The sequence below is a fragment of the Phocaeicola sp. HCN-6420 genome (assembly GCF_037890145.1).
Taxonomy (GTDB): Bacteria; Bacteroidota; Bacteroidia; order Bacteroidales; family Bacteroidaceae; genus Phocaeicola.
In genome coordinates this window covers 1-57,671 of sequence record NZ_JBBKBJ010000006.1, presented here as the reverse complement: position 1 = coordinate 57,671, position 57,671 = coordinate 1, and the positions used below count along the sequence as shown (strand labels likewise).

At 42.6% G+C, this 57,671-nt stretch carries 45 protein-coding genes (1 of these 45 running past the window's edge); 17 read left to right on the top strand and 28 right to left on the bottom strand.

Going from position 1 to position 57,671, the window contains the following annotated elements; all coding sequences use genetic code 11:
- The 4 genes from WKT12_RS05430 to WKT12_RS05415 all read left to right on the top strand — a co-directional run.
- Positions 1-45 carry the 3' end of a glycoside hydrolase family 88/105 protein gene (locus WKT12_RS05430; protein WP_340319044.1) on the top strand. It extends 1,146 nt beyond the left edge of the window, so 45 of the gene's 1,191 nt are visible here — the last part of the coding sequence; its start codon lies beyond the left edge, outside the window; the stop codon is at positions 43-45.
- Between the two features lie 228 nt (positions 46-273).
- Entirely contained in the window at positions 274-1,875 is a 1,602-nt protein-coding gene (locus WKT12_RS05425) for a DUF5060 domain-containing protein (protein WP_340319043.1), read from the top strand.
- Positions 1,876-2,145: 270 nt separating this feature from the next.
- Entirely contained in the window at positions 2,146-5,433 is a 3,288-nt protein-coding gene (locus tag WKT12_RS05420) for a SusC/RagA family TonB-linked outer membrane protein (protein ID WP_340319115.1), read from the top strand.
- A 21-nt stretch (positions 5,434-5,454) separates the two neighbouring features.
- Positions 5,455-7,497: a RagB/SusD family nutrient uptake outer membrane protein gene (locus tag WKT12_RS05415; protein ID WP_340319042.1), complete on the top strand. Its 2,043-nt coding sequence runs from the start codon at positions 5,455-5,457 to the stop codon at positions 7,495-7,497.
- A 208-nt stretch (positions 7,498-7,705) separates the two neighbouring features.
- On the opposite strand, the gene WKT12_RS05410 is transcribed toward WKT12_RS05415, so the two are convergent.
- Positions 7,706-8,080 (bottom strand): MarR family winged helix-turn-helix transcriptional regulator, encoded by a 375-nt coding sequence (locus tag WKT12_RS05410; RefSeq protein WP_340319041.1) that lies wholly within the window; start codon positions 8,078-8,080, stop codon positions 7,706-7,708.
- A 4-nt stretch (positions 8,081-8,084) separates the two neighbouring features.
- Positions 8,085-10,523 (bottom strand): FAD-dependent oxidoreductase, encoded by a 2,439-nt coding sequence (locus tag WKT12_RS05405; RefSeq protein WP_340319040.1) that lies wholly within the window; start codon positions 10,521-10,523, stop codon positions 8,085-8,087.
- A gap of 242 nt (positions 10,524-10,765) precedes the next feature.
- Here WKT12_RS05405 and WKT12_RS05400 point away from each other — a divergent pair, with 242 nt between their 5' ends.
- The gene (locus WKT12_RS05400; protein WP_021970323.1) at positions 10,766-11,950 is read left to right on the top strand and encodes a C1 family peptidase; all 1,185 of its coding nucleotides are present in this window, start codon (positions 10,766-10,768) and stop codon (positions 11,948-11,950) included.
- A gap of 104 nt (positions 11,951-12,054) precedes the next feature.
- Here WKT12_RS05400 and WKT12_RS05395 read toward each other — a convergent pair whose 3' ends face one another.
- From WKT12_RS05395 to WKT12_RS05365, 7 genes are all read right to left on the bottom strand, one after another.
- Positions 12,055-13,659, bottom strand: coding sequence for an MFS transporter (locus tag WKT12_RS05395; RefSeq protein WP_021970322.1), 1,605 nt, complete (start codon positions 13,657-13,659; stop codon positions 12,055-12,057).
- Entirely contained in the window at positions 13,656-14,723 is a 1,068-nt protein-coding gene (locus tag WKT12_RS05390) for an HlyD family secretion protein (protein ID WP_021970321.1), read from the bottom strand. Before WKT12_RS05390 ends, WKT12_RS05395 begins: the two co-directional genes overlap by 4 nt.
- Positions 14,724-14,749: 26 nt before the next feature.
- Entirely contained in the window at positions 14,750-16,066 is a 1,317-nt protein-coding gene (locus WKT12_RS05385) for a TolC family protein (protein WP_340319039.1), read from the bottom strand.
- Positions 16,047-16,487: a MarR family winged helix-turn-helix transcriptional regulator gene (locus WKT12_RS05380; protein WP_340319038.1), complete on the bottom strand. Its 441-nt coding sequence runs from the start codon at positions 16,485-16,487 to the stop codon at positions 16,047-16,049. Before WKT12_RS05380 ends, WKT12_RS05385 begins: the two co-directional genes overlap by 20 nt.
- Positions 16,488-16,574: 87 nt before the next feature.
- Entirely contained in the window at positions 16,575-17,186 is a 612-nt protein-coding gene (locus WKT12_RS05375; protein ID WP_340319037.1) for an epoxyqueuosine reductase QueH, read from the bottom strand.
- Between the two features lie 183 nt (positions 17,187-17,369).
- A complete protein-coding gene (locus tag WKT12_RS05370) occupies positions 17,370-18,944 on the bottom strand; it encodes an Rne/Rng family ribonuclease (RefSeq protein WP_021970317.1) in 1,575 nt (524 codons plus the stop codon).
- Between the two features lie 277 nt (positions 18,945-19,221).
- Positions 19,222-19,497, bottom strand: a complete 276-nt coding sequence (locus WKT12_RS05365; protein ID WP_022231270.1) for an HU family DNA-binding protein — start codon at positions 19,495-19,497, stop codon at positions 19,222-19,224.
- A 177-nt stretch (positions 19,498-19,674) separates the two neighbouring features.
- On the opposite strand from WKT12_RS05365, the gene mutY reads away from it, so the two are divergent.
- The 4 genes from mutY to WKT12_RS05345 all read left to right on the top strand — a co-directional run bounded on the left by mutY (position 19,675) and on the right by WKT12_RS05345 (position 23,295).
- Positions 19,675-20,733 (top strand): A/G-specific adenine glycosylase, encoded by a 1,059-nt coding sequence (gene mutY / locus WKT12_RS05360; protein WP_340319036.1) that lies wholly within the window; start codon positions 19,675-19,677, stop codon positions 20,731-20,733.
- Between the two features lie 13 nt (positions 20,734-20,746).
- Positions 20,747-21,187: a single-stranded DNA-binding protein gene (locus WKT12_RS05355; RefSeq protein WP_340319035.1), complete on the top strand. Its 441-nt coding sequence runs from the start codon at positions 20,747-20,749 to the stop codon at positions 21,185-21,187.
- Positions 21,188-21,314: 127 nt separating this feature from the next.
- Positions 21,315-22,667, top strand: coding sequence for a gliding motility-associated protein GldE (gldE, locus tag WKT12_RS05350; RefSeq protein ID WP_021971960.1), 1,353 nt, complete (start codon positions 21,315-21,317; stop codon positions 22,665-22,667).
- 4 nt (positions 22,668-22,671) lie between these two features.
- Complete coding sequence (locus WKT12_RS05345) at positions 22,672-23,295, top strand: 4'-phosphopantetheinyl transferase superfamily protein (protein WP_340319034.1); 624 nt, start codon at positions 22,672-22,674, stop codon at positions 23,293-23,295.
- A 110-nt stretch (positions 23,296-23,405) separates the two neighbouring features.
- Here the strand turns inward: WKT12_RS05345 and WKT12_RS05340 are convergent, their stop codons facing one another.
- From WKT12_RS05340 to trpB, 10 genes are all read right to left on the bottom strand, one after another.
- Positions 23,406-25,193: a sensor histidine kinase gene (locus WKT12_RS05340; RefSeq protein WP_021971962.1), complete on the bottom strand. Its 1,788-nt coding sequence runs from the start codon at positions 25,191-25,193 to the stop codon at positions 23,406-23,408.
- Between the two features lie 14 nt (positions 25,194-25,207).
- A complete protein-coding gene (locus WKT12_RS05335) occupies positions 25,208-25,894 on the bottom strand; it encodes a response regulator transcription factor (protein ID WP_021971963.1) in 687 nt (228 codons plus the stop codon).
- Positions 25,895-25,972: 78 nt separating this feature from the next.
- A complete protein-coding gene (locus WKT12_RS05330; RefSeq protein ID WP_021971964.1) occupies positions 25,973-27,022 on the bottom strand; it encodes an asparaginase in 1,050 nt (349 codons plus the stop codon).
- 168 nt (positions 27,023-27,190) lie between these two features.
- Positions 27,191-27,967, bottom strand: a complete 777-nt coding sequence (gene trpA, locus WKT12_RS05325; RefSeq protein WP_021971965.1) for a tryptophan synthase subunit alpha — start codon at positions 27,965-27,967, stop codon at positions 27,191-27,193.
- Positions 27,968-27,979: 12 nt separating this feature from the next.
- Entirely contained in the window at positions 27,980-28,600 is a 621-nt protein-coding gene (locus WKT12_RS05320; protein WP_340319033.1) for a phosphoribosylanthranilate isomerase, read from the bottom strand.
- On the bottom strand, positions 28,597-29,391 hold the full coding sequence (gene trpC / locus WKT12_RS05315; RefSeq protein ID WP_340319032.1) for an indole-3-glycerol phosphate synthase TrpC: 795 nt from the start codon (positions 29,389-29,391) through the stop codon (positions 28,597-28,599). The genes WKT12_RS05320 and trpC overlap by 4 nt, the downstream gene beginning before the upstream one ends.
- A gap of 53 nt (positions 29,392-29,444) precedes the next feature.
- The gene (gene trpD, locus WKT12_RS05310) at positions 29,445-30,440 is read right to left on the bottom strand and encodes an anthranilate phosphoribosyltransferase (protein ID WP_021971968.1); all 996 of its coding nucleotides are present in this window, start codon (positions 30,438-30,440) and stop codon (positions 29,445-29,447) included.
- 13 nt (positions 30,441-30,453) lie between these two features.
- Positions 30,454-31,017, bottom strand: a complete 564-nt coding sequence (locus WKT12_RS05305; RefSeq protein WP_021971969.1) for an anthranilate synthase component II — start codon at positions 31,015-31,017, stop codon at positions 30,454-30,456.
- Between the two features lie 15 nt (positions 31,018-31,032).
- A complete protein-coding gene (locus WKT12_RS05300; RefSeq protein WP_340319031.1) occupies positions 31,033-32,433 on the bottom strand; it encodes an anthranilate synthase component I family protein in 1,401 nt (466 codons plus the stop codon).
- Positions 32,434-32,458: 25 nt separating this feature from the next.
- The gene (gene trpB, locus WKT12_RS05295; protein ID WP_340319030.1) at positions 32,459-33,649 is read right to left on the bottom strand and encodes a tryptophan synthase subunit beta; all 1,191 of its coding nucleotides are present in this window, start codon (positions 33,647-33,649) and stop codon (positions 32,459-32,461) included.
- A 493-nt stretch (positions 33,650-34,142) separates the two neighbouring features.
- Here trpB and WKT12_RS05290 point away from each other — a divergent pair, with 493 nt between their 5' ends.
- The gene (locus WKT12_RS05290) at positions 34,143-34,700 is read left to right on the top strand and encodes an HdeD family acid-resistance protein (RefSeq protein ID WP_340319029.1); all 558 of its coding nucleotides are present in this window, start codon (positions 34,143-34,145) and stop codon (positions 34,698-34,700) included.
- Between the two features lie 15 nt (positions 34,701-34,715).
- Here WKT12_RS05290 and WKT12_RS05285 read toward each other — a convergent pair whose 3' ends face one another.
- Positions 34,716-35,567, bottom strand: a complete 852-nt coding sequence (locus tag WKT12_RS05285) for a helix-turn-helix domain-containing protein (RefSeq protein ID WP_340319028.1) — start codon at positions 35,565-35,567, stop codon at positions 34,716-34,718.
- 205 nt (positions 35,568-35,772) lie between these two features.
- Between WKT12_RS05285 and xylE the strand changes: the two genes are divergently transcribed.
- On the top strand, positions 35,773-37,149 hold the full coding sequence (gene xylE / locus WKT12_RS05280; protein WP_418586962.1) for a D-xylose transporter XylE: 1,377 nt from the start codon (positions 35,773-35,775) through the stop codon (positions 37,147-37,149).
- A gap of 503 nt (positions 37,150-37,652) precedes the next feature.
- Here xylE and WKT12_RS05275 read toward each other — a convergent pair.
- The 6 genes from WKT12_RS05275 to WKT12_RS05250 form a co-directional block, all read right to left on the bottom strand.
- Complete coding sequence (locus tag WKT12_RS05275) at positions 37,653-39,788, bottom strand: peptidylprolyl isomerase (protein ID WP_021971975.1); 2,136 nt, start codon at positions 39,786-39,788, stop codon at positions 37,653-37,655.
- A 117-nt stretch (positions 39,789-39,905) separates the two neighbouring features.
- Positions 39,906-41,162, bottom strand: a complete 1,257-nt coding sequence (locus tag WKT12_RS05270) for a hemolysin family protein (RefSeq protein ID WP_340319026.1) — start codon at positions 41,160-41,162, stop codon at positions 39,906-39,908.
- 21 nt (positions 41,163-41,183) lie between these two features.
- Positions 41,184-41,792, bottom strand: coding sequence for an LPS export ABC transporter periplasmic protein LptC (gene lptC / locus WKT12_RS05265; RefSeq protein WP_340319025.1), 609 nt, complete (start codon positions 41,790-41,792; stop codon positions 41,184-41,186).
- 9 nt (positions 41,793-41,801) lie between these two features.
- Positions 41,802-43,163: a tetratricopeptide repeat protein gene (locus WKT12_RS05260; protein WP_340319024.1), complete on the bottom strand. Its 1,362-nt coding sequence runs from the start codon at positions 43,161-43,163 to the stop codon at positions 41,802-41,804.
- Between the two features lie 23 nt (positions 43,164-43,186).
- Entirely contained in the window at positions 43,187-44,446 is a 1,260-nt protein-coding gene (locus WKT12_RS05255; RefSeq protein WP_340319023.1) for a hypothetical protein, read from the bottom strand.
- Positions 44,436-45,161 carry a type III pantothenate kinase gene (locus tag WKT12_RS05250; RefSeq protein ID WP_340319022.1) on the bottom strand — a complete coding sequence of 242 codons (726 nt, stop codon included), beginning with the start codon at positions 45,159-45,161 and terminating at the stop codon, positions 44,436-44,438. Before WKT12_RS05250 ends, WKT12_RS05255 begins: the two co-directional genes overlap by 11 nt.
- 157 nt (positions 45,162-45,318) lie before the next feature.
- Here WKT12_RS05250 and lnb point away from each other — a divergent pair, with 157 nt between their 5' ends.
- The 6 genes from lnb to WKT12_RS05220 all read left to right on the top strand — a co-directional run bounded on the left by lnb (position 45,319) and on the right by WKT12_RS05220 (position 54,475).
- The gene (gene lnb, locus WKT12_RS05245; RefSeq protein ID WP_340319021.1) at positions 45,319-46,494 is read left to right on the top strand and encodes a lipoprotein N-acyltransferase Lnb; all 1,176 of its coding nucleotides are present in this window, start codon (positions 45,319-45,321) and stop codon (positions 46,492-46,494) included.
- Positions 46,494-48,077 carry an alkaline phosphatase family protein gene (locus WKT12_RS05240; RefSeq protein WP_340319020.1) on the top strand — a complete coding sequence of 528 codons (1,584 nt, stop codon included), beginning with the start codon at positions 46,494-46,496 and terminating at the stop codon, positions 48,075-48,077. Before lnb ends, WKT12_RS05240 begins: the two co-directional genes overlap by 1 nt.
- Positions 48,078-48,181: 104 nt before the next feature.
- Positions 48,182-51,478: a preprotein translocase subunit SecA gene (secA, locus tag WKT12_RS05235; protein ID WP_340319019.1), complete on the top strand. Its 3,297-nt coding sequence runs from the start codon at positions 48,182-48,184 to the stop codon at positions 51,476-51,478.
- Positions 51,479-51,931: 453 nt separating this feature from the next.
- A complete protein-coding gene (locus WKT12_RS05230) occupies positions 51,932-52,921 on the top strand; it encodes a DUF6340 family protein (RefSeq protein ID WP_340319018.1) in 990 nt (329 codons plus the stop codon).
- A 62-nt stretch (positions 52,922-52,983) separates the two neighbouring features.
- Positions 52,984-53,433 carry a hypothetical protein gene (locus WKT12_RS05225; RefSeq protein ID WP_340319114.1) on the top strand — a complete coding sequence of 150 codons (450 nt, stop codon included), beginning with the start codon at positions 52,984-52,986 and terminating at the stop codon, positions 53,431-53,433.
- Positions 53,434-53,476: 43 nt separating this feature from the next.
- The gene (locus WKT12_RS05220; RefSeq protein WP_021971987.1) at positions 53,477-54,475 is read left to right on the top strand and encodes an MBL fold metallo-hydrolase; all 999 of its coding nucleotides are present in this window, start codon (positions 53,477-53,479) and stop codon (positions 54,473-54,475) included.
- Positions 54,476-54,489: 14 nt separating this feature from the next.
- Here WKT12_RS05220 and WKT12_RS05215 read toward each other — a convergent pair whose 3' ends face one another.
- Positions 54,490-54,744 (bottom strand): DUF4884 domain-containing protein, encoded by a 255-nt coding sequence (locus tag WKT12_RS05215; RefSeq protein WP_340319113.1) that lies wholly within the window; start codon positions 54,742-54,744, stop codon positions 54,490-54,492.
- A gap of 241 nt (positions 54,745-54,985) precedes the next feature.
- On the bottom strand, positions 54,986-57,628 hold the full coding sequence (locus tag WKT12_RS05210) for a valine--tRNA ligase (RefSeq protein ID WP_021971989.1): 2,643 nt from the start codon (positions 57,626-57,628) through the stop codon (positions 54,986-54,988).
- Positions 57,629-57,671: the final 43 nt, after the last annotated feature.

The following is a 57,671-nucleotide window of genomic DNA, read 5'->3' as shown; positions in this document are numbered from 1 at the left end:
GCTACCGGGCCTTTCATCATGGGATGTATCGAATTGAATAAATAGGATGCTATGTAGGGGATGTAATGACGTCTTTTTATTTTGTTTTCTTTGGCTCGTTTTTGTCTGCTAAATATATATTTCTCGTTAAAAAACTTTGATTCTGACATAACTTGTGTTATTGGATAGTCTTATTGAAATTTCAACTCTATGTAATGTTTGTCATGGATTATGGTAAAAGAAAGCAATGAATTATAATCTTTCCTGATTTGAAATACCTTATCTTTTGAAAATATGAAACGGTTTTATTTCTTTTTATTATTTATTTGTTTGAATAATTTCTTTTTATTTGCCCAATGTGAAATAGAACGTTGGGAGCGTTACGAACTTTCTATTCCGGCGAAAGTAAAAGGAAATCCTTTCGACGTAAAAGTTTCTGCTACTTTCATACATGCAGATAAAGAAGTAACTGTAGCCGGATTTTATGATGGAAATGATACTTTTAAAGTACGTTTCATGCCCGATCGGCAAGGTGTTTGGAAATATGTTACACATAGTGAAGTAGCTTTATTGGATAATTGCAAGGGAACATTCGAATGTGTGGAACCTTCGAATACCAATCATGGGCCGGTACAAGTAGAAGGATGCAACTTCAGATATGCAGATGGAAAATATTATTATCCAGTGGGGACTACTTCTTATGATTGGATGCATGTAGCAGAAAATATACAGAAACAGACGATTCGTTCAATCTCTGATGCAGGATTCAATAAAATAAGAATGTTGTTTTTTGTCCAGAATTTCGAAGACAATTATCCAGAACCGGAACTTTTCCCTTTCGAAATAAAGAAGGTAAGCCGGGATGAAAGTGGAAAATTGATTTATGAGTGGGATTACAATCGTTTTAATCCTGAGTATTTTCGTCATGTTGAAAACTGCATAGATAGCTTGAAAAATATAGGGGTAGAAGCCGATTTGATTCTTTTCCATCCTTATGATGATGGGAGATGGAATTTTGATAAATTGCCTTTGCCGGTATGTGAACGTTATTTGAAGTATCTGACTGCTCGTTTATCCTCTTTTCGTAATGTGTGGTGGTCGCTCGCTAACGAGTATGATTTCTTAAAATTTTATTCAGCAAAAGATTGGGATTTCTTTACTAAAGAGGTTGTAGAAAATGATCCTTACGAACACCTTTGTTCAATACACAGCTATACAGCCCAATATTATGCTTATTGGAAGCCCGAATATACTCATGCCAGTATTCAGGATCAAGCTCCTCTTCAGCTTGGTGCTGCTGGGGTTGTGAGAAATATCTATAAAAAGCCCATTATTTTCGATGAGGTATGCTACGAGGGCAATATGAATAACCGATGGGGAAATTTAAGTGGGCAAGAGTATATCTATCGCTTATGGATGGGGATTACGGCCGGCACTTATGTTACTCATGGTGAATGTTATATGAGTTCTGATACCGATTATTCGAAAAACTTTCTGGCTGTCGGGGGACGTTTTCAAGGAGAAGCTTGGAAGCGCATAGCTTTTGTACGCAGCATATTGGACAGTCTTCCTCAACCGTTAAGGCATTGCGATCCCAGCTGGGATTTGCGTACTGCTTCTGCCGGTGAGAATTATTATCTGATTTATTTGGGAAAAGAGATTATGAATGAATGGCTCTTTGAGCTTCCTGAAAGGAACATCGGTTATTCTTCATTGAAGGAAGGTACTCGTTTCAAGGTGGAAATAATAGATACATGGAACATGACGATAACAGAATGTCCTCAAGTATTCGAAACAACCACAGCTTTTAATAAGCGGGTATTCGATAAAGGGCATGGAAAAGTAATATTGCCTTCTGCCCCTTATTTGTTGCTGAGAATTACTGCCGTAAAATAACTTGAGGATACATTTCTTGACTGTAATGTGTTACACTGATGGTTATATTGTTTACGAGTATGCTGGAAGAAAGGTAAGTCTGGTGATTATGAATACATTTTTTTAATGTTCGTTTTATGATTATGATATGTAATTTTTATTTTTAAAAATCTAAGTATGAAAGACATTCAAAAAAAGAACTCTTTAAATGAAAGGAGTAAAAGCAAGAAAAGAATTACTTTTCATGCTATGGGAATGCTGGCGATGTCATGTTGTATGGTGGCACCGGTAATGGCAGAAGGTACTATGTCTGAGACACAGACTTTTCTGCTTGCAGAGCAGTCTCATAAGATAACGGGTATTGTTCTTGACGAAACGGGTGAACCGTTGATTGGAGTTTCTGTATTGATTGAAGGTACTTCTTCGGGTACAATTACTGATTTCGATGGCAAATTTGTTCTGGATGTTCAACCGACTTCTACGCTTGTTATCTCATATGTTGGTTATCAGACTCAGAAAATAAAAGTCGGTAATCAGAAGTCATTGACTGTGAAGATGAAAGGTGACAATGAGCTTTTGGATGAGGTTGTCGTTATTGGTTATCAGACTATAAAACGTAAAGACTTGACTGGTTCCGTAGCTTCAGTAAAAGGTGAAGCGATTGCTGCTATGCCTGTTTCCAATGTCGCTCAGGCCATGCAGGGTAAACTGCCCGGTGTGAATATTACTTCTCAGGATGGTCGTCCGGATGCTGAAGTATCCATTCGAGTTCGTGGAGGTGGTTCTATCTCTCAAAGTAATGATCCTTTGATTTTGGTTGATGGTATTGCTGTTGGTTCGTTGAATGATATTCCTTCCGATCAAGTAGAAAGTATTGATGTTTTAAAGGATGCTTCTTCTACAGCCATTTATGGTGCGCGTGGTGCAAATGGTGTTATCCTGGTAACTACAAAAGGTGCGAAAGAGGGTAAAGTTTCACTCGCTTATAATGGTTATGTGAAATTTAATACGCCTACTAAATATCTGGACGCATTGTCGCCATATGATTATTTGAGTTTTGTATGGGCAAATGCTGCTGCCAGTGGGGATGCTTACCGTGAACCTTTTGAGAAACTCTTTGGACTTGGTGCAAACAAGGGTAATAATGTAAATGGCATTGAGGCTTATCGGAATATGAAAGCTGATGATATCCAGAGAGATGTATATAATAGTTCGGTTTCTCATAATCACGATTTGACAATTACCGGAGGTACTGATAAAACGAAAGTTTTGTTTGCCTTGAATTATATGGATGAGCAAGGTATGAAAATCAATTCGTATGCCAAACGTACCAGCGCATCTTTAAAGGTAAACCAAAAGCTGGCCGATAACTTTGTTATAAGTTTGGATACACGTTTTTCGGATATCCGTAATATGGGTGATGAAGGAACTACCAATGGTTCTGGTTCTTTGCTTTCTTCTGCTTATCGTTTCCGCCCGATATCGACCCAGCATATTTTAGGTAGTTTGGATGCTTTACGCGAGGGCAATGTCGAACAATTCGGACGTGCTTCTTTGTGGGATGCATATAGTCCTGTAAGTAAGATTTCGGACTATGAGCCTCTTGAGATAAATCAGAACTTGCGTTCTACACTGTCTTTGGATTGGGAACTTATTAAAAATTTGAAATATCATACTGATTTGACATATAGTAATTCGTGGGATCAGGATAAGATTTGGGCAGGAGCTGTATACAATGAATATCTGGATGATTCTACAGGCGAAAAACTATATGCTGGAAGTGTTGATTATAAAAAGAGTGATGGCTGGAACCTCAGATGGACTAATACTATCAGTTATGACTTTACTTTACCTAAAGAGCATCGTCTGAACTTGTTGGTCGGTCATGAAGTTACTGATTCCGGTGGATCGGAACTGAGAGTTAAGGCAAGTCATTTCCCTTCAAACTTTACAAAGGATAATGCTTTTGCCATGATTAACCAGTATGATAAAGACCATGGAACATCTTCTTTTTCTTCGAGTATAGATACAGCAAGCCGTATTCTGTCATTCTTTGGACGTTTGAATTATAGTTTGCTTGACCGTTACTTGCTGACTGTTACTTTCCGTGCCGATGGTTCTTCTAAGTTCTCTCCGGAGCATCGTTGGGGATATTTCCCGGCAGCAGCGTTAGGCTGGAGATTGTCTGAGGAAGCATTTATGAAGGATATTGACTGGCTGGACAACTTGAAACTCCGCCTTTCTTATGGTACGGTCGGTAATGATGGCATCAGTTCGGACTTGTGGTCACAGATGTGGACTTCCGAAACCGACCTCAGATGGCAATATGCTATAGGCAATAATTATTGGTCTTCTTATGATTATGCTACTTCCGAAATGGCAAATGAGGATTTGAAGTGGGAAACGACAATCACTCGTAATATCGGATTGGATTTCGGATTCTTTAAAAACCGTCTGTGGGGATCTGTTGATTTGTATTGGAATACAACCAAGGATTTGCTGATGCTGACTTCCATTCCGGGTATTACAGGATTTACTTCTACTTATGCCAATATCGGACAGACCAGCAATAAAGGAGTTGAAATTTCTTTGAGTGGCGTATTGTTCAAGAATAAAGACTGGAACATTACTGCGGGAATGAATATTAACTTCAATAAAGGAAATGTGGATGAGCTGGCTGAGAATGTGTCAGGACTTTATGGAACGTCATGGGCAAGCAGCAGTACCTTCCCAAGTAATGACTATATTTTGAAAGAAGGTTCGCCGGTCGGTATTGTAAGAGGTTTTATTTGTGACGGGTTCTATACTACTGATGACTTTAATTATGTAGATGGAAAATATGTATTGAAAGAAGGTATTCCTGACTTGGGATCATTCATCAATCCGGTACATGTAGAAGGACGTCCTGAAGGACAGAATGCTTATCCGGGATTGCCTAAGTTCCGCAATATGGATGAGGATAATACTATAATCGATGAAAGAGATGTGACCGAGATTGGTGACATGAATCCTGTACATACAGGTGGTTTCAATATTAACGCTACTTATAAGAATTTCGATTTAGGTGCATATTTTAACTGGAGTTACGGAAATGAAGTCTACAATGTAAACAAACTGGCTTCTATGTATTGTGCAAAAGAATCAGGCGTTTATCAGAATAAGTTGGCTTTTATGAAGGATGCGTATAAAGTTTATGATATTGTTGACGGAGAACTTGTGCATCTTACTACTCCCGAACAGTTGAATGCTGCTAACGTAAACGCTAAATATCCGTTGCCATATTGTGAAAATGGTGTAACTTCTACGTTGGGTATAGAAGATGGTTCTTATTTGCGTTTGAATACCCTGACACTGGGTTACTCTCTGCCGGATAAAGCGCTGAAAAAAATAGGATTGGACAAACTGCGTATTTATGGTTCTGTATATAACTTGTTTACTATTACAGGATATTCCGGTCTCGATCCGGAAGTAAGTGCTAATACTTCTCAAAATAATGCTAAATATCCGACTACAGGTCTGGACTGGGGATCTTATCCGCGTGCCCGTTCCTTTGTCGTAGGTCTTAATCTTGCTTTCTAATGAATTATAAAAAATGAAATTATGAAAAAAATAATAACTTATATGTCGGCATTGGCTTTGAGTATGTCATTTATCCAATGCAGTGATTTTTTGGAAACTCCTTCTCCGGGAAAGACAAACGACGAGTTTGTTACTTCTACGGAAGATGAAACTTTCAAGACCTTGTCTTGGTGCTATGCTAACTATCGTCAGAATTGTGCGATGGGTGTTTATTTGTGGAACGACCCGGTTGGCTCGGATGTTGAGATGTATCCGGAACAAGGTTCTGCGAATAATTTGAATGCAAGACTGTTGCCGGAACAGTTGTCCATTACTTCTGCAAATTCCGGCTTCAACGGGTTGTATACAATTATAGCTCGTACGGCGAAGATTGCAGAACTGATAAAGGCAAAGCCGGCGTTTCAGGAAGATCTTGCGGCAGGACGTGTTTCTACATGGACACATCTGTATGGTGAGGCATTGGCACTGCGTGCTTTCTGTTATTTCAATTTGGTAAAGCATTATGGTGATGTTCCTTATGGATACGAAAATAATTATGTACTGGATTATACGCTGACTTCACGCTACGATATTCTCGACAATGTGATTGCTTCGCTGAATGAAGTTGCTCCGTTAATGTATAAGTTGGGCGAAAATGGGATTACTGCCGAACGTTTGTCTAAAACATTTGCTTATGCCTTAGCTGGAGAAGCTGCTTTGTATGCTGCCGGTTATCAGACTATTCGTACGGATGTTCCCGGACTGTATGGTGATTTACAGTTCGAACAAATAGGAGTAGAAGAGTATAAATGTGTATACGCGCGTCGTAGCGACTATCTCAATTATTATCGTATTGCCGAAACTGCATTTCAGAATGTCTTTGATAACATAGGTTCTGCTCATCTGGTAACCGTGGATGAAAGAGGATATGCAAACAATCCTTTCCAGCGTCATTTCCAGTATCAGCACGATTTGGAAATCAGTCCTGAATCATTGTTCGAAATTGGTAACATTCAGGGGGGACAGAGTGGACAGACTACTACAAGTGAATATGGTTATGGATTTGGACGTCCTTCGAATGGTGGTGGTAGTAATGCCGCTCCTTGTAAATGTTTTGCTGCTATTCGTATTCTTCCCACCTTCTACTATGGAGAATACGAGGAGGGAGATATGCGTAGAGATGCAAGTGTTGCGGTAACAGGAAGTCAGGGGGATGGAAATGAAGCTATGTTGTCATTCGTCCCGGGTAATAAGTTGAATGGAGGTATTGCTACGAATAAGTGGGATGAAAACAGAATGAATCCTCCTTATACAGCTTCTCAGCGAGTTTCTGGTATGAACTGGCCGGTAATGCGTCTGGCCGATGTGATTCTGATGCAGGCAGAAACTAAAGCTGAGCTGAATAAGGATGGTGAAGCTGTGAACTTGGTCAACCAGATTCGTGAGCGTGCTTTTGGAAACACAGAACATAATATTAGTGCAAGTGGTGAGAAGCTGAAAGAAGCGATTATGCAGGAACGTAAATTGGAATTTGCCGGTGAAGGTATTCGCCGCTGGGATATGCTGCGTTCTGGCAAGTTCCTGGAAAAAGCACTGGCGGTACGTCAGGAAATGCTTCAGATGGTCAATGACATTGAAGCTCAGGGATACCATCGTTTTGCAAACGGAAATGAAATTCCAGCTTATATTTATGTGAAGAAAGTTGAGTTGGAAAATCCGCTGACTTATGATCCTGATGAAAGTAATCCTGCCTTGTACCCGGGATGGAGAGGACAATATGATTATAGTACTACTCCTGTAGCTAATAAAGTAACGGGAACTGCGCATAATCTGGCAATCAAAGGATTGTTTAAATATATTGATCCGAATGGTTCCGAGGCTGCAGCGTTGATAGCAGAAGGTTATGAAAAAGTAAATTGGGGTGTAGATTTGGTTAAATATAAAGAGCATTATACCGATACCAATCTGTTGCCGGGTGTAAAAGCCGGTAATGTAGCTCCCAGACTTTACTGGCCTATGCCGTTCGAAACATTGACTATGTCTAAAGGTAAGATTACCAATGGATATGGGCTTGCTCAGGAGTAATAGGAATCTGATATAAGTTTAAGATTTACATCGGGAGGTCTTTCTAAAGATCTCTCGATGTTTTTTTATTTTTTGTACAAAAAACAAAAACTTTTGTACAAATTTTCTTGAAAACAAGCCAAGAGTCTTCTGCAAGAAACAGCAGAAATCTCTTGGCTTGTTTTGTTGCAGTCCGACGTTCGTCAATACGCAGGTTAGTCGGGTGCACTTACAGATTTTCACTGTAGCTGTCGAACAGCGGTTGTAGCAGTTCGGGCACGTTTATTCCCTGTTTCTTTATTTCTTCCAGACAGCCCTTACCTTTGCCGGTCAGTGTGAAATACATCTGGCGCTTATCTTGTTTTCCCAGAAATCTGGCAACCATTTCCTTCTTTTCTATCAGACTGATGGTCTTCGATGCGTGCGAAGGAGTCATGCCTGTACGTTCTACGATGGTTCCCGCCGCAACAGTTTCCCCGCCGATGCTGCACAGTACCATTGCTTCGTTCAGCGAAATTCCGTATGTTGTTACCAGTTGGTTTTCCAGTTCGGAGAGAGCTTTAAGCAGCTCTCTCATGACACATATACATTTTATTTTTTCCATGCAGTTAAATAAACAAGTTTACATTAGCCTGTTCTGCGCGTTCCATGTAAGTAGCCACACCTCCTATGGTTACATTATCCAGCAACTCTTCTTTGCTTACGCCCATGACGTCCATTGACATCTGGCAGGCTATAAATTCTACACCATTGTCGATTGCCTGTTGACGGAGTGATTCCAGTGAATCAATGCCCTTGCGTTGCATGATATAGCGCATCATACGCGTTCCGATACCGCCCATATTCATCTTCGACAATTTCAGCTTCAGTGAACTGGAAGGAAGCATCATGCCGAACATTTTTCCGAAGATGTCTTTTTTCACTTGTGGCTTGTGTACCTTCTTGATGGCATTCAATCCCCAGAATGTAAAGAATATCGTCACTTTCTTTCCTGTGGCAGCAGCTCCGTTAGCCAGCACAAAGGTAGCTAATGTTTTGTCAAGATCATCGCTGAACAGAATGAAAGTTTTCCCTGCTTCTGTATTGATTTCTCTGACAGCCTTTTCGCAGGAAGATGCTTTTTCAATCACTACCCGATACGTACCGCTTGCCGCCGATTTCTCCAGAAAACGATTGCCGGTACTTTTGCACCATGCTTCAGCATCGCGCGGAAAACCTGCATCGGTTGCCCGTATTTCAAGACGTTCACCCGGGTTCAGCGTTTCCATGGTCTTCTTTAGTTTCATGATGGGACCGGGACATTGGATGCCGCAAGCATCTACTTTTATGACTTTTTCCGTGGTCGGCCGGCAGCAGGAGGTAGTGGACTGGCAGGAAGACGACGGTTGTTCCGGCAAGCAGACAGGGGTAGTGGCAGCCTTGTAGGTCTTGATGCCTCCAATCAGGTTGCGCACATCCTGATAGCCGTTGTCTTTCAGTATGCACGATGCCAGATATCCTCTCAGTCCTACACCGCAGTAAACAATGACAGGCTTGTCGGACGGAATTTCGTTCATGCGCTCGCGTAACTCGTCAAGTGGTACGTTGATGGCGCCTGGAATCTTGCCTAAGCTGTATTCGTCGGCGGTACGCACATCTACCAGCGTCACTTTCTTCAGGTCGGCTTGCTGGAGTTCGCGCCAGTAGATCGGGTTCATTTTTCCACTCAGAATGTTGCCTGCTACATACCCTGACAGGGCTACAGGGTCTTTTGCCGACGAGAAGGGGGGAGCGTAGGCATGTTCCAGCTCCGTCAGGTCGTATACTGTTCCGTTCCGTTTGATGGTCAGTGCATATTCATCAATGCGTTTGTCCACTCCGTCGTAGCCTACAATCTGTGCTCCGTACAACTTCCCGTCGGTAGGAGAGAAGGTAATTTTTATATCCAGCATCGATGCGCCCGGATAATAGCCGGCGTGCGAGTTGGAATGGATAGTAGCCGACAGATAAGGTATATCCATTTGTTTCAGTCGCTTGGCAGGAAGTCCGGTTGAGGCTACGGTCAAATCGAATACTTTGGCGATGGCTGTACCGATAGAACCTTCGTATTTGATTTTGTTGCCGAATACCATGTTGTCTGCCACGATACGAGCCTGGCGGTTGGCCGGTCCGGCGAGGAAGTTCAGCCACGGCTTGTGAGTGATGGGGTGCGGAAATTCTATCGCGTCGCCTACGGCATAGACCGATTCGTCAGATGTCTGCAAATATTCGTTTACATAGATTCCTCGCATTTCGCCGAGCTTCAGTCCGGCTTCGGTTGCCAGACGGGTTTCAGCCCGTACACCGATAGAGAGCAATACCATTTCGGCATTCACCTGAATACCCGACTTGAAGTTGACTGTTATTCCTTCGGCAGTTTTCTCGAACGATTCGACAGCCTGTTCCAGATACAGCCGGACACCTTTCTGTTGCAGGTGTTCGTGTACCAGAGCCGCCATCGAATAGTCGATAGGTCCCATTACCTGATTGGCCATTTCTACAACCGAAACTTCGATGCCGCTGTGATGAAGATTTTCCGCCATCTCCAGACCGATGAAACCGCCGCCTACGATGACAGCGCGTTTCACTGCTTTCTGCTGCATGTAACTCTTGATGCGGTCGGTATCGTTTACATTTCTCAGGGTGAAGATGCCTTCGGTATCAATGCCCGGCAGAGGCGGACGCACAGGAGAGGCTCCCGGCGAGAGCAGCAGTTTGTCGTACGATTCGGTGTAGGTCTTTCCGGAAGAACGAACGGTTACTTCCTTCTTCTTCACGTCGATGGCCGTTACTTCCGAACGGGTACGTATATCGATGTTGAAACGTTTTCCGAATGATTCGGGAGTCTGTACGAAGAGTCGTTCACGGTCTTCGATGACTCCACCTATATAATAGGGTAAGCCACAATTGGCATACGAGATGTATTCACCTTTTTCGAATAAAATGATTTCGGCTTTCTCTGTGTTGCGGCGGATGCGTGCGGCTGCGGTCGCTCCTCCGGCTACTCCTCCAATGATGATGTACTTCATGTGTGTATTCTTTTATGCTGTTATTATTTTCTTTTGGAAACTTTTTGCAAAGAAAATAATTAATTCTTTTTGAATAAAATTTCCGATGGAAAATATTTTTCTGCTTAATAGTAATTAACACTCTGGGGGGATTGGAAGCTGAAAAAGGGAAGAGAAAGGCAGAATAAGTATTGCATTTATCGTAGCAGACATATTTTTTGATTATTTTTGAGGCTGTAAACTTATTAAATAAAAACAGATAGATGAAACCAATACATTACACACTGGCAGCTTTGTTGCTGGCTTCGGCCTCGCTGTGGGCACAAAACGATGAAGGATATAAGTTTGAAACGGTCGTAAACCAGAAAGTCACTCCCGTAAAGGATCAGGCATCCAGTGGTACGTGCTGGTGCTTTGCTACGACTTCTTTTGTGGAAGCTGAACTGTTGCGTCAGGGAAAGGGAGAATACGATCTTTCGGAAATGTTTATCGTACGCCAGAAGTACATGAATCAACTGAAGGATAATTTCTTGCGTCAGGGAAAGGGGAATATCGGACAAGGCAGTATTACTACCAGTTGGATTACCGCTTTCAATCAGGTAGGTATCGTGCCGGAAGAGGTTTATACGGGCATCAACTACGATTCGAAGTTTCATAATCATACGGAACTGGTGGACTATATGACGGCTATTGCTAAGCAGGCTATTGACATGAAGAAGTGTTCTCCTCAGTACGAGCAACTGATGAACAGTTTGTTCGATATTTATATGGGTAAATTGCCAGAGAAGTTTACTTATAAAGGAAAGGAGTATACTCCGAAGAGCTTTGCCGAAAGTCTGGGTATCTGTACGGACGACTATGTCATGCTGACAAGTTTTACTCACAAGCCGTATTACAAGCCGTTTGAGATTGAGATTCCCGATAACTGGGAGCACGACCGCATGTATAACTTGCCGCTGGATGAGCTGATAGAGGCTACCGACTATGCACTGACCAATGGTTATACGGTGTGCTGGGACGGTGATGTGAGCGAACGGGGCTTTTCTTTCTCGAATGGAGTTGCCATTAATCCGGAAGTGGATGATGTAGACGAATATAAGGACAGCGACCGTGCACGCTGGGGACAGATGACGAAACGTGACCGTCTGGCTGAGGTTTTCCAGTTCAAGCATCCTTATCCTGAAGTGAATGTGACACCGGAAGTCCGTCAGCAGGGGTATGAATCGTTTGCAACGACCGATGACCACTTGATGCATCTTACCGGTATTGCTAAAGACCAGAATGGTACGAAGTATTATATTACAAAAAACTCTTGGGCAGCCGACAGCAATAAGTTCGGTGGTTATCTGAACATGTCGGAAAGTTATGTGCGTGCCAAGACCATTTATGTGATGATGCACAAGGATGGACTTCCTAAGGAATTGAAGAAAAAACTGGGAATTAAATAAGTTATAAGAAATAAGGCTGCCTTACGGGGTAGCCTTATTTCTTTTATTTTTTAGGACTTTCTACCGATAACGTATTGATGCAGCGGTCATCATGTTGGCGATTGTTATACCATATCATCGCCAGTCTTGGCAAAGGTTACTCTAATTGTTTTATGGAATGGTATAAAGCGTGAGATGATAGCGATAACCAATGTAATAATAAACAGCCAGCCCAAGATTTCCTTTAATGCCAACAGCAGACTTTGTTGTTGCAGGGTAGTGTAGAGTGATGTCGTGGCAAGTTGGGTTGCTTCTGCATATCCGTGTCCCTGTACCAGACCGTTTGCGACCGATTGCGAGAATCTGGAAGCAGCAAGGGGATCGGCCATCGTGATGGTTTCGGACAGAGAATGCATGTATTTTTGTTCCAGCCGGTATAAGGTGTTGCTATAAAAAGAAGTCGCGATGATAGGAGCCAGCACCGAACGGAAGATGATGAGAAAAAAAGCATTCGAGAGCAGAAACTTCGGGTTCAGGTCTTCTACGGCGAACAGGGCAAAGGCGATAATCAAGGAAAGCATGCCGAGACCACGCAGGAAGATGGGAAAGTAAAGCATTTCGTAGGTGCTTTCGGGCGATATGCCGAAATACAGGATTCCGAAGAATGCAGCAAAGCATGCCATGCCTCCGGCTATGAAGAAACGGAAACGCCAGCGTTGCCACCTGAACCACCAGAAGCAGATGAAAGCGCCTAACAGATAACCTGGTAAAAGCCAGATATAAAGCACGTAGGAGTGCGTAGTATCAACCTTCAGGATAGAAGTCATATAGTTTGTCAGCAGGGTAGTTGAGGTACTGAAAAACATGATGAGCATCATGTAGAAATAGCCGATAATGGCCTTAGGCTGGTATAAGGGAGCCAGATTGACGTACGGGTTCTGAGAGTGATATTGCATCCATACAAAGAAAGCAATCAGAATGGGAGCTATAATGATATAGGCACATATCTTGTAAGACGACATCCAGTCGAGTACTTTTCCGTAATTAATGACATACATCAACATCAGCAGGCCGATGGCAATGACGAACATTTCGCGCAGGTGGAGCTCTTCTACAGGTATTTTCTTCAGTGGGCGGTCGTGGCGGTAACAGATAATAATGACCAGAATGGCGAGCATTAGCAGAAGCATCATGAAGTAGTACATGTACTTCCAGTCGTAATGGTAGGCAAGTTCTGCGGTAAGCACCATCGAAAGTTGTCCTCCTCCATATACCAGCGGATAGAAGTAAGAATAAAACTCGCTGCGGACATTTTTAGGGCTGAATATTTTTTGTGCATGACGGATGAACCAAAGCATAAGAAAGCCCTTCAGAAAACCGATGGCAAAGCTGGCGACAATCAGGATGTCGGCGCTTTGCGAGCGGGCGCATATCCAACTGAGTATAATTTGTAAGGAGAGGTCTGACAGTAATAAGGACTTTGGAGAGAAGGCTGCCAGAACTTTGGGTACGATAGGGTAGGCTATGGCCATTCCCGCCGAAGCCGCATAATATCCCATAGTGATATCTTCGGTATTGGTTCCTAAGGTATTCGAAACCTCCAGCATGCTGCCGGTATATGAACCGTTAAGCATGGTTACCGGAAGAATAATGATAAAGACACTAACCAGTGCCAGCCAGTTGGGAACCCATTTCCGCACGGGAACTCCCAGTTCTCTCATGTTAATCATTTGCGTAGGGCTTCTGTTTCTACCATCATTCCGGCACGCAGGTGTTGTGCGTCTTCTTCACTGATGTCGGTAATATCGATACGGACTGGTATGCGCTGCTGTACTTTTACAAAATTACCTGCCGAATTGTCGGTCGGTACAAGAGAGTATTTTGAACCGGTTGCTTCGGAAATGGCGGTAACTTTTCCATTGAATACTTTTCCGGGCAATGCGTCTACCTTGATGCGTACCGGCTGTCCGATATAAATATTTACTATTTGCGTTTCCTTATAGTTGGCAGTAATCCATTTATCCTTGCTGCGGACCAGGTATGAAATTGTCTGGCCGGCCTGTACGAATTGTCCGGGCTCCAGTGTACGACGTCCCATGTATCCGTCGTAAGGTGCTGTTACTATGGTGTACGATAAGTTCAGGCGTGCCAGATCCAGATCGGCCTCTTTTCGCAGAATGGCAGCTTCGGCACTGGTATTTTTCTTGCTTGCCTCTGTGTATTGTGATAAGGCAACACGCTTTTGTTCGAGTAATGCCTGATAGCGTGCCTGGGCTGCGTCGTAGGCTGCTTTGGCCTGTTCGTATTGCTGTTCGGGTACGGATTCTTCTTTCAGCAGGCGTTCAAAGCGATGATAATCCTGTTCCAGTTGCCAAAGCTTGGCTTTAGCCTCGGCAATGTTTGCTTCCTGTACGGCGATGTTGGTGTGTGAGGTCTCAATACCCGAATGAAGTGCATCCTTTGAGCCCTTTGCATCGAGTAAGGCAGCTTCGGCTTCTTTGACTCTTATCTTATATTCACGGTTGTCGAGAACCAGTAATGTATCTCCTTGCCGTACGAACTGGTGTTCTGTAAACCGGACTTCTCTGATATATCCTGTAGCACGGATATTCAGGGGTATTACATATTGGTCGACAAATGCGTCGTTTGTAACTTCATAGTTGAAGTAACGCCAAAAGTAATTGGCTGTCCACCATAGTCCTGAGCCTGCCAAGGTGATGCAAATCATGTTCAGTATGATGTTGCGAACTTTCAGTTTCTTGAGTTTCTGCTGTTTCAGTTTTAATTCAGACATAGCAAGTGTTGGTTAAGTTGGTTGTATTAAAGGCGTCCGCAGGCGCGTTCCAGTTGATAATAAGTATAGATAACTCGGGTACGTGCCGAAGTTAGTTGGAGTTCTGCGTTCAGACGGACGGAATTAGCATCCAGCAAATCGGTCAGAATGGCCAACTGGCTCAGGTAGCGGTTTTGCATAATCCGGTAATTTTCTTGAGCCTGCTTGACTGAAAGTTTCAATGCTTCTACTTGCTGTAAAGCTTCACGATGACGGAGATAGGCTGTGCGTACGTTCACTCTTATTTGTTGTATCTTTTGTTCTTCTGTATTCTGACTGAGTGCTACAGCCAGTTTGCTTTCCTTTATTTTATGGTTGTTTTTGTAAAGTGCCGATAACGGATAAGATACAGACAATCCGATATTCCAGTTATTGTTGTACATATCGACCATCGTTCTGGAGATAGGCCGTGCCAGGGTATTCGATGCGTAGAGTGATACGTTCGGCAAATTGGCGGCCTTTGCCAGACGAACATCGTTGCGAGCTACTTGTGTCTGTTCCCGAAGTAACCGGATGGCAGGATCGTTCATGCAGGCTTGGGAAACATAATCGTTGTATTGTTCAAGGGCTACAGCTCGGTAAAGCAGGGTAGTATCGGGCAATAGCAGACGGTTTTCGTCGATGCCTAACAGAATATCCAGTTGTTGAGATACCAGTGCAATGCTGTTCTCTGTTTCTGTCAGTGAAAGTCGGTCGTTGGTGAGTTGCATTTCACTGCGCAACACATCGTTATTTGTTATCAAGCCTTCCTTTTTCATCTGGCGGATATCCTTCAGGCATCGTTCTGATTCTTCGATGTTTCGGGTCAGGACATCATGCTGGCGGTACAAACTGAATAAGCTCATGTACTGCTCCAGCAGATTGAGTTTTACATCCGCACGGTCGGTTGCAGTCTGTAGCGATGCCACGCTTTTTTGTAAGTCCGCCTTACGGATGGAATAATGTATTTTACCTCCTTGATATAAGGGCTGTGTAAAGTCGATGGCATAGTTTTGAGACCAGTCGGGAGTATCGGGGTAGGTGGGTGATGACAAGCCGTGCTGAAAGACAACAGGCTGTCCCACGACTCCGCCCTTCAGGCCGATTTGTAAATCGGGAAGCCGTGAAGTACGGGCTGTCTGGCTTTGTTCGTGTGCAACGGATTCTTTCAGCATGTCCGCCTGAATCTTCAGACTGTTTTCTGTACCTCGTTGAAAGAGCTCGTCTACTGTAAGGAATAACGAATCGGTTGGTGAAGACAGACAAGGATAGCTGCTGCTCAACAATAGGAATGCGAGTAAGGGCTTATACATTTTCAAGTACATTATATACAGAATTAAGTTCGCACATCATGACTCTTATGCCTTCCAGACCAATAATCTGTTCGGCATGTACATATACCTGATCGAGTACGGGACGAATTTGATTTCGGAATTCTTCTCCTTCGTTTGTGAGAAAGACCAGCTTGCTCCGGCGGTCGTTTGGATCTTCTTCTCGTCGGACATAACCTTTCTTCTCCAGATTGTTCATCAGGTTGGTCAGACATGCTTTATCCTTGGCAGTGCGTTCTGCCAGTACTTGCTGGGTGATGCCTTGTTCGTGCCACAGGCTGCTCAGTACTTGCAGCATTTCGAAGGTGATTCCCGCATTGTTTCTTTTTAATGTACGTTGCATTGCTCTGCGAAATGCCATGCGGGTACGGAATACTTGCAGCATCAACTCTCTAAACTCTCCTCCTTCTCTCATAAGTGTTTGATCATTTTTTTATGAGCTGCAAAGGTAGGTATTTTTATTGAATTAGTCAAATATTTGACTAATTGGGCATGGCGGCTTTTATTTCTCTTCAGAGTCTGATGGGATTATCTCATCCTTGCGCATACTGAATTCGCAGCCACAATAGCGCTGGTTGTAGAAATTATATTCTTTAATGATGGCGATACGTCGTTCGCTCAGTCCACCTTTTCGCCAGTTCTGCTCCCACCAGATTACGTCGGGGTAAGGTTCTACGGCATAATGTCCAGCCTGATTTATCTGTTCCAGACTTTTCCATCGTGAAGAAGCAAGTGTGGTTGTAATGACGGTGAAGCCGTTTTCGTGTGCGTAACGTGCTGTGTCACGCAGGCGCATCTTAAAACATTGCAGGCAGCGTCCTCCTCGTTCCGGCTCATTCTCAAGCCCTTTTACCGTACATCTCCATTCTTCGTGGTCGTAATCAGCGTCTATGATATCAAGTCCCAGCGAACGGGCATAACGAGAACATTCGTTTTTGCGGATATTATATTCTTCCAGCGGGTAGATGTTGGGGTTACAGTAGTAGATGGTGGGACGTATGTCGTGTTGCATTAAGCATTCAATGATTGCAGATGAGCAAGGAGCACAACAAGTGTGTAGCAAGACACGTTTTGCATTACCAGGTACTTCCAAAGTAAACTTTTTCTTTTTCATATCGTTTTCGAGGATAGCATATTTCTATATGCAAAAATAACCTTTTTGTTTGTGAACGGGAAATGCTTGAGATTCTTTTCTAAATGGAAAGAGAGCGTTTGTTGCTTTAGAGTAAAAATAAGAGAACCATATCATATACAAGATAATGATATGGTTCTCCGTGGTGAAATAAAGATGCGAAAGTTATTTTATTTCAAATTCTTCTTTCATATCAAGCTCCTCACCGTGTACATCGTAGAATTTATATTCCAGGAAGGCAAGGCTTTGATTTGGGATGATTTTTATTCCAAATCCAAACTTCATTTGCCATTTCCGTTTCAAAGAAACAATTCCTTGATTGATATATGCGGCTACGTAAGGATGAATATGTAATGTAAATTTTTTGACCTTCAGTTTATTGACCAGGTAGTCAATTTTACTTTCCAGTGTATCTGTAAACAGGATGGAAGGCTTTATCTTTCCTTTTCCAAAACAAGTCGGGCAGTCTTCATCGGTGGTAACGTCCATTGCCGGCCGTACTCTTTGACGGGTTATCTGCATTAATCCGAATTTGCTGAGTGGCAGAATATTGTGCTTTGCACGGTCTTTCTGCATGTTTTGGCACATACGTTCGTATAGTTTCTGGCGGTTCTCAGCAAGATTCATATCGATGAAGTCGACTACGATGATACCTCCCATATCTCTCAACCGAAGCTGTCGTGCCAGTTCATCGGCTGCTCCTAAATTTACGTCAAGTGCATTCGCCTCTTGTCCGTTTCCCGATTTCGAGCGGTTACCGCTGTTGACGTCTACTACATGCAGTGCTTCGGTATGTTCTATAATGAGGTAGGCTCCGCTCTTGTATGAAACCGTCTTTCCGAACGACGATTTGATCTGCTTGGTAATAGCAAAGTTATCGAAAATGGGAAGCTGTCCTTTGTAAAGCTTAACAATACCCGAGCGCTCGGGAGCAATAAGCGTTACATAATCTTTTACTTCATTGTAAACACTTTCATCGTTTACATAAATATTTTCGTACGACGGATTAAACAAATCGCGCAACATGGCAACTGTACGACTTGTTTCCTCGTATACCAGCGATGGCAATTTGGTTGCCTTCTGGACTTTTGTGATGGTGTCTTCCCAATGTTTCAGCAACACTTTCAGTTCGGCATCCAGTTCTGCTACGCGCTTACCTTCGGCTACGGTACGTACGATTACTCCGAAGTTCTTAGGTTTGATACTTTGCAATAATTGTTTTAAGCGTGCACGTTCTTCGCTTGACTTGATTTTCTGGGAAACCGAAACTTTATCATTAAATGGAATCAAAACAAGGTATCGTCCGGCAAAAGACAGTTCACATGTCAGTCGCGGTCCTTTTGTGGAAATTGGTTCCTTTACGATTTGTACGATAACTTCCTGTCCTTGCTGTAGTACGGTAGAGATTGTTCCGTCTTTGTCGATGTCAGGCATGATGGAAGCTTTCGACATGGGATAAAGTTTTTTTCTGTCGCTGATAACTTGCTTCAGATACTTCTGATGAGAAGTAAATTGAGGTCCGAGGTCTAAGTAGTGAAGGAAAGCGTCTTTTTCGAAGCCTACGTCTACGAAGCAGGCATTCAGTCCGGGCATAAGTTTACGTACCTTGCCCACGTACATATTGCCCACTGAGAAGGAAAGGTTTCGCTCTTCTTTTTGGAATTCTACCAGATTTTTATCCTCCAGAAGTGCGATTGAGATCTCTTTGGGCTGTACATCTACTACTAATTCGCTTGTCACTTGTTACTTAGTTTTTAGAGTGTTAATAATGCGTTTAGGGGGTGCAGTTTCGTCTTTTCTGCACTTTCATAATACACAAAGAACAAACCTGAAAGACTAGTAGGAGCTTTACAAGTTTGTTCTTTATTGAAGTCGGACAGACTAACAATTATTTTTTGCTTTTATGTCTGTTCTTTCTTAGTCTTTTTTTACGCTTGTGTGTAGACATTTTATGTCTTTTTCTTTTCTTTCCGCTAGGCATACTTGTTAAATTTATAGGGTTAATACTAATGTTAATTTATTTTTTTACTGAAAGAGTAAATGTTTTTGCTGGTTTAAATGCCGGAATATTGTGTTCCGGAATGATAATAGTTGTATTCTTTGAAATGTTACGGGCAGTCTTCTGCGCTCTTTTCTTCACAATGAAACTACCGAAACCGCGAAGGTATACGTTTTCGTCGTTTGACAATGATTCTTTTACTGAATCCATAAACGCTTCAAGCGTAGTCAGAACTGTTGCCTTATCAATACCCGTGTTTTTAGCAATTTCGTTTACAATATCTGCTTTAGTCATTTCGCTAATAATTATTGTTATACGTTATCTTAATTTTTTGGATTGCAAATATATAGCTTTTCTCGTTCTCAAAGAAATTTCTTTCAAACAAATTTTGTAAAAAGTAGCTCAGGCTCTGCTAAAACACTTATTTTTGCCGAAAATTTAATTGGTATAAATATTGAATTGTCATTTTAAATGAGTTTGTTAGGCGATAAGATTATAGATTGGTATAAAGATAATAAGCGTGACTTACCTTGGAGAAATACGAAAAATCCTTATAAAATCTGGATATCGGAAATTATTTTGCAGCAGACACGTGTTGTGCAAGGGTACGATTATTATTGCCGGTTTATTGAGCGGTTTCCCGATTATCAGACATTGGCTGAAGCCGATGAAGATGAAGTTATGAGGTACTGGCAGGGATTGGGGTATTATTCTCGTGCCAGGAATCTTCATGAAGCAGCCCGTTCTATAGTTAAAAAAGGAGCATTTCCCGATACCTATCCGGAAGTACGTAAGTTGAAAGGAGTGGGCGATTATACAGCTGCTGCCATTTGTTCATTTGCTTATGATATGCCTTGTGCGGTTGTTGACGGTAATGTCTATCGGGTGATTTCTCGCTGGATGGGAGTGGAAGACCCTATCGATACCAGTGCAGGAAAGAAAATTTTTGCTGCTTTGGCCGATGAACTGCTGGATAAGGAACGCCCTGCACTATATAATCAGGCTATAATGGATTTTGGAGCATTGCAGTGCGTGCCTTCTTCTCCTGCATGTATGTTTTGTCCTTTGTCTGATAGTTGTGTAGCTTTGCAAAAGGGGCTGGTAGAAGAGCTGCCTCGTAAAGCACATAAAACGAAGGTTTCAAACCGCTATTTTCATTATTTTTATGTACATGCAGGTATATATACCTATATATATAAGCGTGGGGCGGGGGACATCTGGCATAATTTATATGAATTTCCTTTAATAGAAACCGAAACCGAACTTGACGAACACCAGGTTCTGCAATGTCAGGAGTTTGTGGACTTGTTTGGTACTTGTGAGGTGATTCATGTCAGATTAGTCGCAAAGGGAATAAAACATGTCTTGTCGCATCGTATAATTTATGCCGATTGTTATGAAATCACTATACCCGAAACGGCTTCCATCGGCAATACATATCAGCGAGTTTTGGTTGACGATTTGCATAAATTTCCTGTATCTCGCTTGACATCTCGTTTTTTTTCTCTAATTTTGGAACAGAATACTTAAAAGATAATAGATTATGTCATTAAATAAAGCTCAGTTGATTGGCAATGTGGGAAAAGATCCCGATGTGCGTTACTTGGACAGTGGTGTAGCAGTGGCAACATTTCCTTTGGCTACTACCGACCGTGCCTATACGTTACCTAATGGAACACAGGTTCCCGAACGTACAGAATGGCACAACATTGTATTGTGGCGCGGTCTTGCTGAAACAGCCGAGAAGTACGTACATAAAGGTGATAAACTGTATATTGAAGGTAAAATTCGCTCTCGTTCGTATGATGATCAGAATGGGGTAAAGCGTTATGTAGTAGAAATTTTTGCCGATAATATGGAAATGCTTACACCGCGTTCGGCACAATCTGCTTCGGGGCAGCCTGCACAGCCTGTAACAGCTCAGCAATCAGCGGCTGCTCAGCCGTCGCAGCCGGCCGATGCTTCCGACGATTTGCCGTTCTAAACTGACAGCTCTTTCACCATAGGCCATGTAGAAAAGGTTGAAGTCGTGGAATAACGACGAGGCGGAACTACACGCTTATAGTGAAAGAGACAAAATGATAATTGATGTTTAACTAAATATTTATTCCTTGGACCCTGACTCGTGTATATCCTATTTACGGGATTTATGTGACGGAGTGACCGTCGTGCCCCCTACTGTAGGGGCTATGATTGCATTAATACTTGCAATTTTACTTTTGTATGCTTCTGGCTTTGTTTCGGCTTCCGAAATAGCCTTTTTTTCGCTTTCTCCTTCCGATCTTAGTAAAATTGAAGAGAATGAGCATCCTTCCGACTCGCGCATTAAGGCATTACTTGATGATTCGGAGCGTTTGCTTGCCACAATTCTTATTTCGAATAATTTTGTCAATGTGACAATTATCATGTTGTGCAATTTCTTTTTTGCCAGTGTGATAGATTTTGGTGATGCTAAACTGTTGGAGTTCATACTGATTACCGTTGTACTTACGTTTCTGTTATTACTTTTTGGCGAAATTATGCCGAAAATTTACTCAGCGCAGAATACATTGAAATTCTGTCGTAAGGCGGCTCCGGTCATTTCTGTGTTGCTTTCAGTGTTTAAACCGGTTTCAAATCTGCTGGTACACTCTACTTTTTTGATTAATAAGCTGACCCGTAAACGGAAAGTCCCCAATTTATCGGTCGATGATCTTTCGCAGGCACTTGAACTGACGGATAAAAATGAAATATCCGAAGAAAGTAATATGTTGAAAGGTATTATCCGGTTTGGTGAAGAAACGGCTGAAGAAGTTATGACTTCCCGGCTCGATATTGTAGACTTAGAGATAAATACTCCGTTCCCTGATGTGATAAAGTGTATCGTGGATAATGCGTATTCACGAATTCCGGTGTACGAAGAGTCACGTGACAATATTAAAGGTATTTTGTATATCAAAGATTTGTTGCCTTATCTTGATAAAGGAGCTGACTTTAAATGGCAGAATTTGATTCGTCCGGCGTACTTTGTGCCGGAAACGAAGATGATTGACGATTTGTTGCGCGATTTTCAGGCAAACAAAATTCATATTGCAATTGTTGTCGATGAGTTTGGTGGTACGTCGGGTATTGTGACTATGGAAGATATCATCGAAGAGATTGTCGGTGAGATAAACGATGAATACGATGAAGAAGAACGTACATATGTAAAGATATCCGAGAATGTATATATATTCGAGGGAAAAACATTATTGTCTGATTTCTATAAATTAGCGGAGATTGATCCGGATGATTTTGAAAGTGTGGCAGGGGATGCTGATACACTGGCTGGTCTGTTGTTGGAGCTGAAAGGAGAATTCCCTGTACTGCATGAAGTCATTAATTTCAATCGTTACCGGTTCGAGATTCTGGAAATGGACGCTCGTCGTATTGTAAAAGTAAAAGTAACTGTCGGCAAAAAGCCGGAAAAGGAAAAAGAAGAGTAAATGTATGCCATTGTGGAAGAAATGGAATGAAGAGGAAGCCTGCTTTGCAGTCTGGCGCGTGGAAGAAACTGCAGAACAGTTGCGAGAAATGCTGACTTCTACGGCATTACCTTACGATGAAGAACTTGCATGTCTCAAAGCTGAATCACGTCGGTTGGAATATCTGGCGGTGCGAGTACTGTTGCGTACATTATGTGGCGAAGAAAAACATATCCGGCATCTTCCTTCGGGAAAACCTTATCTTACTGACGGAAGTTTTCATATTACCATTTCTCATACGCGTGGATATGTAGCTGTCGGATTGCATTCACAGAAGGACGTTGGCATTGATATTGAATATGTATCCGAACGAGTACGTAAGGTGGTAGGGCGTTTTATGTATCCGGAGGAGTTTGATGACGCGACAGATACTTCTTATCTGCTTGTACACTGGTCGGCAAAAGAAACAATGTATAAGCTGATGGGAGTGGAAGAGGTCGACTTTCTGACGCATCTTCGCATATATCCGTTTCAGCTTTTAGCAGAAGGTCGGTGCGAGGGGCAAGAGTTCCGTACTGTCCGTAAAGCTTGCTTTAGCTTGCATTATCTGGTAAATCCTGATTTTGTGTGTACTTGGTGTGTCAATTGAATGCTTTTTTCGGAAGGTTATAATAGAAAATTCCCTTGTCATGTTCTGTGTAATAGAGCTTGACAAGGGAATTTTAGTATGTTCAACTTTTAGAGTTGTGTACTCCTGAATTAATTCTCTTTATTTTTTTGTAGAGTGAAGACGAATTCCAGTCCACCATGAGGATTGTTCTTTGCAAAGATTGTACCGCCGTGGAAAAGCACGGCATTCTTCACAATGGCAAGTCCTAATCCTGTTCCTCCTAATTTACGTGAGCGTCCTTTGTCTACGCGATAGAAGCGTTCGAACAAGCGGTTCAGGTGTTCTTCCGGTACTCCCACGCCCGTATCAGAGAAGCTGAAGTAGTAGAATTTCTCATCTTCGCGGAAACAGTTGATTGTGACCGTAACTCCTGTTCCTGCATACGCAATCGCATTATCCATTAAATTACGGAAAATAGAATAGATAAGTGAACTGTTGCCTTCCAGTTTCAGGTCGAATGGTAGCTTATTGACAACCTTTATTTGTTTTTCTTCCAGATTCAGTGCAACTTCGTTCAACATGTTCTCTATCATCTTGCTCAAGTTTACTGTTTCAATCTCTACAAGATGTGGAGCTTCATCCATGCGGGTCAGTACCGATATATCACGCAATAGAATCGTCAGACGGTTACTCTGTGCATAACTGCGCTCCAGAAATGTATGCATCGTAGCCGGAGATATATTAGGATTGTTCAGGATTGTTTCCAGATATCCCTGTATACTGCTTACCGGTGTTTTCAACTCGTGTGCAATATTCTGGGTAAGCTGGCGTTTCAATCGAGCCTGTTCTTCTTCCTGCGTAATATCGATGATAGAAATTTCGAAAGCATGATCTTGAAAGATGATACATTCTACCGAAAATGAACGTGCATTCTTGTCGATATGCAAGGAGAATCTTTTTTCTTCCTTGTGGAAATTACCCTCATTTCTGTTCAGAAAGTCCGTAATGGGCGCCAGTTCCGGTATTGAAAAAACTTCTTCTGTAGAGGCAAGATTATGGTCGGAAATCGTATTTGCATATTGAGTAAACAGATTATTTACCAGAATCTCGTTTCGTTCACGGGTAAAAACTCCGAGTCCTTCATGCGAAGTCTGCAGGTGTGAAATCAATTTTTCACGTTCGATGTACAGTGCTTCCTTTGCCCGGTGTAATCGCTTATATATCTTTATGATATGTTGCGAAATCTCTCCCAACTCATTCTTTGGAAATGTTTCCAGAATATCAAGGTCTATCGGCTCGTTGCGGTCAGCTTTCAAGGCAAACTGTTGCAACTGGGTAATAGAAGTTCCCAGCTTATGTGTAAAGCGGTAAAACAGCGTCATCAATATCAGGCTGATGATAATGGTAAACCAAACAAAGCCTGAATCAGCACGCAGATGCTCGCTTAGGCTTACATTGTAAGGTAAGGCAGAGCGTATAATAACCTGCTTGGCAGGGTAGTAACGTGCAGAATAAAAAAATTCTTCTCCGTTCAGACTTTCCGAATAACGACTGATGGAATATCCACTGCCATACATCAGGGCGTCTTGAACTTCTTTTCGGGAGCTATGATTCTTAAACTGGCTTATATCCTTCTGAGTATTATCATAAAGTACCTCACCTTCAGCAGTAATAAGTGTTACGCGCAGATTGGGAATCATATGCGTAGTAACATAGTGCTGTAAGGTATCGACACTGAAATTGTCGTTCTCGCCGATAAAGTCGTATAACTGTGCGTTATAATTCTGTAACTGCGTGTTCAGCAATTCGCTTTTATATGATTTTTCACGCTGATACTGAAAGAGCATAAAGCAGACAGCAAAGGCAAGAAATAAGGATACTACTGAAAGAAAAAGCCGTTTGCTGAATGGTAGTAAGCGGTATGAAAGTTTAGTCATGGTAATCCTTTGAATTATTCACATTCGAAGCAGTAACCATATCCGAGTCGGGTTACTATATATTTGCCGTAATTTCCTATTTTTTTACGCAGGCGAGTAATATTTACATCAATGGTACGGTCGAGTACATATACTTCATCGTTCCATACCTTGGCAAGGATATCTTCGCGTGAAAATACTCGTCCCTGATTTTGGAGCAGCAGCAATAAAATTTCGAACTCCTTTTTGGTAAGAGAAGCCTCTTCGCCATCTATTGTTACCTTCTTTTGAGGAATGTTGATAATAAGTCCTTTATACTGAATCTGTTCTTCTTCCTTGATTTGTACGCCGGCAGTACGACGCAATACAGCCTTTACACGCATGATAACCTCACGCAGGGAGAAAGGTTTTGAAATATAGTCGTCAGCTCCCAGGTTGAATCCGGTGATTGTATCATTTTCCGTATCTTTTGCTGTAATGAAGATGATAGGTATTTCGGCGGTATCTTTGTCTGCCTTTAGCATACGCGCCATCTTGAAACCGGAAATTTCTCCCATCATCACATCCAGCAGTAGTAAGTTGTATTGTGCAATATCCAGTTTCAAAGCCTCCTCGGCAGAGTTAGCTGTGTCTACTGTATATCCTTCCATTTCGAGATTGAACTTCAGAATCTCGCAGAGGTCCTCTTCATCGTCTACAACAAGAATACGATAATCGTTCATAGTGCTTTGTTTATTATTTATTGGTGCAAAGGTGGTGCTTTTTTGTTTCGTCACGATGAAATAGGTATTACAAAGATGTTACAATTCGGGACGGGTAAATTCTCCAACAAGGGAACGATTCATTTCGGCACGTACTTCCCTGGGAGTCAGGTTATGGCCGAGCAGGAACATCAGTTTTGTCAATACACTTTCTACCGTAGCATCATATCCGCTGATAACACCTGCGTCCAGCAGGTGCAGTCCCGTTTCATATCGTCCCATCTCTACCATGCCTGCCGGACATTGAGAGATGTTCACAATGACGATACCTCGTTGTGTTGCCTCCTTAAGCAGACGAATGAACCAAGGCTTTTGTGGCGCATTTCCCGAACCGTATGTTTTCAGGACTACCGCTTTCAGTCCTGGTATACGGAATACATTACTTACTACATTCTCCTGAATACCGGGGAATATCGTAAGAATAAGCACATTGGTATCGAATACATAATGCGGGTGCATCGGAAGATTTAAGTCTGCCTTGCGGATACGGTCGTATTCATATTTGATGTGTATTCCTGCAGTAGCCAGAGGAGGATAATTATACGAGCGGAAAGCATTGAAATTTTCAGCGTTGATTTTGGTGGTACGATTTCCGCGCAGCAATAGATTTTCAAAGAAGATACACACCTCAGGTACGATAGCTCGTCCGTCCGGATGTTTGGCCGCAGCTATTTCGATAGAGGTTATCAGATTTTCTTTTCCGTCGGTACGCAGCACGCCGATGGGTAGCTGGCTTCCTGTCAGGATGACAGGCTTGCTTAGGTTTTCCAGCATGAAGCTGAGTGCCGATGCCGTATAAGCCATGGTATCCGTTCCGTGCAGAATAACGAAACCATCGAAGTTATCGTAATTGTAATGGATAATCTTTACCAGTTTGCTCCATAAAGCAGGTTCCATGTCGGACGAATCGATGGGAGGGTTGAACTGGTAAGAAGAGATACGATAATTGAAACGTTTCAATTCCGGAACATTTTCCTGAAGTTGGTCAAAGTTGAAAGCTTCCAGTGCTCCTGTTTCCGGATTCTCGATCATTCCAATCGTACCTCCGGTATAGATTAGCAAAACGGAAGGATAATCTGGCTTAATCATGTTCGTGTCTATTGCTTAATTTGTCACAAAGATAGTAAAAAGAGTTATAACCTCGTAATGTTTGATTTAATAAAATAACAAAATGCTTGTTTTATTGTGATAAATCAATTGTTTGCACCCCGTTGCAGTTTCATTTTTGTTTTTATCGGAGCTTTATATCTTTTAATTTTATAACTCCAGCAGATGCTTCAGGCGGTCGGCGGCCTTTCCGGCATCTCCTTTTTCCTCATTTAGCAGAGTGACAAATTTACTGCCGATTATACATCCGGAAGCATAGGCAGCAGCTGCTTCGTAAGTTTGTCTGTTCGAAATACCGAAGCCTATCATACGCGGATTATGCAGCTTCATCTTTTCAATGCGTCGGAAGTATGCTTGCTTCTGTTCGTCGAAATTTTTTTGTGCTCCAGTGGTAGCTGCCGAAGAAACCATATAAATAAATCCGTCGGTGTGCTGGTCTATTTCACGAATACGCTCTTCGCTGGTTTCGGGAGTTATCAGCATAATGATACGCAGATTGTAACGTTCGGCTACCGGACGGTATTCTTCCTGATAATCTTTGAAAGGCAGGTCGGGTATAATGATGCCATCTATTCCACATGTCTGGCAGCTTTGACAGAAATTCTCGAAGCCGTATTGCATAATAGGATTCAGGTACCCCATAAGAATGAGAGGAATATTGACGTTCTGGCGGATATCTTTCAGTTGCCCGAAGAGTTTTTTCAGTGTCATTCCGTTTCGTAAGGCTTGGGTTGCAGCCTCTTGGATAACTACACCGTCGGCCATCGGGTCACTGAACGGTATGCCTATTTCTATCAGGTCGATGCCTTTCTGTTCAAGTGTTCTGATAACGGTTGCAGTACTTTCCAGGGTAGGGCTTCCGGCACAGAAATATAAGGAGAGAATATCATGATGTTTGCGGTTGAATAATTCATTAATACGGTTCATAGTTGTATGGTTTTATTTGTTGGTTAATAATCTGAATTGCTTGATAAAATGTTTGAGTTTTGCTACATCTTTGTGTGCCGGAGCAGTTTCGAAGCCACTGTTCAGGTCGATTCCTGCCCAGGCAGGATGATGAAATCCGGACAAAGCCTCCAGACTTTCAGGGCAGATGCCTCCGCTCAGCAGGAAAGGAGTGTTACCGTGATAGCTGCTTAGTATATTCCAGTCGAACGATCGTCCCGAACCTCCGTATTCACGGCATGGCGTATCGAAGAGGAAATAATCGCAGTACGGCACATATTCGTTTGTCCGTTCCACCTCCGAAGAGCTACGAAAGGAGAATGCTTTTATCAGTCTGAATCCTTTGGCCCGAAGTTTCTGACACAGGGCGGGAGATTCCGAGCCATGCAGTTGAAGGTAATCGAGCCTCAGTTCGCTTGCTCGTGTAATAATTGTTTCATAATCGGCGTTGACAAAAACTCCGATACGCTTTGACTGTACGGGAAGATAGAGAGGGGTTGACGGAACAAAGCGTGGGGAACGCTGGTAACAGATAAACCCCATCCAGTCGGCTCCGGCTCTTTCTACTTCACGGATGTTCTCGGGTTGGCGCATGCCACATACTTTAACTATCATAAGGCAGAATGAATATGATGGATAAACTGGCTTAATGCAGTTTCCGGATGATTGGTCTTCATAAAATTCTCCCCAATCAAGAAGCCTCGGAAGCCCGCTTCACGTAACTTGACGACCGTTTCCGCTTGTGAGATTCCGCTTTCCGAAACCAATACTTTGTCTTGAGGAAGTTTTTCGGCAAGTCGAAATGAGTTCTCTGTGTCGGTGTGAAAGGTTCCCAGATTACGGTTGTTTATGCCTATCATATCTATATGGTCGTTGATGTATTCCAGTTCTTCTTCCCGATGTAATTCGAGCAGCACTTCGAGTTGCAGTTCGTGTGCTTCGGATGCCAGCATCTTGCATTCGTCCGGAGTCAGGGCTGCTGCAATCAGCAGTACTGCATCGGCTTGTGCAACCTTGGCTTGTAATAACTGATACCGGCTGATGATGAAATCTTTGCGCAGAATCGGGAGATTGACTGTCGGACGGGCAATCCGGATATCTTTCAGTGAACCGCCAAAAAACATCTCGTCTGTCAGGATGGAGAGAGCAGCGGCTCCCGCCTGTTCGTAGCCGTGAGGAATTACGGAGGCGTCGGCTTCGCGGTTAATCCAGCCCTTTGATGGGGAACGGCGCTTGAATTCGGCAATGATTCCGGTGGAAGAAGACAGAAGCCTCTCTTTCATGCTGCGTGTGGCGGCAATGTTTCCGATGTGGTTTTCGAGAAATGAAGCAGAAACCGCAGCTTCTTGTGCCTCAAGCTCTTTTCGCTTATGTGCGATAATGTCGGTCAATATGTCTTGATTCATGGTGACGTTTTTTTTAAATGTGGTGATGTTTTAATAAAAATGTGCTGACGTTTTCAGTTGTTCATGCTGACGAATTTGCAGAAAGTATTCCATGCCCGTCCACTTTCCAGTGACTCTTTTGCCAATGCCACGCATGTTTCTATCGGTTTTTGCGGTTCACGTGCCTGTATGGCGAACGAAGCATTTATCAGCACGCAGTCGGTTTGTGCCTTGGTAGCCTGATTTTGCAGTACATTGTCGAATATCCGGGCTGCTTCTTCCGGTGTGTTTCCGCCGTACAGCTCCTCGCGTCGGGCAATGGTAAAGCCCAAATCGGAAGGACGGTATATCGTTTCGTAACGGTTCGTCATGACCTTGAACTCGTCAGTCAGAGAGATTTCGTCGTATCCGTCGAGGTTGTTGACCACGGCAAAGCCGATGTTCAGACGCTGCAGAGTATTGGTGTAGAGTCGCATTTGCGGAAGATCGGCTACACCCAGCAACTGATAGGCTGGCAGGCACGGGTTGACGAGCGGGCCAAGAAGGTTAAATAAGGTACGTACTTGCAAAGCTTTTCGAACCGGAGCCACGGTTTTCATGGCAGGATTGAAAAGGGGAGCGTGCAGATAGGCCATGCCGCATGCTTCGATGGAGCGGCGCAGCTTGCTTTCGTCGTTTGTAAATTTGACTCCATGCTGTTCCATGACATTGCTGGCTCCGCTGACTGAAGTGGCACCATAGTTGCCGTGTTTGGCGACAGCATATCCGGCTCCTGCTACAACGAAGCAGGCGCAGGTAGAGATATTGAATGTGTTTTTTCCGTCACCTCCCGTACCTACAATGTCAATTGGCTCGAAATCAGAGAAATCAACCGGTACACGGGTAGTGAGAAGTGCTTCACGAAATCCGGTCAGTTCGTTCACCTTTATACCGCGCATCTGGAATACTGTAAGCAGTGACGCAATCTGAGCTTCGTTGTAGTCGCCTCGGGTAATACCCTTCATCAGGTTGTATGCCTCTTCGTGCGAGAGTTCTTCGTGGGCAAAAAGTCGTATAAGTATTTCTTTCATTGTAGTAACATTTTTAGTGATTTAACCAGTTTTGCATCATTTGCTTGCCATCAGGGGTAAGAATTGATTCTGGGTGGAACTGAATGCCTCGAATATCATAATTCCGGTGGCGCAATGCCATAACATATCCTTCGCGACTTACGGCTGTTATTTCCAGACTATCTGGAAATCCGTTTGTATCGACTACCCACGAATGGTAACGTCCTACGGGAATTTCGTGGGGAAGTTGGTGGAAGATGTAATCGTCGGCAGTAATGGTAACCGGACTTTGTATGCCGTGATATACTGTTTCGAGATTCGTCAGTTTACCGCCGAATACCTCGCCGATGGCTTGCTCTCCCAGACAAACTCCCAGTATGGGTTTGCGTCCGGCATATTTCCGGATTACATCCAGCAACAAACCGGCTTCTTCCGGTATTCCCGGTCCCGGCGAAAGTACAATTTTGTCGAACTGTTCCAGTTCGTCCAACTGGAAGCAATCGTTGCGCAGTACTGTTACGTCGGCTCCAAGTTCTTTTATCAAATGACTCAGGTTGTAAGTAAACGAGTCGTAATTGTCTATGATGACTATTTTCATTGTTCCTATGTCTTTTTATAATTTTTCAGCCAAAAGGATTGCCTTTTTCAGTGCTCCCAGCTTGTTGTTGACTTCCTGTAATTCGTTTTCTTCATTGCTCAGTGCCGTAATGCCGCCTCCGGCCTGAAACCAGAGCTCGTTGTTGCGGCTTACAAAGGTTCGGATGGTAATCGCCTGGTTCAGGGAACCGTTTAGTCCGATGAAACCGATACATCCTCCATACACCCCACGGTTGTGTGGCTCTATTTCGCTGATGAGTTGCATGGCACGGACTTTTGGAGCACCACTCAGTGTCCCGGCGGGGAACGTATCGATGAACGTACGTACCGGATTGGTGGTCTTTTCCAGTGTTCCGCTTACCCGGCTTACCAGATGAATGACATGACTGTAATATTGAGGTTCCTTAAAAAATTCGATGTGGGTATTGTGGCAATTGCGGCTCAAGTCATTTCGTGCCAAATCGACCAGCATGACATGTTCGGCATTCTCTTTCGGGTCGGCAAGGAGGGAAGCTGTCAGTTGCCTGTCGGTTTCCTTGTCTCCGCTGCGCCGGGTAGTACCGGCTATCGGATCGATAGTAGCTTGTCCGTTTTCTATCTTGCAGTGGGTTTCGGGAGAAGAACCGAAAATACGGAAACCTCCGAAATCGAAGTAAAACAGATAGGGTGACGGATTGATGCTTCTTAGTGCCCGGTACAGTTTGAAGTCGTCGCCTTGAAACTTCTGGATGAAACGGCGCGAGAGAACTACTTGAAAAACATCTCCCCGCAGGCAGTGGGCTATGCCTTTGCGGATATTGGCTTTATGTTCCTCATCGGTCAGTGTGCTGGTCGTTTCCCCTATGGGATAGAAATCATAAGTCGTATAGTTCCGGTTGTTGATGGCTTTTTCTATTTCATGGATGTGACTGCTGCCTTCCCCATCTTGCATTTCAATCAGTACCATTTCGCTCTTGAAATCGTTGAAGACAATCAGGTATTTGTATAAAATGTAGAGGATTTCGGGTGCGTCGTTCTTTGGGTCACGGCTGTCTTTTACCGGAATCCGTTCGAAATAACGTACGGCATTGAATGTTGTATACCCGTACAACCCGCAGTAGCCGGCATATTCTCCTTCTACCTTGAAGCGGGAAAGAAATTCATTGATGGCATTTTCTGCCGTAAAAGTGTCACTCAGTGCTGTTTCAATACGTGTATCATCGGGAAAGACTGCTGTGGCCATTCCATGGTTGATGCTGATACTTGCTATCGGGTTGAAAGCGATGAACGAACGGTTGTTTTCGGTTCCGTGATAGTCGGAGCTCTCCATCAGTGCGCTTTGTGGAAAGAGGTCGCGTACTTTCAGGTAGGTACTGACCGGAGTATGCAGGTCGCCCAGCATTACTTTATGTGCGGTATGATAAGTATATGTTGTCATTGTATTGTAACTTTAAGGGTGAAAATCAGTCGTTGGCCGGTTCATTGTTTAAATAAGTTTCTATATCCTTGTCGCCTCTTCCCGAAACAGTCAGAACAACGATATCTTCGGGCTTGAATGACAGCTTGTCGAGTGCTCCCAGTGCGTGTGCCGACTCCAGTGCCGGAATAATACCTTCCAGTCGGGTCAGTTCGTAAGCTGCACGGATAGCTTCATCATCGTTGATGGCAAGAACGGTTGCACGGTGCTGTTCGGCCAGATTCGCATGCATGGGTCCGATGCCCGGATAGTCCAGTCCGGCAGAGATAGAATACGGTTCGATAATTTGTCCGTCCTCATCCTGCATCAGCAATGTTTTCGAACCATGAATGATTCCCAACCGGCCCAGGTGGATTGTGGCAGCCGACATTCCGCTGTCTATACCTTTTCCTCCAGCTTCAGCCAGTACAATATTGACACGTTCGTCGTCGATGTAATGATAAATCGTACCGGCGGCATTGCTTCCTCCGCCTACGCAGGCTATCAGGTAGTCGGGGTAATTGCGTCCCTCGTGTTCTTGAAGCTGCTTTTTGATTTCCTTACTGATGACAGATTGCAGCCGGGCCACCATGTCGGGATAGGGGTGCGGGCCTACGGTAGAGCCGATCAGGTAATAAGTATCTTCAGGATGACAGCACCAGTCGCGGATAGCCTCGTTTGTAGCATCTTTCAGTGTCATGTTTCCGGAAGTTACGGCTCGTACGGTTGCTCCCAGCATTTTCATTTTCTCCACATTAATGTGCTGGCGTTCCACATCTGTCTTGCCCATATATACGATGCACTCCATGTTCATCAGTGCACATACGGTAGCTGTAGCCACTCCGTGCTGTCCGGCTCCGGTTTCGGCGATGATACGTTTTTTGCCCATACGGCGAGCCAGAAGGACTTGTCCGATAGCATTGTTTATCTTGTGTGCTCCTGTGTGATTCAGGTCTTCTCTTTTCAGATAGATTTTACATCCGTATTTTTCAGAAAGCCGCTTGGCGAGGTACAGTGGAGAGGGGCGTCCCACATAATCGCGCAGGAGCTGGGCGAACTCTTGCTTGAAGCTTTCCGATTCCATGACTTCCAGATATGCGTTTTTCAGATCTTCTACGCATTGGTACAGAATTTCGGGGATATATGCTCCACCGAAGTTTCCATAAAAACCGTTCTTGTCTACTTGATACGTTTTCATAAAAGTGATATTATTGGGGGAAAAACAAAAAAGGCTGTCGTAAGTTACGACAGCCTTTTGCTATATCTTATTACTATAAGTTAAATGGTATATATACACACGACTGATGTTCCCTTACGACTTATGAAGTTGCAAGAGGCGCCACCAGAAGAATGTATTTACCATTGTTTGTTTCATGACGTGTAAATTATAAATTGATTATCGGTTGCAAATGTAGAGATAAAAATGGAATATCCAAATAAAAGAAAAACTTTTTTGCAAAAAAACTGTCTATAATGCACAAAGCTGTTTGCCTTTGCTGCAGGCTGTCGGGTTTCGGACAGGAGGACGACCTGTTTAGTGTACCTCTCTGGAGTGAAGTTTTTATCGGAAGAAGCCGAATATTTCTTGTGAGTAAGAAAAAATCATCAGGACATTGGGCAAATCGGTTCTGAAATTTGTTTATGTACGAATAATAAGGTATATTCGTATTATAATAAATTTTAACTGACATATGAAATCATTAAGTTATGCTGCCCTGGGCAGCGTGTGTGCACTGGTAATCGGAATATTGCTGGTGATATGGCCTGAAGCTGCCATTATTTATCTTGTCATCACGGTAGGAGTGCTTTTCTTGTTGCCGGGCCTGATGGGATTGTTATCCTATGTTTTTTATCGGCGCAGGAATACCGAAGTGGAGAGAACATTTCCTATTATAGCACTGGGCAGTACTTTGCTGGGATTCTGGCTGATGATTATGCCGGACTTTTTTGTGAATATTCTGATGTATCTGCTGGGAGTACTTCTCGTATTGGGTAGTTTGTCGCAGCTGATAAACTTCATATCAGTTCGCAAAATCATAAAAGTTCCCGTTTTTCTATATGTGATTTCGGTCTTGATTTTAGCTGCAGGTATTGTTATCCTTTTCAATCCGTTTACGGCAGCCACCATTCCGTTTATTGTTCTCGGAATAGCATCCATCGTATATGCTTTGAATGATCTTATTCGCCTTTTGTTTTATTACGGCAAACGGAACAAGAATGTGACGGATGTAAAAATTATAGAGGAATAGTTGGATTTTTTCCAACTATTCCATGTTACGGTATTGCTTGGGCGACATGCCTGTATATCGTTTAAAGTACTTCCCGAAGAAAGAAATATCGGGGAAGTTTAATGAATATGCGATTTCCTGAATGGTCAGCTCGGTGGAGCGGAGTTTCGCCTGGGCATCGCGTATTACAAAAGTCGATATGATATCTGTCAGGGTTTTCCCTGTTGTTTTCTTGATTGTCGTACTGAGATGCTGAGGCGATAAGTGCATTTTCTCGGCATAGAACGAAATGTTGCGTTCCTGCTTGTAGTTTTGTATGACAATTCGAATCAGTTCCTTTACTATTTCCTGATTGCGGTTGTATCGGGGGCGTTCGCTTCCTTCTCTTTGTTTATATATATTTCCTAAGCCTAATATCAGCTGGCTGCATATTAAATAGGCTTGTTCGTTCCTGATGAAGGTGTCTTGCAGACGCATTGCCTTAATCAGTACCTTAAAATATTCATAGAATATCCCTGCGGCCTCGGGGCTCAGCTCGATAACCGGTTCTTCAAATATCGATGGGGTATATTCAATCATGCGTGAAAACAAGGGAGGGCTTTGGACCAGTTTTTGAGAAAATCCTACAAAAATAAACCGGCAATCCTTGCTTGCATCCATTATTTGTACAAACTGATGTGGAAAAATAATGGCAATCGTATTCTTCTTTAGTTCGTATTTGTTCAGGTGTATAGTGATTGTACAGTTCCCTCGGATACACAGCAAGAAAAGACATCCAGGCATTTGAACCGGATTCTTAAAGAGATTCTTGATGTTGCCTATGAGGTCAATGCCTGTCAGCATATCAATATTTTCTGGTATAGACTCTAATGAGTTTATTCGTTTCATTTAATTCTTCTTTATATAATCTGTAGCAAATATAATTTTTTTGCCTGAGAGTTCCAAATGTTACACATTTGTGCTTAGATTCGTTAAGAAACTAATTTTTAATATGATGAAATATGTATTACAATGTGAAAAAGACTTAACGGGAAGTACGATGAAAGAATAGATTTTGTATTTTCGTAACCAGTACGAAAACTATAAATTTAATATCGTGAAAAACAGTAATTTGTATTTGGTTAGTTTGGTCTTAGTGGCCATTTTGGGCGGTCTTCTTTTCGGATATGACACCGCTGTTATTTCAGGAGCGGAACAAGCTCTTCAGAAACATTTGGGATTAAACGCATTTTGGCATGGCATTACAGCTTCCAGTGCATTGATCGGGTGTGTAATAGGTGGAGCCATCTCCGGAGTATGTGCTTCACGCATGGGGCGGCGTAATTCTCTACGTCTGTCGGCTGTGCTGCTTTTCCTGTCGGCATTGGGTTCGTATTATCCGGAATTTATCTTTTTCGATAAGGGAGATACGTCGTTTGCCCTGATTTTGGCATTCAATTTCTACCGTATATTGGGTGGCGTAGGTGTAGGTTTGGCCTCTGCTATCAGTCCGATGTACATTGCCGAAGTTGCTCCTTCCGAAATTCGTGGTAAACTTGTTTCATGTAATCAGTTTGCCGTAATCTTTGGTATGCTGGTGGTTTATTTTGTGAATTACATGATTAAGGATGGAATGACTGAAGAAACCCTGGTATCCGACGGATGGCGTCAGATGTTCTTGTCGGAAGCTTATCCGGCAGCCGTATTTGCAATTCTTCTTTTCTTTGTCCCGAAAACTCCACGTTATCTGGTTATGGAAGGAAATGACTCAAAGGCTCTCTATGTGCTGGAGCGCATCAACGGTCCGGAAAAGGCAAAGAAAATTTTCTCGGACATTAAGTCGGTTACAGCCGAGAAGACCGAGAAGCTGTTTACTTATGGTGTGTCTGTGATTGTCATCGGAATTTTACTTTCTGTCTTCCAGCAGGCTATCGGTATTAATGCCGTGCTTTATTATGCTCCTCGTATTTTCGAAAAGATTGGCGGCGGAGGCGACGGTATGATGCAGACGGTTATTATGGGTATAGTAAATATTACCTTTACGCTGGTTGCTATCTTTACGGTAGAGAAGGTGGGAAGAAAGCCATTGCTTATTATCGGATCTATAGGTATGGCTATCGGTGCACTGGGTACTGCGGCTTGTGATGAGTTCCATGTGAGCGGAATGGTGGCTGTTTTGTGTATCATCGTTTACTCTGCTGCATTTATGATGTCGTGGGGACCGATTACGTGGGTGTTGATTGCCGAAATATTCCCTAACACAATCCGTAGTAAAGCTGTTGCCATTGCAGTAGCTTTCCAGTGGATATTTAATTATCTCGTATCGTCTACTTTCCCGGCTATGTACGAAGTCAGTCCGTTCTTTGCCTATTCGCTGTACGGCGTAATCTGTGTGATAGCTGCTATCTTTGTCTGGAAGTGGGTACCTGAAACAAAGGGTAGAACCTTGGAGGAAATGAATCAGCTCTGGCTTAGCCGAAGCAAACGCTAAATAGGCTTAACCGGAAAACTATTAAGATAAAATAAACACCGGATTATTTATAGATTTCAGAAAGCGGGAAAATGGATGTCAGCGTCTGTTTTTCCGCTTTCTTTTTGCTGTTTCCCGTCATTTGTCCGACTTTGGTATGTGGATGAAGACCTGGATAAGAAAATTTGTCTAGGCGTGTCTATAAACGGCGTCAGCTGTGTACTTGCCGGCTGGTGGAATGATTATGGATGGGTCTGCGTATGCGTGGAAAAACGTCGGCACGTCTTGGACGATTTTTGTACAAATTATTTTTGTTTTTGTACAAATTTTGTTCTGAATAAGGTGAGATGTAGTTTCGTTTCCCGTGAAGTTTGAAATAGCCTGTCGGCGTAAATTCTATATTGTCGGGGGGATTATAGGGGAGGACAGGCAAGCATAAGCTGTTATAAAAGCGAAGCGGACAAACTGAAAACTCAGTCTGCCCGCCTCTATACTCTTTCAGCAAAAAATTATCTTAATGAATTTTAGAAGAACAAGTAACGCTTGTCTACGATTTCAGCTTTGTCGCGCAGTTCGTAGATGCACTGTCCGGCATAGCGTACAGCCATACCAGAGAGAGCTGCTTCTTCTTTCTTTGCATCAAATTTCTCTGTACCTTTTTCCTTGTTGTATACCTGAATCATGTAAACTCCGGCATTACCTTTGATAGGAGCAGAAACTTTGTTCAGATCAGTCTTTGATGCATATGCACTGATTGCAGGTTCGCTGGCACGAGTTACAGCAATAAATGCAGGAGCATTGAATGTAACATGTTTAACAGTATCGCTGATAGCGTCTTTCATTCCCTTAACCTGTGCTAAAGAGTTGAAGCCTTTCATCTGGTCCATAATCTTTTCAGCTTTCTTGTCGCGAAGAATTTCACTCTTCAGCATGTCAGAAACCTTATTGATGTTTACGTAACCTTCCGGATTTACGGCTTCCAGAGCTACTACCATCAGGTGATCGTTTTCACCACATTCATACAATGGAGAAACGTCGCCCGGTTTTGCGCTGAATACCCATTTCAAAGCTTCGCGAGTAGATTTTACGCCACCTACATAATGTTCGTCGCTGCGGAAGTTAGCACGTGGAGTAACACTGTATCCAGCTTCTTCTGCATTCTTTTCAAGATTTTTGATTGTTGTATTCTGAGCTACAAACTGGCTGAACTTATTGTAAGCCTTATTGTAAGTTTCCTTGCTGAATTCAACAGGACGTTTGATGACAGCTACTGTATATTTGTCTTTCATCGCCTTCTTGTTCATTACCTGCAGGATAAGATTAGCCTGACCTACTTTGATGTTTGCCAGTTCGTCAACAGGCTGAGAAATCAGTTTGTTGATGAAAGTAGCGTTGTCTGCATCCAGTGAGGCACCTTCCCAGCTCTGAGAGTTAACCCAGTTTGCTTCGCCGGTCTGACCATATTTCTTTGCAAGTTCAGCAAAATCTGCTCCACCCTTCAGTGCATTGTAAATACTGTCTGCCAATGTTGCTGTCTTAGCTTCTGTATCAGCATATACCTGAATCTGACGGAACTGGATAGAGTCCGGAGCTGTAGTCTTGGCAATAATCTTGAACGCATTGTAAGAATCGTCGGCCTGGTTGTAGTAAGGACCATATACTTCGTTGACAGAAGTAGAATCCAAACGGCTTGCAATGTCAGAAGGTAATACTGTTTTGCTTACCGGTACATCTGCAAACGGAATAACAGAACCTGTAGAGCGGACAAATGCGGCATAGTCGCTTGTAGTATTTGTCAGCTGGCTGCTGTATTCTGTAACCTCTTTTTGAACTTCCTGACGGTCGGCGTCAGAAGGAACGATACGTACATCGATAAATTTGATGTCGCGTGTCTCAACAGGCTGTTTGAACGATTCTTTTCTTTCTTCATATAGTTTCTTGATGTCTTCGTTCGAAACTGTGATTGTAGAATCGCTGATGCTTGAATAAGGAACACCTGCCAGCAATAAGTCAGACTGAGCTGTACGTCCGTTGAATGCATCTTCTGCTGCAACCGGATTTGAAATTAATGATTTTGCAATCAGGTTCTGGTATTTTTCTGCAAGTACAGACTGTTTTAAAGTCTTTTCGATGAACTTCCAGAAGTTACCCATCTTCTGATAGTATTCAACATACTGTGCAGGCATTTTGCTTGTGTCCAGATTTGCATAGTCTACCAAGAACTTCTTCAACATATCTTTATCGAAGGCACCTGTTTGCGGGTTACGGAACGGAGTCTGCATCAGCAGCGGATTGGTTCCTTCATCGATAATAGCCTGAAGTTCTTTGTCTGTAACTTTCAGTCCAAGTTTCTTCGCTTCAGCAGCTATCAGTTCGTTTGTTACGTATGTGTTCCAAACCTGATCTTTGATATTAGTCAGCTGATCGTCGTTTAATGAATTCAGTCCGTTGGTCAGTTTGATTACTTCGCTGAATTCGTCTACCATTTTTTGATAGTCCTGAACGGAGAGTGTGTTTCCATTTATTTCTCCAGCGTCTTGTTTCCCTTGATGCGGCTGAAGAATTTTCCACGCATCACCTGCAATGAAGGCAAAAAGGGCAAGACCGATTACAATGACCAAAAGAGGTCCTTTGCTTCTGATTGTTTGTAAAGTTGCCATTTAAAGTTATTATTTTTTGTTTATTGTTTTTTTTCTTTAGCGCACGAAGATACAAAAAATGTACTTAGTAGGCTCTTTTTTATAGAAAAATTTTTATTTTAAGAGCTTTTAAATAGCTTATTTGTTAACTTTTAGCTTAACCAGCTCTATTTTTGTTGCTGTAACTTTGATGATTTTAAACTGGAAGTTTCCTATCGTTATTGTTTCGTGCATTTTAGGGAAACTTTGATATTCGTGTAGGATAAGCCCACCTATCGTTTGATATTCATCACTTTCTGGTAGTTTTAATCCGAATTCCTCATTCGCTTTTTCAATTTCTACACGTCCGGAGAATATGTATTCGTTTTCTCCAATATTTTTGGCTATGCTGGAGTTGGTATCATGTTCGTCTTCAATGTCACCGAAGATTTGTTCTACCAAGTCTTCCATGGAAACCAGTCCTGATGTTCCTCCAAATTCGTCTACAACGATTGCCAGTGAGCGCTTTTGTTGCATAAGCTGCTGCATAAGTTTGTGGGCGCTCATCGTTTCTGGTATGATGGGGATTGTGCGTATATGCTGGCGCCAGTCGGTCAGTGATTTAAACATCTCGGATGAGTGTATATAGCCGATAACGTTGTCTATATCTTCTTGGTAAACGATGACTTTGCTTATTCCATGCTCAATGAATTCTGCTTTCAGCTCGTCCAGCGTGGCATTGACATCTACAGCAATGATTTCGGTACGCGGAACCATGCAGTCGCGTACTTTGATACTGGAAAAGTCGAGTGCATTCCGGAATATTTCTATTTCGGTGTCAATAGCATTCTGGTCTTGTACCTTTTCGATACTGCTCTGTATGAAATAGTCCAGATCTACTTTTGTAAATGCTTTATCTTGGGTTTCCTTGTTTATTTTGGTTCCTGTAAGATAAAGGATACAGGTTGACAGGGAAGAGGCAAAGCGGCTGATCGGATACAGTATCAGGTAACAGATAAATGTCGGTATGGCAAATGCGCGTAATGTGCTGTTAGGACTTATCTTAAATAAAGTCTTGGGTAGGAATTCTCCTGTTACGAGAATGATTGCTGTAGATATAAGCGTTTCTATTGTAACCAAAGCTACCTGATTATTGATAATGCCTATCAGGATATACTCTTCTATCAGTTGAGCCATCCAAATACCATACACAACCAGAGCTATATTGTTTCCCACCAGCATGGTTGAAATGAAATTATTGGGATTGCGATAAAAAATGGATAAAATACGGGCTTGTATGCCATTGTCCTTTTCCATTTCAAAACGCAACTTGTTGGAAGAAACAAAGGCAATTTCCATTCCTGAAAAGAATGCGGAAAATGCCATTGATATAAGTAGTTCTATAATTAGTCCCATATTGAATTGGTACAGAGTTTTCTATTTTTTGGTCGTATCAGCTGGTGCCGTATCTTCTACCGTAAATATACCTGTATTGTTGAATATTTGATATTCTGTCATCTGCTGATTCGATTCGAATCCGTATCCCGTCAGTATTTTGTCTGGCTGTTCGATACGTATGAATTGATCGGAATAGATTTTTTCTTTTCCTTGATCCCAGTACATAAGCTGGGTATCGAATTTATCTCCACGTTGACTGCGGATATGTACATTGCTTCGGAGCTCCCATAGCTTCTTGGACTCGTAATAATAGGCGGTATCTGCTTTTATACTTGCATCAATATGAAAAAGCGTGTCGAACTTTTCGAGATAGATGCCTTTTTCGAATGCCCAGAAAGGAGTATCAACTTCACTGTAGATCAGCCATTCGGCCGTGATTATTTTATAACGGATCATACCAGAGTCGGATATAAAAGTCGTGACACCGGTAGTACGCATGTCTGGCAGTGAATCTTTTTCATTGACAGCTGCTGCCAGTTCTTTCTTTTTGCTACATGCAGGCAATAAAATAAACATAACAGCTGCCCAGATGGCAACTGTTATGTTTAAAATCATTATATGTTTTTTGTTGGTCACTCTATATGACATATAAAGTATTTATCTGATTGTTGTAGTTTCACCAATCCATCCACCGATAGTTACTGAATCACCCTTCTTCAAGCCTAGGAAGAACAAGTCTTCATCTTTCGGAGTATATGCAGAATAGCTTCCGATCAGCTTGTTAGCTTCTTCTGCAACACTTGGATCTACACTCTTGGCGCGCTGCAATTTATCGATAGCTGCAAAGTAAGTACATTTGTTCAAAGCTGCTTCATCACCCCAGTTTGGACTAGCTGCATACATCTGTGCAATCAGGATATATGCTTTACCCATGTTCGGATTGTAAGAAAGAGCTTTGTTTGCATATTGTCTTGCTTTGCCATACATTTTCTGGCTCATAATAGCAATTGCAGCTTTGTAGCAGTTTTCTGCTTTTTCCATAGGATCTTGTTCGAGTTCGATTGCTTCGTCGAAGTAGCTGACACTCTTGTTGATGTCACCTTTCTTGTAGTACATGTAACCACATCCAAGAGCTGTTGCTGCAGTCGGTTCGATAGCGTGAGCTGCTTCTGAGGCCTGGAAATAAGCTTCTTCGTTTGTACATTTCAAGATTTCCATAACAGAGATAACCTGTTTCAGATAATCAAGATTTGATTTGTTCTGTGCAACTTTAGGACCATAGATAGACTGCATGTCTTCACAAGTAGCTGTACCGCTATTGATGAAGTAAGCATCTACATTGTCTTTTGCTGTTTTCAGTAATTTCTTAGTCTTTTCTGCTGTTGTAGCTTTGTAAGCAGCATCAGCATAACCAGAAACTGTCAGGTAGTCCTGAATGAATTGTTCTTTATGGGTATTGTCTGCTTTCAGTTTACGCAGTGACAAGTCCATCATATCCTGGAACATGAAGTAATCTGCGTTTTCTTTTTCCAGATCGACAGCTTCTTTTTCTATACCATAAGCAGTGTTAACATCCAGATTAGGACCAGAGAAAACGATAAGGTCATGAGCTTTCATACCCAAGATGGAACCTTTTGTTGTCGGATTTCTAACCAAACCATTCAGTTGATCCAAGTATTTGATACGCTGGTCGTGTACAGACATCAACTCGTTTAAGTAAGTCTTTTGCTGTGCAGCATCTTTAGATTCAGCGATCAAGGCACGAAGAATCTTAGCACCGTTAGTATAAGTTCCTACTTGTGCCAACGGAGCTTCTGTAAATACGGCTTTCCAAGGAGTGTATGCATCCTTGAAGTTGTTAGTCTTTACGTATTCAGTATAAATACTGATGTTCTGGAGGCAACGGAGACTGTCTTCTCCATGTCCAAAACGAGAACCATCTTCCACTCCTTTTTGAGCGAAAACTGCTGTTGTACCCAATGAAAGTACAGCCAGCATTGTAAACATCTTCATTTTCATCGTATATAAATTTAGTTGTTTTGTTAGTTAACTTTCCATTTCATGAACCAGTGTTCATTAAACGTCAGGCCGATTTTAATGACGAAACGATTTTCTGATAGCATGTTAGGAACAGATGGTGTAACATGAACATATTGTCCAGTTAAGTTTAGAATGGTATTCCGCTGGAATAATTGAAGTGGAAGACCAAATCCTGCACTGATTCCATATTCTGAAGGACCATCACATTGAGGAAGCTTTAAATATGAGCTTTTGTAATAACCTCCCGCGCGATACCGTATACGTTTCAGGTAACTTCTTCCTATAGGATCTGGCAGATATTCTATACCTGCTGCTATTTTGGAACGGTCGTTATATGCATTTGTTGAATTATCATATTTTACTTTTGACCATTTTTCAAGAGAATAATCAACGCCAACAGTAAGGCTTCTTGCATGATTATACGCTAAACCTATACCGAAGGTATGCGGTATACCATATGAATCATTTACCACATGCTCATTAACCGAAGAATAACTGGAATTGTCTGTTACCTGTATTCCTCTCGTATCTGTCGAGTTAAGCGTATGTCCCAAGCCATATACTAATCCGAGAGTTAATTTATCGGATTTATTTATTTGCTGAGTATATTGCAATCCGAAGTCTGCTACATAACTGTTTACTTCAATATTGTTGTATACATTGGTCTGGTCACTACTTACGCTGAAAGCTTTAGTTGCCTGATATTGCAATGTTCCGTAGATATATCCGGCGTTTACTCCGATAGAAAGGTTATCAAGTATTTTGAAGCCTAATCCTCCTGTTATTTGCTGCAAGCCGCCATCTCCATAAAAAAGGTTTGTTGCCGTAACATTTTCAACCCCTTCTACTGGCTGGGTTGTCGTAAAATTATATCCTAAAGTAGAATAGGGGGTGAATGCAATAGCCATACCTAAACGGGGATGTAGACGAAATTGCATTGCTATATAGTCGAAGCTGGAATTTCGTGCATTGTTTTTTATTCCATTTTCCTGAAAATTGGAACTTTTTAAACTCATTCCTACATCGAACATAAACGAGAGAGAATCTACCGCTGTAAATGATGCCGGATTCAACATGTTTATATGACCGCTGTTTCGGAGTGCATATCCGACTCCTCCCATCGCAGCATTATTGGCAAAGCCTCGGTCTGACAAATCTCCCAGCCCATAACGGGTATAAGGGGAATTAGTGCTGGACTGAGCAAAAGCCGATAAAGAGCCGGCAAATATCAGAGCGCTGATTAGTGCTTTCTTATTTAACATTGTAATTTAAAATTCTGTTTAAACCTTTCAATACTAAAAATCTATCTGCAAAGATGATACTTTTTAAGTTTGTATCAAAAGAAAATTTATCTCCACCAGTTAAAAAAACCAAAAGGTCAGGATATTTCTTTTGCATTAGGGTGATATAACCACTTATTTCAAACTCCATGCCCTTTATTACGCCGGCGCGTATAGCTGTTTCTGTGCTATATCCGAACTCGGGCAGGTCACCTCCTTTTTCTATAAGCGGAAGTTTGTCACAGCAGGCATTCAGCGCTTTGAAGCGAGTATATATACCGGGGGATATATTCCCTCCCCAGTATCGTCCTTGGGCATCGATGAACTCGTATGTTAAAGCTGTTCCTGCATCAATGACTAATAAGTTTTTGCCTGGGCAAAGATAATTGGCACCTACTACAGCAGCTAATCGGTCCATGCCCAATGTCTCAGGAGTCTTGTAAAGATTTTCGATGGGCACTGGGGTGCGATATGTTAACTCCAGAAAGGGAACAGGCTGTTTCGCCAATTGCTTACGAATCGTATTGCTGAGTGTGATGACGGATGCAATAATTCCTTTTTCTATAGGATATTTGTTGCATAACATTGTCAAGCAGTCTAAAGAGTGGTTTGAGCCTCGAAGAACTTCCACCACTTCTTCGTTATCGAATACAGCGAGTTTGGCTACTGTATTGCCTATATCGATTACTAAATTCACTTCTTTTCTTGTTTTATGCTGCAAAGTAAAGTAAAAAATGAATAGGAATAGTAATAAAACGATGAATTTATTCAGAACTTATCAATATTTAGCCGTATTTTTGTGCCTGAAATAGTGTGAACGTTGTAAAAAAAGAGGATAAACTTTACTCAGGTTTATGGTAAGACTTAGATATTTCATTATATGTTTGCTGGCAGGGCTGTCGCTCTCTGCTCACGGACAGCAGTCGGACAGTATCCGTTTCAGCTTGTTGACTTGTGCTCCGGGTAGTGAGATTTATTCTTTATTTGGACATACAGCTATACGTTATGAAAATTATACCCGTCATGTCGATGTGGTTTTCAATTATGGGATGTTCAGCTTCAATACTCCTAATTTTATATTCCGTTTTGTTAAGGGAGAAACCGATTATCAGTTGGGGATTACACCTTATCCTTATTTTGAGGCAGAATATGCGATGCGCGGTTCTTCTGTGTATCAACAGGTATTGAATCTTACACAAGAGGAAAAAGAAAACTTGTTGGCATTGTTGGAAAAAAACTATTTACCCGAAAATCGTATCTATCGATATAATTACTTTTACGATAACTGTACGACACGAGCCCGCGACAGAATAGAAGAATGCATAACTGATGGACAGGTTGTCTATCCGGATTCTTTGTCTGGCAAAAGCTTTCGTAGTATTGTACACGAGTTTACAGTCGGGTCTTCATGGGATGAACTTGGCATCGATCTTTGTCTGGGAGCTGAAGCCGATAAAACAATAAGCAAACGTTTGCAGATGTTTTCACCTTTTTATTTGAAGTACTATGCTTCCAATGCCTATATTCTTGATAAGAGAGGGATGCGCCGCCCATTGGTACTGGAGGAAACAAAGATTGTGGATGTGGAGCCGGAACTGGCTGAGCCAGGTTTTGTGCTTTCGCCAATGGCGTGTGCTTCTTTATTCCTTGCATTATGTGTACTGATGGCATGGATGCAATGGAAATTCCGACGAATTTGGTGGGGGTGGGATATACTGCTTTATGCTTCTCAGGGAATAGCGGGATGCATTATTGCATTTTTGTTTTTCTTTTCTGTTCATCCTACGGTAGGTTCAAACTGGTTGCTTATTTTGTTTAATCCGATACCTTTATTATACCTTCCCGTCATGGTATATAAGGCCATAAAGCACAAAAAAGATGCTTATCATGTAGTAAATCTTATATATTTAACACTTTTTATAGTCATTCTTCCCTTTTGTGGGCAAGAATTTAATTTAACAATATTACCTTTGGCACTCGGTTTGCTGGTGAATTCAGCAGGCCATATCTTAGTTTGGAATAAAAAGTAATGAAAGAACGTATACTGACTTCGCTGATTGCAGCATTTGTAATAACAAGCTTACAGGCTCAGACAACTCCGACTGTGCCGAAATTGGTGGTTGGATTGACCATCGACCAACTTCGCTCAGACTATATTGAAGCTTTTTCGGCTTTATATGGTGAGAGGGGCTTTAAACGTCTGATGAAAGAAGGACGCGTTTATTGCAATGCAGAATACGATTTCATAAATATGGATCGTTCTTCGGCTGTAGCTTCTATATATACCGGTACTACTCCTTATTATAATGGAATAGTAGGAAACCGATGGATGGATCGTACTTCTTTACGTATTGTGAAGAGCGTCGATGATCCGGCGTATATGGGAGTATATACTTCAGAATGTACATCTCCTCAACATTTATTAGTCTCTACGCTTTCGGATGAACTGATGGTTGCAACCAACGGTAATGCCGAAGTTTATTCGATTGCTCCTTCTCGTGAAATGGCTGTACTCGCTGCAGGCCATGCTGCTAAAGGAGCTTTCTGGTTGAACGATGAAACAGGAAAATGGAGCGGTTCCACTTATTACGGGGCTTTTCCAGAATGGGTAGCTGCATATAATGACCGTGAAGGACTGGATTTTCGTATAGGTAATCTGGTATGGGGACCCTATTTGCCTGTCACATCTTACAAGTATGTTACTTCTGATGTCAAACAGCTTACTTTTAAACATGATTTTTCCGACGAGCGTACTGATAAGTTCAAAAAGTTTAAAACCAGTCCTTATGCGAATGATGAGGTAAACAAGCTGGTCAATGCATGCTTGGCGAATACCAATGTGGGGAAAGACAATGTTCCTGATTTGCTTACGTTATCTTATTATGCGGGAAACTATGCTCACACCCCCAATACGGAGTATGCTATGGAGATACAAGATATGTATGTCCGTCTGGATAATAGCATAGGCGATTTGCTTGACTTGATCGATCGTAAGGTAGGGTTAAATAATACATTGTTCTTTATCACTTCTACCGGTTATGCAGATGCGGACCCGAAAGATCCGGAACAATATAAGATACCGGGCGGAGAGTTTCATATAAAGCGTTGTGGAGCACTTCTGAATATGTACCTGATGGCTATTTATGGTCCGGGGCAATATGTAGAAACTTATTACGATCGTCAGATTTATCTGAATCATAAACTTATTGAGGATAAGAAGTTAAATCTTACAGAAATACTGAACCGTTCGTCTGATTTTATTGTTCAGATGAGTGGTGTCCGTTCGGCATATTCTTCTCAGCGCCTGTTGCTTGGAGCATGGACTCCTCGTATTGATAAAATCAGAAATACATTCAACTCGAATGCTTCCGGTGATATTTATGTGGAAGTAATGCCAGGATGGTCGGTTGTTGACGAGTATTCTCAGGTATCGAAGGTGGTACGTGATACTTACTCATCTGCTCCGTTGATTTTCATAGGTAATAATATAAAGCCGGAAATCTTATATACTCCGGTGAAAATGGCGACAATCGCTCCCACTGTAGCCCATTTCATGCGTATTCGGGCGCCCAATGCAGCTACTGCTGCTCCTCTGACGGGCATTCGTAAATAATTATCAACTTAGATAATTAAGAAAATCAGCAAATTAGTTATCTTTGTGCGTCAGAAAACTGAATGAATAAATCAAATTAGAAATAATAAAAACAACAATATACAATGGGATTTAACGAATTTATAAGCAAACTTTTTGGAAATAAGGCAACTCGCGATATGAAAGAAATTCAACCGTGGGTAAATAAAGTGAAAGAAGTCTATCCGGAGATTGCTAAATTGAGTCACGATGAGTTGCGTGCCAAAACCGAAGAGCTGAAGAAATATATCAGAGAATCGGCTGCTGAAGAAAACAAGAAGATAGAAGAACTGAAAGCTACTATCGAGGAAACAGACATTGAAAAGCGTGAGCCGATTTTCTCACAAATAGATAAGTTGGAGAAGGAAGTTCTTGAAAAATATGAAAAAGCCTTGAACGATGTTCTCCCTACTGCTTTTGCGATTGTAAAAGATACTGCTCGCCGTTTAAGTGAAAACGAAGAAATTGAAGTTACTGCTACTGAAATGGACCGCAATTTGGCTGCTCAGGGTAAGGACTTCGTCCGTATAGAAGGCGACAAGGCCATCTGGAAAAACCATTGGGTAGCCGGAGGTAATGAAATGACATGGAACATGGTTCATTACGATGTTCAGTTATTTGGTGGTGTTGTACTGCATCAGGGTAAGATTGCGGAAATGGCTACCGGTGAAGGTAAAACCTTGGTTGCTACATTGCCGGTATTCTTGAATGCCTTGACTGGTAATGGTGTACACGTGGTTACAGTCAATGACTATCTGGCTAAGCGTGACTCTGAATGGATGGGCCCGCTCTATATGTTCCATGGCTTGAGTGTAGACTGTATCGATAAGCATCAGCCTAATTCGGAAGCACGTCGTCGTGCCTACATGGCAGATATCACATTCGGTACCAATAACGAATTTGGTTTCGACTACTTGCGTGATAATATGGCTGTCAGCCCGAAAGATCTTGTACAGCGCAAGCATAATTATGCTATCGTCGATGAGGTCGACTCCGTATTGATTGATGATGCACGTACTCCGTTGATCATTTCTGGTCCTGTTCCTAAAGGTGACGAACAATTGTTTGAAGTACTTCGTCCGTTGGTAGAACGTCTGGTTGAAGCACAGCGCAAATTGGCAACACAATATCTTGCTGATGCGAAGCGTCTGATTGCATCCGATAAGAAAGAAGATGTGGAAGCCGGATTCCTGGCTTTGTTCCGCAGTCACAAGGCTTTGCCGAAGAATAAACCGCTTATCAAATTCTTGAGTGAACCGGGTATCAAGGCGGGTATGCTGAAGACTGAGGAAATCTACATGGAGCAGAACAACAAACGTATGCCAGAGGCAGTAGAACCCTTGTACTTCGTTATCGATGAAAAACTGAAGAGTGTGGATTTGACAGATAAGGGTGTCGACCTGATTACTGGTAATTCACAAGATCCGACTCTTTTTGTTTTGCCGGATATTGCAGCCCAGCTTTCTGCTTTGGAAAATGAAAAGGGATTGAGTGATGAAGAAAAGCTTGCAAAGAAAGACGAGCTGCTTACAAACTTTGCTATCAAGTCAGAACGCGTTCATACAATCAATCAGTTGCTTAAAGCATATACAATGTTCGAAAAAGATACTGATTATGTCGTTATGGACGGACAGGTTAAGATTGTCGACGAACAGACAGGACGTATCATGGACGGTCGTCGTTGGAGCGACGGATTGCACCAGGCTGTAGAAGCTAAGGAAGGTGTTAAGATTGAAGCTGCAACTCAAACTTTTGCAACTATTACTTTGCAGAATTACTTCCGTATGTATCATAAGCTTTCGGGTATGACCGGTACAGCAGAAACAGAAGCCGGAGAATTCTGGGATATTTATAAGCTGGATGTAGTAGTTATTCCTACAAACCGTCCGATTGCCCGCATCGATATGAACGATCGTGTATACAAAACAAAACGTGAAAAGTATAAAGCGGTAATCGAAGAAATTGAAAAGATGGTAAAAGCCGGACGTCCGGTACTGGTTGGTACTACTTCTGTCGAAATCTCTGAAATGTTGAGTAAGATGCTTACCTTGCGTAAGATTCAACATAACGTGTTGAATGCGAAACTGCATCAGAAAGAAGCTGAAATTGTAGCTAAGGCAGGTCAGAGCTCTACAGTAACTATTGCTACCAACATGGCAGGTCGTGGTACAGATATTAAGCTGAGTCCGGAGGTAAAAGCTGCCGGAGGTTTGGCTATTATCGGTACAGAACGCCATGAATCACGTCGTGTAGACCGTCAGTTACGTGGTCGTGCAGGACGTCAGGGCGACCCGGGTTCTTCTGTATTCTTCGTTTCGTTGGAAGATGACCTGATGCGTCTGTTTGCTTCCGACCGTCTGGCCAACTGGATGGATAAGATGGGATTCAAGGAAGGCGAGATGATTGAGCACAGCATGATATCCAAGTCTATCGAACGTGCACAGAAGAAAGTTGAAGAAAACAACTTCGGTATTCGTAAGCGTCTGCTTGAATACGATGATGTAATGAACAAACAGCGTACTGTAGTATATACGAAACGTCGTCATGCCCTGATGGGAGAACGTATCGGTATGGATATTGTCGATATGATTTGGGATCGTTGCGTAAATGCTGTTGAACAGCCGGATTATGAAGATGCCAAGATGGAAATCCTTCAGACTTTGGCTATGGAAATACCGTTCAGCGAAGAAGACTTCCGCAACAAGAAGAAAGATGATCTGGCTGAGCAGACATTCCAGGAAGCTATGGCTTTGTTCAAACGTAAGACAGAACGTATGGCTGCCATTGCTAACCCGGTAATCAAACAAGTATACGAAGCTCAGGGTCATATGTATGAAAATATCATGATTCCTATTACTGACGGTAAACGTATGTACAACATATCTGTCAACCTGAAGGAAGCATATGAAACAGAGTCGAAAGCAATTGTGAAGGCATTTGAAAAGGCAATTTTGCTTCACACTATCGACGATGCTTGGAAAGAAAACCTGCGTGAGTTGGATGAATTGAAACATTCTGTTCAGAACGCAAGTTACGAGCAGAAAGATCCGCTGTTGATCTTCAAACTCGAATCAGTTAATTTGTTCGATAATATGGTTAGCAAGATCAATAACAATACGATCTCTATCCTGATGCGTGGACAGATACCTGTTCAAGAACCAGAACAAGTACGTGAGGCTGCTCCCGAACCGGAACGTCCTCGCCAGCAGTATCGTGAGGAAAAACAGGACTTGAATGATCCTGATCAGCAGGAAGCTGCCGGACGTGATACGCGTGAGGCAAAGCAGGAACCTTATCGCGCCGATAAGACGGTTGGCCGTAATGATCCTTGTCCATGCGGCAGTGGCTTGAAGTATAAGAACTGTCACGGACGTAACGCATAAGTTTAACTTATTGAACCATATAAGGAATGTCATTCTGCAAAAGATATTTGTGGAATGACATTCTTTTTTTATGCCCAGACGTTTCATCAGACAAAGTTTTACGTAACAGGAAGTCTTTTATAAAAGATGCCGACGTTTCAATTTTTTTTGTACAGAAAAAATAAAAATTTGTACAAATTTTCGGTAGAATGTCTCCATCTTTTCTTTACGGTTCCAGCATGGCTTTCGGTGCTTCTCTTCTGGACTTGACTTATTGAACGGGATTTATGAAATGTTTGTGATACAGGAACTGACAAATTGTCTGCATATCTATGACAAACTTTGAAAGATTGATAAATAAATAAAATAAAAAATGAACCGAGGTCCGATTCCCGAAATCTTTTTATCTTTGCATTTATACAATTGCAGTAGCCTTTACTGTAGTTAAAGATTAACAGAGTTAAAAACTAAACCATGATGAAAATATATGCTTTATGTGCGGTTGCACTGGTGTGTTGCCTTGCCTCTTGCAGCTCCGTACAGACATTGACATTCGATCAGTTATGTCCGGCAACAGTAAGTTTTCCTGAACAGGTAAAAAACATTGCCGTAGTAAATAATATGCCGTCGACTCCTGAGGCAAAACGTACGTTGCTTACTTTAGGAGAAATGAACGGGAATGGGAAAAAATCGGCAGAGATGCTGGCTTCTGCGCTGGCCGATTCAAAATACTTCAATCAGGTAATGATTTGTGATTCAGCCCTGAATACAACCGGTCTGTCGGGAAGACGGGCGCTGACGCAGGAGGAGGTGACTCAGCTTGCTGGGGAGCTGGATGCGGACATCATATTTTCTCTTGACCAGGTAAAGATTCAGACGGAACGTGATGAGATTTTTTATCCGGGTTTGCCGGGCTCCTGGTCGGTGATAAAAGCCAAAGTTACTCCTGTGTTAAGCCTTTATCTGCCGGAGCGTGAGCGCCCCATGAACATTATTGCAAAGACCGACAGCTTGCAGTGGGATGCCAGTATGGCTCCTTCAGACCGTCAGATGCAGGAAGAGGCTGCTTCATTTTCGGCATATATGCTTACGCACATGCTGGTTCCTTACTGGAAACATGCCGAACGTATTTATTATGCGGGAGGATGTGTGGAAATGCGCGATGCGGCTGTCTGTGTAAATGAAAATGACTGGCAGGGTGCACACGATTTATGGCAGTCATTGTTCGAACAGACGAAATCGAAAAAACTAAAAATAAAATCGGCTTTCAATCTGGCTCTGGCCTCCGAAATGCAGGGCGACCTGCTTCAGGCTGAAAAGTGGCTGAAAGAAGTAGAAAAACGGGTTACAGCCGGCTCGGATGAAGACGTTATACGGAAATTTTATGCTGAACAACTGGCAGAACGCATGAAGCAATTTCCTCATTTGAACACTCAAATGAGCCGTTTTGGAAACAATTTCTGAGATTATCTGTTGCACGAATGATTTTTTTTGTACATTTGAGGTAATAAAATTCGATAGACATGATGAACATTAGTGAACAGTCGCATGCTTCTATTGCTTCTACATTGAAAGAAGCTATCGGCAGATATATCGCGACAGATGACAATTCGGTTGTAACAGATATTCATTTGCAGCCTAAACAGGACAGTGGAGAGCTTATCATCTTCAACGATGATGATGAAGAACTGTCGCGTACCATCATCGATGAATGGGTAGATTATGACGGCGAAGATTTTTATGCAGAAGTGGAGCCGATACTTCGTGCTGAAGTCACTGTACTGAAGGATGAGGGAGAGCTCGATAAATTATGTCTGATGAAGCCTTATTCGTTTGTGCTGGTTGACGATGAAAAGGAAACCATTGCCGAACTTTTGCTGGTAGATGACGAGGAAACCTTATTGCTGAACGATGAACTGCTGAAAGGACTGGATGAAGAGCTGGATGCTTTTCTGAAAGACTTATTGGAAAAATAGCATTCCGCTTGTTCTATTTGTTTACTGTCAAAATCTGATTAACATGGGGGAACGCATTACCTTTCGTAAGAATGAACGCCTGCAGACGATTAATCCTCGGTGGAGAGGGAATCCGATAGCAAGAGGGAAGTTCTTCAATCGTCAGCATCGCTGGCGTCCGGGAATGGGTAGTGTGCTGAAATGGCGTTTTTCCCCTAATCCTCAGCGGAAGGAAAAGAAAATGATAAAATGGGATCCTAAGGTACATTTTCTTCGTTCGCTGGACGGTGTCGTTGGAAATTCATTGATATGGCTGGGGCATAATTCTTTTTTTCTGCAACTGGGTGGCAAGCGTTTCATGATAGATCCGGTATATGGTAATATCCCTTTTGTAAAGCGCAGAAGCCAGTTTCCGGCCAATCCTTCTATTTTTACGCATATCGATTATTTACTGATTAGTCACGATCATTTCGATCACCTCGACAAACCGAGTGTGACCCGTTTATTTGCCGATAATCCGCAGATGAAATTGTTTTGCGGAATTGGTACGGGAGAACTGATAAAGAGCTGGTTTCCTACGATGGAAGTCATAGAGGCAGCTTGGTATCAACAGCATAGTGACGGAAATTTGCGCCTGACTTTTCTACCTGCCCAGCACTGGAGTAAGCGTGGGGTGAACGATGGGGGAGAACGTTTGTGGGGCGCCTTCATGATAGAAGCCGATGGCATTACCATTTATAATAGTGGTGATACGGGATATGCACGTCATTTTAGCGAACTTCCGGAGTTGTTTCCACATATAGATTATTGCATGATAGGGATAGGAGCCTACAAGCCCCGCTGGTTTATGAAGCCTAATCATATTTCTCCTTATGATGCGCTTACGGCTTCGGCTGATATGGGTGCCCGTATAACAATTCCTATGCATTACGGGACTTTCGACTTGTCGGATGAGCCTTTGTTTGATCCTCCTCACGTGTTTGCGGCAGAAGCGCGGAAACGCAATATGCCTGTTCTGCTCCCGGAATTAGGAGAAGTTGTCAAACTCAGTCATCAGCATTGATTTCCTGATATTTTTTATTTTACTGTCTTTCCGGAAGTTTCGGGCAGAGTTTCTTTGGGGATTACGATGGTCCGCTGGGCTGTTGAGTCGTTCTTTATACTTGTCACTTCGCCTTTTGTGGTGAAGTAGACATAATTCCCCCTGTCATAAAAACGATAAACTTTTACTCCATCCTGTTCGAACAGATAACTTACGGTGTAGGTATCGTTGTTTTGAGGTGCTTTATTCTGGATGGGTATTCCTGTTATGCCGCAAGAGGGAAGTATCATTGTGCACAGAAATAACAGGCTGATATGGAATAAGCTGATTTTCATACTTAAATGTTTGGAGTTATTGGCTTTCACAAATATATTCAAAATACTGATTATACCGAAGTTTATGGCTGGAATTTATTTTTATGGCAGTATGCTGAAAGGGGCTTATCTGAGGAAATGATGGAGAATAAAAAAACTTGAGGCAGAGTTTGATGTACTTCTGCCTCAAGTTTTATATGATAGAGATATGTCTTGATTACTTTTTCAGTGCAGCAATGCTTTCTTTCAGGGCTGCGATTTTGGTTTCAGCATCAGATTGTTTCTTGCGTTCCATCTCGATGACATTAGCCGGTGCCTTGCTGACAAACTTTTCGTTGCTCAGCTTTTTCAAGACGCTCTGCAGGAAGCCTTCCTGGTATTTCAAATCAGCTTCCAGTTTCTTCAATTCTTCTTCTACGTCAATCAGATTGCCCAGCGGGATAAAGTATTCGGTGGTACCTACCATGAATGAAGCTGCGCCTTCAGGTTTGCTTTCTACTACCGTTACGGCAGAGAGGTTCGCCATCTTCTTTACAACGTCAGCATATGCCATCAGCTGAGTATTTTCGCCAAGTACAAGCATTTCCAATGCTTCTTTTTGTGCGATATTCTTCTGCAGGCGGATATTGCGGACACCCGAAATGATTTCCTTCAATTGGTCGAAAGTATTGCAGAGTTCGTTGGCAGCCTGCAGGTCACGTCCGGCAAATGTTTCCAACTGTGCTGTCATAATACTTTCTCCCGGCTTGCGGTCGTAAATGTGCTGCCACAATTCTTCGGTGATAAATGGCATGAACGGGTGAAGCTGACGTAACAGTACATCGAAGAAATGCAAAGTTGTTTCGTATGTCTTTTTATCGATAGGCTGACCGTATGCAGGTTTGATCATTTCCAGATACCAGCTTGAGAACTCGTCCCAGAATAATTTGTAAACCAGCATGAGGGCTTCGCTCAGACGATATTTGCTGAACAGATCGTCCATTTCGGCAGATACTTTAACCAGCAGGTTATCGAACCATTCGGTTGCCAGCTTAGCGTATTCCGGTTGTTCGATGTCGGCTACCTGCCAGCCTTTTACCAGACGGAAAGCATTCCATATCTTATTGTTGAAGTTACGTCCCTGTTCGCACAGTGCATCGTCGAACAAGATGTCGTTTCCGGCTGGTGCGGCAAGCATCATACCCATACGTACACCGTCGGCTCCGTATTTGTCAATCAAATCCAGCGGATCAGGAGAGTTTCCCAGCGATTTCGACATCTTACGTCCGATCTTATCGCGTACGATACCGGTGAAGTATACGTTTCTGAACGGCATATCGCCCATATATTCGTAGCCGGCCATAATCATACGTGCTACCCAGAAGAAAATGATATCCGGACCTGTTACCAAGTCGGAAGTCGGATAGTAATATTTTATCTCTTCGTTACCCGGGTTGTTGATGCCATCGAACAAAGAAATCGGCCACAACCATGAAGAGAACCAAGTGTCCAGACAGTCATCGTCCTGACGTAAGTCTTCTACTTTCAAGTTCTGATTGCCGGTCTTTTCCTTAGCCAGTTCCAATGCTTTTTCAGGGGTTTCTGCTACTACGAAGCCACCTTCGGGCAAATAATAGGCTGGAATACGGTGTCCCCACCACAACTGACGGCTGATACACCAGTCTTTGATGTTTTCCAGCCAGTTACGGTAAGTGTTTTTATATTTGGCAGGGTAGAATTTCAGCTCGTCATTCATAACTGGAGGTAGAGCCATATCTGCAAAGTGCTGCATGCGCAGGAACCATTGCATAGACAGCTTGGGCTCAATAGCAACATTGGTACGTTCAGAGAAGCCCACCTTATTAGTATATGCCTCGACCTTTTCCAGCAAGTCGGCAGCAGCCAGATCTTTTTCAATCTGTTCGCGGACATCAAAGCGATCCATGCCTACATACATTCCGGCAGCTTCGCTGATAGTTCCATTGTCATTGAAAATATCGATAGAGGGTAAGTTGTATTTTTCTCCCAGCATGTAGTCGTTTACGTCATGTGCAGGAGTAACTTTCAAGCAACCAGTACCAAATTCGATGTCTACATAGTCGTCTTCGATAACCGGGATGACACGTCCTACCAGCGGAACGATAACCTTCTTGCCTTTCAGCCACTGATTTTTCGGGTCGTTAGGATTGATACACATTGCGGTATCTCCCATGATGGTTTCCGGACGTGTCGTTGCGACAACGGCATATCTTCCTTCTGGGTCACCTTCTACTTTATAGCGCAAATAGTAAAGTTTGCTATGTTCCTCTTTATAGATTACTTCTTCATCGCTGAGGGCTGTCAGTGCTTTCGGGTCCCAGTTGACCATACGTACGCCACGATAAATCAATCCTTTATTATATAGGTCGACGAAAACTTTGATAACGCTTTCACTTCGTTTCTCGTCCATGGTGAATGCAGTACGGTCCCAGTCGCATGATGCACCCAGCTTGCGGAGCTGTTTCAGAATGATACCTCCGTGTTCTTCTGTCCATGCCCATGCATGTTTCAGGAACTCTTCACGGGTAAGGTCTGTTTTCTTTATTCCCTGTTGAGCCAGTTTGTTTACAACTTTAGCTTCTGTTGCAATGGAAGCGTGGTCTGTTCCCGGAACCCAGCAGGCATTTTTACCTGTCATACGAGCACGGCGTACCAGAATATCCTGAATGGTATTGTTAAGCATGTGTCCCATGTGTAGTACTCCGGTTACGTTTGGCGGGGGAATTACGACGGTATATGGCTTACGGCCGTCGGGTTTAGAACTGAAAAGCTTATTGTCCAGCCAATACTGGTACCATTTCCCTTCCACATCGGCGGGATTGTACTTACTTGCTAATTCCATTTTCTATATCGTTTTAATGTTTGTTTTTATGCAATTTCAAGTT

Bases quoted from the DNA above. Each gene is read 5' to 3' on its own strand.
- WKT12_RS05425 (WP_340319043.1), top strand. From the start codon at position 274: ATGAAACGGTTTTATTTCTTTTTATTATTTATTTGTTTGAATAATTTC.
- WKT12_RS05420 (WP_340319115.1), top strand. From the start codon at position 2,146: ATGGCAGAAGGTACTATGTCTGAGACACAGACTTTTCTGCTTGCAGAG.
- WKT12_RS05415 (WP_340319042.1), top strand. From the start codon at position 5,455: ATGAAAAAAATAATAACTTATATGTCGGCATTGGCTTTGAGTATGTCA.
- WKT12_RS05410 (WP_340319041.1), bottom strand. From the start codon at position 8,080: ATGGAAAAAATAAAATGTATATGTGTCATGAGAGAGCTGCTTAAAGCT.
- WKT12_RS05405 (WP_340319040.1), bottom strand. From the start codon at position 10,523: ATGAAGTACATCATCATTGGAGGAGTAGCCGGAGGAGCGACCGCAGCC.
- WKT12_RS05400 (WP_021970323.1), top strand. From the start codon at position 10,766: ATGAAACCAATACATTACACACTGGCAGCTTTGTTGCTGGCTTCGGCC.
- WKT12_RS05395 (WP_021970322.1), bottom strand. From the start codon at position 13,659: ATGATTAACATGAGAGAACTGGGAGTTCCCGTGCGGAAATGGGTTCCC.
- WKT12_RS05390 (WP_021970321.1), bottom strand. From the start codon at position 14,723: ATGTCTGAATTAAAACTGAAACAGCAGAAACTCAAGAAACTGAAAGTT.
- WKT12_RS05385 (WP_340319039.1), bottom strand. From the start codon at position 16,066: ATGTACTTGAAAATGTATAAGCCCTTACTCGCATTCCTATTGTTGAGC.
- WKT12_RS05380 (WP_340319038.1), bottom strand. From the start codon at position 16,487: ATGAGAGAAGGAGGAGAGTTTAGAGAGTTGATGCTGCAAGTATTCCGT.
- WKT12_RS05375 (WP_340319037.1), bottom strand. From the start codon at position 17,186: ATGAAAAAGAAAAAGTTTACTTTGGAAGTACCTGGTAATGCAAAACGT.
- WKT12_RS05365 (WP_022231270.1), bottom strand. From the start codon at position 19,497: ATGACTAAAGCAGATATTGTAAACGAAATTGCTAAAAACACGGGTATT.
- mutY (WP_340319036.1), top strand. From the start codon at position 19,675: ATGAGTTTGTTAGGCGATAAGATTATAGATTGGTATAAAGATAATAAG.
- WKT12_RS05355 (WP_340319035.1), top strand. From the start codon at position 20,747: ATGTCATTAAATAAAGCTCAGTTGATTGGCAATGTGGGAAAAGATCCC.
- WKT12_RS05345 (WP_340319034.1), top strand. From the start codon at position 22,672: ATGCCATTGTGGAAGAAATGGAATGAAGAGGAAGCCTGCTTTGCAGTC.
- WKT12_RS05340 (WP_021971962.1), bottom strand. From the start codon at position 25,193: ATGACTAAACTTTCATACCGCTTACTACCATTCAGCAAACGGCTTTTT.
- WKT12_RS05335 (WP_021971963.1), bottom strand. From the start codon at position 25,894: ATGAACGATTATCGTATTCTTGTTGTAGACGATGAAGAGGACCTCTGC.
- WKT12_RS05330 (WP_021971964.1), bottom strand. From the start codon at position 27,022: ATGATTAAGCCAGATTATCCTTCCGTTTTGCTAATCTATACCGGAGGT.
- trpA (WP_021971965.1), bottom strand. From the start codon at position 27,967: ATGAACCGTATTAATGAATTATTCAACCGCAAACATCATGATATTCTC.
- WKT12_RS05320 (WP_340319033.1), bottom strand. From the start codon at position 28,600: ATGATAGTTAAAGTATGTGGCATGCGCCAACCCGAGAACATCCGTGAA.
- trpC (WP_340319032.1), bottom strand. From the start codon at position 29,391: ATGAATCAAGACATATTGACCGACATTATCGCACATAAGCGAAAAGAG.
- trpD (WP_021971968.1), bottom strand. From the start codon at position 30,440: ATGAAAGAAATACTTATACGACTTTTTGCCCACGAAGAACTCTCGCAC.
- WKT12_RS05305 (WP_021971969.1), bottom strand. From the start codon at position 31,017: ATGAAAATAGTCATCATAGACAATTACGACTCGTTTACTTACAACCTG.
- WKT12_RS05300 (WP_340319031.1), bottom strand. From the start codon at position 32,433: ATGACAACATATACTTATCATACCGCACATAAAGTAATGCTGGGCGAC.
- trpB (WP_340319030.1), bottom strand. From the start codon at position 33,649: ATGAAAACGTATCAAGTAGACAAGAACGGTTTTTATGGAAACTTCGGT.
- WKT12_RS05290 (WP_340319029.1), top strand. From the start codon at position 34,143: ATGAAATCATTAAGTTATGCTGCCCTGGGCAGCGTGTGTGCACTGGTA.
- WKT12_RS05285 (WP_340319028.1), bottom strand. From the start codon at position 35,567: ATGAAACGAATAAACTCATTAGAGTCTATACCAGAAAATATTGATATG.
- WKT12_RS05275 (WP_021971975.1), bottom strand. From the start codon at position 39,788: ATGGCAACTTTACAAACAATCAGAAGCAAAGGACCTCTTTTGGTCATT.
- WKT12_RS05270 (WP_340319026.1), bottom strand. From the start codon at position 41,162: ATGGGACTAATTATAGAACTACTTATATCAATGGCATTTTCCGCATTC.
- lptC (WP_340319025.1), bottom strand. From the start codon at position 41,792: ATGTCATATAGAGTGACCAACAAAAAACATATAATGATTTTAAACATA.
- WKT12_RS05260 (WP_340319024.1), bottom strand. From the start codon at position 43,163: ATGAAAATGAAGATGTTTACAATGCTGGCTGTACTTTCATTGGGTACA.
- WKT12_RS05255 (WP_340319023.1), bottom strand. From the start codon at position 44,446: ATGTTAAATAAGAAAGCACTAATCAGCGCTCTGATATTTGCCGGCTCT.
- lnb (WP_340319021.1), top strand. From the start codon at position 45,319: ATGGTAAGACTTAGATATTTCATTATATGTTTGCTGGCAGGGCTGTCG.
- WKT12_RS05240 (WP_340319020.1), top strand. From the start codon at position 46,494: ATGAAAGAACGTATACTGACTTCGCTGATTGCAGCATTTGTAATAACA.
- secA (WP_340319019.1), top strand. From the start codon at position 48,182: ATGGGATTTAACGAATTTATAAGCAAACTTTTTGGAAATAAGGCAACT.
- WKT12_RS05230 (WP_340319018.1), top strand. From the start codon at position 51,932: ATGATGAAAATATATGCTTTATGTGCGGTTGCACTGGTGTGTTGCCTT.
- WKT12_RS05225 (WP_340319114.1), top strand. From the start codon at position 52,984: ATGAACATTAGTGAACAGTCGCATGCTTCTATTGCTTCTACATTGAAA.
- WKT12_RS05220 (WP_021971987.1), top strand. From the start codon at position 53,477: ATGGGGGAACGCATTACCTTTCGTAAGAATGAACGCCTGCAGACGATT.
- WKT12_RS05215 (WP_340319113.1), bottom strand. From the start codon at position 54,744: ATGATACTTCCCTCTTGCGGCATAACAGGAATACCCATCCAGAATAAA.
- WKT12_RS05210 (WP_021971989.1), bottom strand. From the start codon at position 57,628: ATGGAATTAGCAAGTAAGTACAATCCCGCCGATGTGGAAGGGAAATGG.